Origin of the sequence: Pedobacter frigiditerrae (assembly GCF_004331645.1) — a bacterium.
In the GTDB taxonomy this organism is placed as follows: Bacteria; Bacteroidota; Bacteroidia; order Sphingobacteriales; family Sphingobacteriaceae; genus Pedobacter; species Pedobacter frigiditerrae.
Map to the genome: position 1 here is coordinate 1,153,292 of NZ_SJSK01000002.1, position 49,347 is coordinate 1,202,638.

The 49,347-nt window shown below is 38.2% G+C and carries 42 protein-coding genes (1 of these 42 running past the window's edge); 17 read left to right on the forward strand and 25 right to left on the reverse strand.

Annotation, left to right across the window (positions count from 1 at the left end; translation table 11 throughout):
• The 6 genes from EZ428_RS11700 to EZ428_RS23990 all read right to left on the reverse strand — a co-directional run.
• A protein-coding gene (locus EZ428_RS11700) for an SDR family NAD(P)-dependent oxidoreductase (RefSeq protein WP_131553321.1) crosses the window boundary here: on the reverse strand, positions 1-749 show its 5' portion. The gene continues 94 nt to the left of window position 1, outside the view; 749 of the gene's 843 nt are visible here — the first part of the coding sequence; the start codon lies at positions 747-749; its stop codon lies off the left edge, out of view.
• A gap of 47 nt (positions 750-796) precedes the next feature.
• Complete coding sequence (locus EZ428_RS11705; RefSeq protein WP_131553322.1) at positions 797-1,252, reverse strand: hypothetical protein; 456 nt, start codon at positions 1,250-1,252, stop codon at positions 797-799.
• Positions 1,253-1,267: 15 nt separating this feature from the next.
• Positions 1,268-1,987 carry a hypothetical protein gene (locus EZ428_RS11710; protein WP_205945672.1) on the reverse strand — a complete coding sequence of 240 codons (720 nt, stop codon included), beginning with the start codon at positions 1,985-1,987 and terminating at the stop codon, positions 1,268-1,270.
• Positions 1,988-2,065: 78 nt separating this feature from the next.
• Positions 2,066-2,653 (reverse strand): TetR/AcrR family transcriptional regulator, encoded by a 588-nt coding sequence (locus EZ428_RS11715; RefSeq protein ID WP_131553323.1) that lies wholly within the window; start codon positions 2,651-2,653, stop codon positions 2,066-2,068.
• 212 nt (positions 2,654-2,865) lie between these two features.
• The gene (locus EZ428_RS11720) at positions 2,866-3,189 is read right to left on the reverse strand and encodes an antibiotic biosynthesis monooxygenase family protein (protein WP_131553324.1); all 324 of its coding nucleotides are present in this window, start codon (positions 3,187-3,189) and stop codon (positions 2,866-2,868) included.
• Positions 3,190-3,399: 210 nt separating this feature from the next.
• Positions 3,400-3,627 carry a hypothetical protein gene (locus EZ428_RS23990; RefSeq protein WP_165501755.1) on the reverse strand — a complete coding sequence of 76 codons (228 nt, stop codon included), beginning with the start codon at positions 3,625-3,627 and terminating at the stop codon, positions 3,400-3,402.
• A gap of 161 nt (positions 3,628-3,788) precedes the next feature.
• Between EZ428_RS23990 and EZ428_RS11730 the strand changes: the two genes are divergently transcribed.
• Positions 3,789-4,673, forward strand: coding sequence for an oxidoreductase (locus EZ428_RS11730; RefSeq protein WP_131553325.1), 885 nt, complete (start codon positions 3,789-3,791; stop codon positions 4,671-4,673).
• A 101-nt stretch (positions 4,674-4,774) separates the two neighbouring features.
• The gene (locus tag EZ428_RS11735) at positions 4,775-5,581 is read left to right on the forward strand and encodes an AraC family transcriptional regulator (RefSeq protein ID WP_205945674.1); all 807 of its coding nucleotides are present in this window, start codon (positions 4,775-4,777) and stop codon (positions 5,579-5,581) included.
• Positions 5,582-5,673: 92 nt separating this feature from the next.
• Here EZ428_RS11735 and EZ428_RS24100 read toward each other — a convergent pair whose 3' ends face one another.
• A complete protein-coding gene (locus tag EZ428_RS24100) occupies positions 5,674-9,855 on the reverse strand; it encodes a sigma-54-dependent Fis family transcriptional regulator (protein WP_205945676.1) in 4,182 nt (1,393 codons plus the stop codon).
• Between the two features lie 262 nt (positions 9,856-10,117).
• Between EZ428_RS24100 and EZ428_RS11745 the strand changes: the two genes are divergently transcribed.
• The 6 genes from EZ428_RS11745 (at position 10,118) to EZ428_RS11770 (ending at position 14,860) form a co-directional block, all read left to right on the forward strand.
• On the forward strand, positions 10,118-10,858 hold the full coding sequence (locus EZ428_RS11745; RefSeq protein ID WP_131553327.1) for an SDR family oxidoreductase: 741 nt from the start codon (positions 10,118-10,120) through the stop codon (positions 10,856-10,858).
• A 45-nt stretch (positions 10,859-10,903) separates the two neighbouring features.
• Positions 10,904-11,656 (forward strand): SDR family oxidoreductase, encoded by a 753-nt coding sequence (locus tag EZ428_RS11750; RefSeq protein WP_131553328.1) that lies wholly within the window; start codon positions 10,904-10,906, stop codon positions 11,654-11,656.
• Positions 11,657-11,697: 41 nt separating this feature from the next.
• A complete protein-coding gene (locus tag EZ428_RS11755) occupies positions 11,698-12,348 on the forward strand; it encodes an HD domain-containing protein (RefSeq protein ID WP_131553329.1) in 651 nt (216 codons plus the stop codon).
• 235 nt (positions 12,349-12,583) lie between these two features.
• Positions 12,584-13,465, forward strand: coding sequence for an aldo/keto reductase (locus EZ428_RS11760; protein ID WP_131553330.1), 882 nt, complete (start codon positions 12,584-12,586; stop codon positions 13,463-13,465).
• Positions 13,466-13,476: 11 nt separating this feature from the next.
• Positions 13,477-13,995: a nuclear transport factor 2 family protein gene (locus EZ428_RS11765; RefSeq protein WP_225871044.1), complete on the forward strand. Its 519-nt coding sequence runs from the start codon at positions 13,477-13,479 to the stop codon at positions 13,993-13,995.
• A gap of 28 nt (positions 13,996-14,023) precedes the next feature.
• On the forward strand, positions 14,024-14,860 hold the full coding sequence (locus EZ428_RS11770) for an oxidoreductase (RefSeq protein WP_131553331.1): 837 nt from the start codon (positions 14,024-14,026) through the stop codon (positions 14,858-14,860).
• Positions 14,861-15,444: 584 nt separating this feature from the next.
• Here the strand turns inward: EZ428_RS11770 and EZ428_RS11775 are convergent.
• From EZ428_RS11775 to EZ428_RS11785, 3 genes are all read right to left on the reverse strand, one after another.
• On the reverse strand, positions 15,445-15,699 hold the full coding sequence (locus tag EZ428_RS11775; protein WP_131553332.1) for a hypothetical protein: 255 nt from the start codon (positions 15,697-15,699) through the stop codon (positions 15,445-15,447).
• A 565-nt stretch (positions 15,700-16,264) separates the two neighbouring features.
• Positions 16,265-16,795: a DUF892 family protein gene (locus EZ428_RS11780; RefSeq protein ID WP_131553333.1), complete on the reverse strand. Its 531-nt coding sequence runs from the start codon at positions 16,793-16,795 to the stop codon at positions 16,265-16,267.
• Between the two features lie 6 nt (positions 16,796-16,801).
• Positions 16,802-17,167 carry a response regulator transcription factor gene (locus EZ428_RS11785; RefSeq protein WP_131553334.1) on the reverse strand — a complete coding sequence of 122 codons (366 nt, stop codon included), beginning with the start codon at positions 17,165-17,167 and terminating at the stop codon, positions 16,802-16,804.
• Positions 17,168-17,791: 624 nt separating this feature from the next.
• Here EZ428_RS11785 and EZ428_RS11790 point away from each other — a divergent pair.
• From EZ428_RS11790 to EZ428_RS11800, 3 genes are all read left to right on the forward strand, one after another.
• Positions 17,792-18,106: a putative quinol monooxygenase gene (locus tag EZ428_RS11790; RefSeq protein ID WP_165501756.1), complete on the forward strand. Its 315-nt coding sequence runs from the start codon at positions 17,792-17,794 to the stop codon at positions 18,104-18,106.
• A gap of 462 nt (positions 18,107-18,568) precedes the next feature.
• Positions 18,569-19,150 carry a Crp/Fnr family transcriptional regulator gene (locus tag EZ428_RS11795; RefSeq protein ID WP_131553336.1) on the forward strand — a complete coding sequence of 194 codons (582 nt, stop codon included), beginning with the start codon at positions 18,569-18,571 and terminating at the stop codon, positions 19,148-19,150.
• Between the two features lie 109 nt (positions 19,151-19,259).
• On the forward strand, positions 19,260-20,114 hold the full coding sequence (locus tag EZ428_RS11800; RefSeq protein WP_131553337.1) for an SDR family oxidoreductase: 855 nt from the start codon (positions 19,260-19,262) through the stop codon (positions 20,112-20,114).
• A 310-nt stretch (positions 20,115-20,424) separates the two neighbouring features.
• On the opposite strand, the gene EZ428_RS11805 is transcribed toward EZ428_RS11800, so the two are convergent.
• Positions 20,425-21,300: an AraC family transcriptional regulator gene (locus tag EZ428_RS11805; protein WP_131553338.1), complete on the reverse strand. Its 876-nt coding sequence runs from the start codon at positions 21,298-21,300 to the stop codon at positions 20,425-20,427.
• 95 nt (positions 21,301-21,395) lie between these two features.
• Between EZ428_RS11805 and EZ428_RS11810 the strand changes: the two genes are divergently transcribed.
• From EZ428_RS11810 to EZ428_RS11835, 6 genes are all read left to right on the forward strand, one after another.
• Entirely contained in the window at positions 21,396-22,043 is a 648-nt protein-coding gene (locus EZ428_RS11810; protein ID WP_131553339.1) for a nitrogen regulation protein NR(II), read from the forward strand.
• Positions 22,044-22,733: 690 nt separating this feature from the next.
• Positions 22,734-26,588, forward strand: coding sequence for an AAA domain-containing protein (locus EZ428_RS11815; protein ID WP_131553340.1), 3,855 nt, complete (start codon positions 22,734-22,736; stop codon positions 26,586-26,588).
• A gap of 2 nt (positions 26,589-26,590) precedes the next feature.
• Positions 26,591-27,955 (forward strand): hypothetical protein, encoded by a 1,365-nt coding sequence (locus EZ428_RS11820; RefSeq protein ID WP_131553341.1) that lies wholly within the window; start codon positions 26,591-26,593, stop codon positions 27,953-27,955.
• Between the two features lie 6 nt (positions 27,956-27,961).
• A complete protein-coding gene (locus tag EZ428_RS11825; protein WP_131553342.1) occupies positions 27,962-29,404 on the forward strand; it encodes a phospholipase D-like domain-containing protein in 1,443 nt (480 codons plus the stop codon).
• Positions 29,404-29,982, forward strand: coding sequence for a hypothetical protein (locus EZ428_RS11830; RefSeq protein WP_131553343.1), 579 nt, complete (start codon positions 29,404-29,406; stop codon positions 29,980-29,982). The genes EZ428_RS11825 and EZ428_RS11830 overlap by 1 nt, the downstream gene beginning before the upstream one ends.
• On the forward strand, positions 29,979-31,082 hold the full coding sequence (locus tag EZ428_RS11835; protein ID WP_131553344.1) for a Card1-like endonuclease domain-containing protein: 1,104 nt from the start codon (positions 29,979-29,981) through the stop codon (positions 31,080-31,082). The genes EZ428_RS11830 and EZ428_RS11835 overlap by 4 nt, the downstream gene beginning before the upstream one ends.
• 134 nt (positions 31,083-31,216) lie before the next feature.
• On the opposite strand, the gene EZ428_RS11840 is transcribed toward EZ428_RS11835, so the two are convergent.
• The 14 genes from EZ428_RS11840 to traM all read right to left on the reverse strand — a co-directional run.
• Positions 31,217-31,759, reverse strand: coding sequence for a hypothetical protein (locus EZ428_RS11840; RefSeq protein WP_131553345.1), 543 nt, complete (start codon positions 31,757-31,759; stop codon positions 31,217-31,219).
• 42 nt (positions 31,760-31,801) lie between these two features.
• A complete protein-coding gene (locus tag EZ428_RS11845) occupies positions 31,802-33,409 on the reverse strand; it encodes a hypothetical protein (protein ID WP_131553346.1) in 1,608 nt (535 codons plus the stop codon).
• Positions 33,410-33,427: 18 nt separating this feature from the next.
• A complete protein-coding gene (locus EZ428_RS11850) occupies positions 33,428-35,599 on the reverse strand; it encodes a hypothetical protein (RefSeq protein WP_131553347.1) in 2,172 nt (723 codons plus the stop codon).
• Positions 35,600-35,881: 282 nt separating this feature from the next.
• Entirely contained in the window at positions 35,882-36,835 is a 954-nt protein-coding gene (locus tag EZ428_RS11855; RefSeq protein ID WP_131553348.1) for a hypothetical protein, read from the reverse strand.
• 167 nt (positions 36,836-37,002) lie between these two features.
• On the reverse strand, positions 37,003-38,067 hold the full coding sequence (locus EZ428_RS11860) for a DUF932 domain-containing protein (protein ID WP_131553349.1): 1,065 nt from the start codon (positions 38,065-38,067) through the stop codon (positions 37,003-37,005).
• Positions 38,045-38,251, reverse strand: coding sequence for a hypothetical protein (locus EZ428_RS11865; RefSeq protein WP_131553350.1), 207 nt, complete (start codon positions 38,249-38,251; stop codon positions 38,045-38,047). Before EZ428_RS11865 ends, EZ428_RS11860 begins: the two co-directional genes overlap by 23 nt.
• Positions 38,252-38,444: 193 nt before the next feature.
• Positions 38,445-39,032 carry a hypothetical protein gene (locus EZ428_RS11870; RefSeq protein WP_131553351.1) on the reverse strand — a complete coding sequence of 196 codons (588 nt, stop codon included), beginning with the start codon at positions 39,030-39,032 and terminating at the stop codon, positions 38,445-38,447.
• An 844-nt stretch (positions 39,033-39,876) separates the two neighbouring features.
• Positions 39,877-44,430, reverse strand: coding sequence for a dsDNA nuclease domain-containing protein (locus EZ428_RS11875; RefSeq protein WP_131553352.1), 4,554 nt, complete (start codon positions 44,428-44,430; stop codon positions 39,877-39,879).
• 29 nt (positions 44,431-44,459) lie between these two features.
• Entirely contained in the window at positions 44,460-44,894 is a 435-nt protein-coding gene (locus EZ428_RS11880) for a hypothetical protein (RefSeq protein WP_131553353.1), read from the reverse strand.
• 2 nt (positions 44,895-44,896) lie between these two features.
• Positions 44,897-45,331, reverse strand: coding sequence for a hypothetical protein (locus tag EZ428_RS11885; RefSeq protein WP_131553354.1), 435 nt, complete (start codon positions 45,329-45,331; stop codon positions 44,897-44,899).
• A gap of 8 nt (positions 45,332-45,339) precedes the next feature.
• The gene (locus EZ428_RS11890; RefSeq protein ID WP_131553355.1) at positions 45,340-46,863 is read right to left on the reverse strand and encodes an RES domain-containing protein; all 1,524 of its coding nucleotides are present in this window, start codon (positions 46,861-46,863) and stop codon (positions 45,340-45,342) included.
• 64 nt (positions 46,864-46,927) lie between these two features.
• Positions 46,928-47,104 (reverse strand): histone H1, encoded by a 177-nt coding sequence (locus EZ428_RS11895; RefSeq protein ID WP_131553356.1) that lies wholly within the window; start codon positions 47,102-47,104, stop codon positions 46,928-46,930.
• 67 nt (positions 47,105-47,171) lie between these two features.
• Complete coding sequence (locus tag EZ428_RS11900; RefSeq protein WP_131553357.1) at positions 47,172-48,161, reverse strand: hypothetical protein; 990 nt, start codon at positions 48,159-48,161, stop codon at positions 47,172-47,174.
• A gap of 47 nt (positions 48,162-48,208) precedes the next feature.
• The coding region (traM, locus tag EZ428_RS11905; protein WP_205945677.1) for a conjugative transposon protein TraM at positions 48,209-49,347 on the reverse strand (1,139 nt) is incomplete at its 5' end.

The window sequence follows — 49,347 nt, forward strand, 5'->3', positions numbered from 1 at the left end:
TCCCTGACTGCCGGATAGGCAACTTTGCCGAGAAGTATGCGCAAAGGCGGATTTTCCGCATCTGCAAGCTGCAGGATCGCTTCGGCGGTAGCCTTCGGATCCCCGAAAAGATCCGGATCCGGATTACCGAATATTGCATCCTTGATGGGCTGATATTCTGGCATTGGTATGGTCTGCACAGCCGAGGCACTTCCCCATTCTGTTGAAAAACCATTAGGCTCCACTAAGGATATCTTTATCCCAAAACCTTTCACTTCAGATGCAAGCGTTTCGCTCAGGCCTTCAACGGCAAATTTTGTCGCATTGTAAAGTCCCAGGGCCGGAAGCGTTGTTATGCCAAGAAAACTTGATACCTGGATAATGTGACCGCTTTTTTGCTCCCGCATTACCGGAAGAACCGCCTGTGTAAGCCATAACAGGCCAAAGAAATTCGTCTCAAACAGTTCCCGTGCCTGCTTTTCCGTTGTTTCCTCGACTGCACCGAACACTCCATAACCAGCATTATTGATCAATATATCAATCCTACCAAAATGTGCCCTGGTCTTTGCTACAACGTCTATTCCCTGCATACGGTCGTTGACATCCAGTTCAAGTGGCAGAATAAGATCGCCGTATATTTTCTTTAGGTTTGACAGAGCGTTTATGTCTCTGGCTGTAGCAGCAACTTTATCGCCGCGTTTTAAAAATTCTTCGGCCCAGATTCTACCAAATCCACGTGAAGCGCCTGTAATCAAGATTATTTTTGACATATTTCAGAGTTATTTATGACCTTTCGGTCTTTTTTTGTTTAAAAAAATTATTTATTTACGGATACAAATGCTATGATATCAGTGATCTTACCGTCCTTGAACAAGAATATATTTTCTCCGTTTAGCACGTCACCTAATTTCCAGGTGGCCCTGGCTACATTGTTAAGTGTTTTAACCTCCACTACCGTAAAATTCTGACCTGGGAATTTTTTATGGATTTCGTTTACAGTGTTGTTGAAGTCTTTACAATTGAAATGCTCAAAAAAAGTATCAACTATATGAAAATCAGAACTATAAATTTTACCCATTTCGCTTAATCTTCTCTCACTACTACTATTGTTTAAAACTTCGAAATGTTTATATACCGCTTTATCCATAACCGAAACGGGTGTTACTGCAGCATGTTTTATTTGTATCTGTGTCTGTGCATTTAAATGAACAGCGGGAATTGTGAGGGAGCCTAAAATTAGAACGACGCCCAATAGTGTTTGTATCTTTTTCATTTTACGTGACTTTCTTTATTTAAAAGAGACTTCAGTTAGTTCTGCCGATACCACCAAGAAGTCTTTTATCGGATCGTTGTTCTCATCGGGTGGATATACTAGTCTTTTGGTAGGTACCATAATCCCGTTAAACTCCTGATAGTCGTGAACATAATGAGCGCCGGATGCCCCTTTGGAGATCTCCACATCGTAATCCAGCCTTCGCAGCAGTCCATCCGGTCCAAAATAAAATTTCTGCTCTTTTGAATGGTAAGCCAGATAATCTGGGAAGGTAGCTTTCAGGGCGCGACATTTTTCTCCATTCTCCATTCTGCCTTCAACTTCCTCAACCTTAAATCCATCATAGGTCAGCACAAAAGGAAGTGTGAGATAGGTCCATGTAGCGTAAGCGTTGAAATAAGCCAGATGCAAATCATCCCAAGGGGTTTCCATGGTGTGGCCTTTGAAAGCTTCCCGGGGATGGGTTCTCTCTTTGATGACACTTCCGTCTGGTGTCTCGATAGCGATCGTTCCGTTCTGAAAATGGCTTCTCTGACCAGCTTTCAAAAATGGCTCGTTAAAGTAGATCTGTTCATGGAGCTTTGCCCTGATTGTGCCAGTTGATGCGAACCCGGGTACCTGTTTGGATTCCCAGAGCACTCCACCGACCTTCATCGTTACAAAAGCCTCGGAAAGCGCATTCCATCTTTTCATGCCTCCGTGGGCATCTACTGCTAATTGAAGTAAATCGTTCATTTTTTTGTTGTTTTAAAAATGTGAATATTTAAGTTATTTCGTTTATGACCGATTGGTCATTTTTAATGCAAAAAAAAATTATAGTTCCCATCTGCTGATTTGCTCCAAAAGGTTGGCTTTTATAACCTGCATCTTTCGATTATTTCTTGCAACCCTGCAAATGAGCTGCCCGCCCTCTATCATGGCAAACATTACCAAAGCAAAGTCTTTATAGTTCCACTCGTTGCTGAACTCTCCTTCATCAATACCTTTTTTAATTATATCCGATATGATCTGCTGACTGAAAACAACTGCCTCATTGACTTTTTTGGTTACTACTTCGTTGGTATCATCAGCCTCCATTCCAAAATTGAGCATAGGACAACCTCCCTCTACGATCGGATTTACTGGCGTGCTCAGCACGTCGATATACGCAATGAGTTTTTCCCTTGCGGACCTGGCTTTGCGAAGCGTCTCAAAAACCTTGCTTCCTAGCAGCTGCATGTTATAATCTACTACCGTCATTACCAATTCATCTTTATTCTCAAAATGGACATATAGGCTTCCTTTTGATAACTTCGTCGCATCCATAATATCACTCATCGCAGTAGCTGCAATACCTTTTTTGTTAAAGATAGGTGCGGCACTTTTGATTATCATTTGTCTGGTTTCTTCTCCTTTAGTCATGACAGCAATTATTATATTATTGACAGGGCAAAATTAATTGACCGAACGGTCATTTCCAATTAATTCTCAAGTTTTAACATTTCTTTAACATTTCTACACGAAATAGTAATTTAGATACTTTATCATCAATCGCCACCCAAAGATTTTCCTCATCTAAAAGAGGTTTGGTTACCAATATATAATTTAGCTCTGCTCAAAACTTCCTAAATTTGCTACTTAGGTAAAAATGTCCTCACAACCTCATACATTGCCGGTTCGAAACGGGCAATTTCTAGGGCCTCGATGAGATAAGGTGATGCTAACGGATTTGCACGCATTTGTTCATAATCTTCAATACTTGCCCATTGAGCATACATAGTTACCTTTTTACCATCTATACTACGATGTAGGCTGGATGAAATAAAGCCCTTAACTTTTGCAACACCGCTTTCCGTAGCTAGGATGAGGAGATCTACCAATTTTTGCTGATTAACAGGCTCAACAATAAAAACATTGATTAATGTTAAGTAGTGATTTTCTTCGGTTATAATTGTCATGATGTATTGTTTTATCTTCGAAAGTAAGTAATAATTTAAAAGTGATTAGTGCTAATAGCGAAAATCCACCCCTTCATTTACCTATTGGTAAAGACTCAATCAACTCTTTCCGAATAAAAGCAGAAAAAATGGACAAAGAGGTAACGAAAAGGGAAGCCCATGCCACAAGTACAGACCGCGAAAAATAACATCATGCTGATCGTATTGTCATTATATTTGTAAGTCAACCAAAACAGCAAAAATATCAAAGGGAGAAGAAACCAAACAATTTATCATAGAAAAGGCTGCACCGATATTTAGTAAGAAAGGAATAGCTCGAACTGCCATGAGTATGGAAGCTTGAGTGATTGGAATTAAAAAGATTTTGCTACTTTGATATTCGCCATGATTGAAGATGGGCAGCTCATTTGCCGTGTCTCCGGTAGTAACAGCAAACATTTTATTTAGGCGAAATATCTAAAGATATTTTTATGGCTAATTCAGTGAATAATATTAATTTTTTGTTGTGAGCTTTTAAACAAAGTATATTTGAGCTTCCTAACAAAACTTGAATTCTCAGTATACTGTACTTTTGTTTCATAAAAACAATAATTACAACAATGGAAAAAGTTTGGTTCATTACCGGCAGCTCCCGAGGATTGGGACGCAGCCTTACAGAAGCGGTTTTAGCGATAGGCGATAAAGTAGCAGCTACTGCCCGAAACACGGATAGCCTAATAGACTTGAAAAATAAATATCCTGGACAAGTTTATGTAATAAAATTAGATGTTACCGATTACCCTGCGGTACATAAAGCCATTGCAGACACCATAGCATGTTTTGGTAGGATAGATGTATTGGTAAATAATGCAGGTTTCGGCATTACTGGCGCTGTGGAAGCATATACAGACGAACAGGTATACAGTCAATTGCAGACGAATTTATATGCACCGATAGAAATAACTCGTGCCGTTTTACCATATATGCGTAAACAACGGTCGGGCCATATTCTGCAGATTAGTTCTATTGGCGGCCGGGTTGGTAGCGGCGGCATAAGCATTTATCAGGCAGCCAAATTTGGCCTTAGTGGTTTTAGCGAAGGCTTGGCCGTTGAGGTTGCACCTTTAGGTATTAAAATAACAAGCGTAGAGCCAGGTGGCTTCCGTACGGACTGGGCAGGTGATTCGATGACTTATGCACCGCATATAGCGGGTTATGAAACAACTGTGGATGTGCGAATGGATGCTTTTAAAAGTGGTAATTTCAAACCCATTGGCGACCCAAATAAAGCTGCCCGTGTAATGATAGACATTGTAAATGATGCAGAGCCACCATTGCACTTGTTACTGGGCAGCGAAGCTGTAGCCATAGTAAAGCACTCAGAAGCTGCTAAACTTAAGGAATTAGAAAAATGGGAAACTATCAGTACATCAACAGATGCAGATGATGCTGAAAATTTTCTGGAAACAGAGCATGGTAAAAGGTATTTAAGTTTAAAAAAGTAATTGCTAATTTAATGGTCGATTAAGTGGTTGGTAGATATATTCATATTTAAGACTACCAATCACTTGATCGACTATATTTTTACGAAAAAATGTTAACCAAAATGCAAAATACCGGTAAACCAAAAATAGGTTATTCCTGCCACTACACTAGCAGCAGGGAAGGTGAGCAATTTGTGCCCGAGCATGTGTTTAGCTACCAGATATCTGGTATTCTGACCATTAGCGATGGTCAAAAGCAATATAAATTCAATCCAGGTGATTACAGGTTCATTCGTCGTAACCATTTAATTAAGTTTAATAAACAACCGCCACCAAACGGCGAATTTAAATCAGTTTCCGTTTACTTGGATCAGCATTCCCTACTTGAATTTAGCATAGCGTATGGCTTTTCACCGAATGGTCATTTTGATGGCGATGCGATTTTAAATTTGAATCCTCAACCCTTGTATAAGAGTTTTATAGAATCATTAACACCTTACCAACAGGAGGATGTACAAATAAATATCAACCTGCAGAACCTGAAGATCCGCGAGTGTATATTAATATTGCTACAAAGCAATCCTGAAATCAAGGATATCTTATTTGATTTTAGTGAACCTGGTAAAATAGATTTGGAAGGCTTTATGGAGAAAAATTTCCATTTTAATGTGCAGTTAAAAAGATTTGCATATTTAACAGGTCGTAGCCTTGCTACTTTCAAGCGAGATTTTAAAAAGATTTTTAACACTACACCAAGTCGCTGGCTTCAAAACCGCAGGCTACAGGAAGCGTATTATCTGCTCAAAGAAAAAAGAAAAACAGCATCGGATGTCTACCTAGAACTGGGTTTTGAAGATCTATCCCATTTTTCTTTCGCCTTTAAGAAAAGATATGGCATTTCACCCTCCAAACTATTTTTACTGATGTAGTACTTTAGAAACCAAGATACCCCACGGTAATACAATCAATAAATTGCCTTCATGGTTATAGGCAAAAGGGGGGATCTAAAGTAGGAAACAGTTTAATACAGATGTTCTCGCCGGATACCCAGCCGTTTGATTTTTGAGTTTAAAGTACTCTTCGGCACGCCAAGTCGTTCTGCGGCGCCACCTTCTCCTCCTACTCGACCCCTACAATACTTAAGCATATTCAAGATATGGTCACGCTCATTTTCATCGATTGTCTTTAAGCAAGTAACTGTCTCAGATGTTAAGGGTTTATTTTTATCTCTCATTAAAGGAAGTTGAATTTCCTTAATCATGGTTCCGTTAGTTAGCAGAATACTTCTTTCAATGAGATGTTCCAATTCCCTGATATTTCCAGGCCAGGAATATTGCGTTAATTCACGCATGGCACTACTACCTATTGCATCAATTGGCTTACCAAGCTTTTTAGAGAATCGTTGCAGAAAGTGTGTAGCAAGTGAAGGAATGTCTTCCGGTCTGGATCTTAGTGGCGGAAGAGAAATCGGGAAGATATTTATTCTGTAGTACAAATCACTCCTAAACCTTCCCTCCGCCATTTCTTTTTCAAGATCCCGGTTGGTTGCTGCAATAATTCTAACGTCGACTTTAATCGTGCCCCTACCGCCAATTCGTTCAATTTCCTTCTCCTGCAGGGCCCGTAATAGTTTCACCTGCAGTTCCAGAGGTAACTCTCCAATTTCATCTAAAAACAAAGTACCCTTATCGGCCAGTTCAAATTTCCCAACTCTTCGCTCTGTGGCTCCAGTAAAGCTCCCTTTTTCATGGCCAAAGAGCTCGCTCTCAATTAAATTCGCAGGTAATGTAGCGCAATTTACCTTAATCATCAACCGGTCTTTTCTAGGAGAGTTATTATGAATTGCTCTTGCAATCAACTCCTTTCCGGTACCTGTTTCGCCAAGAATAAGAACAGTACTATCTGTTGCCTCAACTTGAGAAACCATATGAAAAGTTTTTTTCATCTCCTTACTATTGCCAATAATCTCATCGTAATTATGAGTTGTCTGGATCTCCTCCCTTAAATAAACCTTTTCTTCTTCCAATTGCTGTTTGTATTTTTCGATTACTTCTAATTGAGCGACCACTTTCTCGTTTGAGTGGATATTGGAAAGCGCAATGGCTATCTGTGAAGATATACTTTTTAAAAGTAAGGCATTTGCAGATTTATCGTAATCTTGCGGAATACTAAGCCAGAGGATACCAATATTGACTTCCCCTAATCGTACCCGCAGGCCGGTAAGTTCTATCAGGCCGATTTCCCTCCACCATTTCACATACGGGGGGACGGTCTTCCGCTCATTAAGTTCCTGAATATTGAAAGACAGTGGCTCCTGCGAATCAAGCACCAAGTTAGTAATACCATCATTTACATCACATTGCATAGTCAGAATATGATTAAACCCAGGGTGCTCGGTGAACGCATCCCTGGCATCATACAAATACATCTGGTGGTATTTCTGGTCTGCAGACAAAAGCCTAAGGCTGTAATTACCAATGACCCCAAATTTTCGCAATTCATCTGAGAATTCCTTTGCCAGTTGCTCTTTATTCCTTATTGAGGCAAGTGCGTTGCTAAAGGAGAGTAGTAATGATTTTTCATTTTCGCGTTGCCTGATTTCTGCATTGGCCATGATGTTTGAAACAGCTACGGAAATTTGATTAGCCAATCCCCCTATCAGGCTCAAGCTGCCTGAATTTAATGATTCCTTGTTTTTCAGAAACAGCATCCAGAAACCAAATACTTCACCGCCAAGTGAAAACCGTGTAATAATGGCTTGTTTTATACCGGATTCATCATTGATTTTAAGATACACTGGTAAGTCTTGAGCAGCTTTCAGCTCGTTAAAATCAAAAACAAGGGGAACGGAGCTGCTATAAACTTTATCCATTACCCCGTCATTAATCTGGAAATTGAGTTTTTTAGCATCATTATAGTCTGGATGTCCCTGGCTCATCGAAGCAGGGTCGGTAATATAAGCCTTGAAGGTCGCGTGGTCACTATTTACAATGCCGATAAGGGTATGGGTAAAGGTGAGCTGATTCTTTAACCTTGAGGTAATCACGGCAATAAGCTCATGGTGATTTCTTACGGCGGCTAAGTCTGTACTGATTGATAATAGCAGTTCCCTTTCCGAAACCCGGCTACTGATTTCCTCACTGGCAAGGATATTTGAAACAGCTACTGCGACCTGTGAGCAAACACCTTTCAATAAGCTATATTTTCTGCCATCATCTTCATTCTCAAGGAAATTAAAGAAAATGGTTCCGATGGGAGTTCCACCGACACGCAGTGCGAGACATAATAACTTTTTAAACCCGATTGCCTCCCAAAAATACACATAAGCTGGCGCATCAGCTTCAGCTGCCAATTCTGCGATGTCAAGCATAACCGGTTCGTCCGTTCTAATAACACTAGAGAATGCGCGGTCATTGATGCTGTATTTTAAATTAGTGATTTTTTCATAGTCTGCGTGATCAATAACAGCCTTACCCATGTCAATCATGAAGGCACTATGGGTTAAATGGTCATCATTGATTTTTGCAATACCGAACTGCGTAATTGAAAATATCTTTTTTATTTTTTCGTTTACAACACGGAAAAGGTCATTCCTGCTTTTCAAGGAGGCAATCTCTGTACTCAAGGATAACAGTATTGCTTTTTCCTCTTGCCTTCTTGCAATCTCTTCATTCGCCAGAATATTGGATACAGCAATAGAAATATGATAAGAGACTCCCTCGATCAGTTTTAACTCATGGTCTGAGTATACGCTTTTTCGCATAGAATTCACAAAATATGCCCCTATGATTTTATGATCGTCCTTTAGGCAGATGGCGATTTTTTCTTTAATGCCGTTATCGAATTCGAACTTGATGTAACCAGGGGCAGATTCTCTCTGGGCAAGTTCTTCTACATCCAATATTGCGAGGCCTTGGGAATGAATTACTTCACGAAGACAGCAATCATCATCAATATTCTTTTTTAAGGCATTTTTTTGATAATGCAGATAACCCGGGCTTTGTTGGCTCAGTGAAAACAGAAACGAATAGTACGTCCTGTCTTCGTTAAATACCATAATCACTATGTCATCGAAATTAAACAGCTTTCTAAGGTTGAGATTAATTGCCTGAAAAAGTTCCGTTTTATTTCGGATGAGAGCGATATGCTCACTAATCTTGAGTAATAAATTGCTTTCTCTCTCCCTCGATAAAACCGATTCGTTAGCCCGTATATTATCAATAGTAACCGAAAGCTGACTAGAAACTTTCTTAATCAGTCGAATCTGAAAATCGCTGCTAGGTAAATTGTCTACCTGGCATAAGCACCAAATACCAATTAAACGATCTCTTGTATACAAGCTTGTTATAATCACACGCTTTATCCCATTTCCGTTTAATACCTGAAAATGTTCACTCAAATCGCCGGAAGTTTGCTGATGCTGCAGATCAAATATATGTGGTTCCTTGGAAAAAATTACCTTGTTAATTAAGCTATCACTCGATGAAAATTGTGCCCTTATCGATCTGGTAAACTGAGAGCTCCGGCTCATAGAAGAACTCGTATCCTGAAGATAAGCAAATAGCGTCTTTTGATCCTCGCTAATCAGGTGTATAAAATGATCACTAAACGCAATATTCTGCTTTAGCTTACGCTGTACTAATTTCAGCAGATCCCGTGTGTCTCGTAAAGAAGCCATCTCATGGCCTAAGGAGTCGAGAATTTCATTTTCAGTTTCACGTCGAGTGAACTTGTCATAATCTGTTATCTTAGATAAGGTCTTAGCCAACCCTCCCGCAAGCGATTCCAACAATTTAATATCAATACGTTGATTGACAGCCTTATTATAAAGCATAACCAGACGGGCAATAAGTAAATTATCATCAAATAGCTTAACCTCTATCGGCTCCAAGCCTTTACAGTACGCTGGGATTAAAAAATTCTTTAAATCTTCTTCAGAAAGGCTAATATCCCCTGAATGGCAGAATACTTGTAATCCGGCAGAATAAAAAATATCTGAGAAATAATTTCTGAATCCATCCTCCCCAGCTACCTCGGTAAATATGGTAGCGTATATATAACCCGAATGTTCCCTTAACTTCTCATTAACTAAAACGTATAACTGCTGCTTAGAGCGGACATTTATCAAATCAAGAGTAAGAGATAGGAATAATTCACCATTGCTTAGCCCGGGAGCCAAATCGGCATGCCTGTTCACTTTCATTCATTAAAATTAAATCAATATAGCATAAAAAACAAATAGAGTTGTACAGTAATGGTTATCAAATTATATAAGACAGAACGCTAACGAAAAATCAAGTCGACACTTCGTCCAAGTGAAAGCCTAGAGGCGATATATCGCCTATGCTTTTGAAGAAATATTTTATTAAATAACTTTAAATCAACACGTTATATGTGTGGCATTATTTTTATAACCTTGTTTACAACCTGCATTTCAGGAAATTCAAAATTTAATTTTTACTTCAATGAAAACACTAACGGGAAAAGTAATTTTAGTAACTGGAGCCTCAAGAGGCATCGGTGCAGCTGTAGCCTTAAAACTGGCTGACGAAGGGGCTAAACTAATTATCAACTATGCGGGAAATAAGGAAGCCGCTGCCGAGATTGTGGCAAAAATCGTTTACAATGGTGGTGAGGCAATCGCATTACAGGCTGATGTAAGTAAGTCGGAAGAGGTAAAAATTCTTTTTGATCGTGGCATTGAGCATTATGGTAAAATTGACGTGTTGGTAAACAATGCCGGTATTATGATTACAAAACTGATCAAGGATACCACTGATGAAGATTTTACGCGGCAGTTTGGCATCAACGTCCGCGGCCCTTTTAACACGCTGCGTGAGGCAGCAACTAAACTGGCCGATAATGGTAGCGTCATCAACTTTTCATCAACCACAACCCGCGTAATGATGCCTACCTACGGAACTTACGTTGCATCTAAAGCCGCGGTAGAACAGTTTACCAGGATTTTTGCCAAAGAAGTAGGTGCAAGAGGGATCAACGTAAATACAGTATCTCCCGGACCAACCAATACAGAACTGTTTACCAAAGGCAAGCCCCAGGAAGTTATTGAGCGTCTGGCTTCTTTAAATCCATTTAACCGAATTGGCGAACCTGAGGATATTGCCAGAGTAGTTGCCTTTTTGGCAAGCGACGACGCTAAATGGATTAATGCGCAAAACATTGGTGCAAACGGCGGAATGGCGTAGATTATCAATTCCAGTTTTAAATTAAAATCATTAACTATAAAACCCATGAACTCATTAAAAAATAAAGTAGCCTTAATTACCGGATCCGCAAGAGGTTTAGGTAAGGCCATTGCCGAACGTTACGCAGCTTTAGGTGCCGATATCGTTATAAACTATTCTCGCGACAAAGCATCTGCCGATGACGTCGTAAGGAATATCAAAGCTATGGGCTCAAGAGTAATAGCTGTACAGGCCGATGTGAGCAAGGTAGCCGATATTGAAAGGTTATTTGCCGAAGCAAAAAAAGAATTTGGGAAAATAGATATTATAGTAGCCAATGCAGGTATTGAAATGGTAGAAACCCCGGTTGTCGATTTTACCGAGGAACAATTTGACCGCTTGTTTTCTATAAACACTAAAGGCTCATACTTCACCATGCAGCAAGCAGCAAAAACAGTAACCGATAATGGCCGCATCATCTACATCGCATCCAGCACCACCTCATTCCCAGTACCAGGAATGGCAGTGTATGGCGGCAGTAAAACCACACCACGCTATCTTGTAGACATCCTTTCAAAAGAGATTGGTCATAGAGGGGTAACAGTCAATTCTATTATCCCCTTTGCAGTAGATCACTCGGGCATATTCGCCGACCCAGATAGTTATCCAGCACTGCGGAAACAATTATTAGATAGCTGTCCGATGGGACGTTTAGCAGACGTTGAGGACGTAGCCAATGCAGCCGAATTCTTTGCGAGTGGACTTTCTTCGTTCGTGTCAGGACAGCATCTACTGGTTAACGGCGGCGCAACAAATTAATTCAAATATTTATTATCAAATATTAAAAAAAAATAATAATCATGTCAATAAACAAAGTAAAATCGCTGGCGGGAATCGTTGTTCCAGACAGTACCATTGCCAATCAAGCTACGGAATTATTGCTAGAGCACGGTACGGAATTTATCTACAATCATTCATTGCGGGTGTTCTTTTTCTCTTCTCTTAACGGTAAACGGAATAGTTTACAGTACGACCCCGAACTATTGTATGTTTGTTCCGTATTTCATGACCTGGGCTTAACCAAACATTATAGCAGCCCTGATCTTCGCTTTGAAGTAGATGGGGCCAATGCAGCCCGTGATTTTTTGAAGGGCCACGGCATAGCGCAAGACAAGCTCCAATTGGCATGGGATACAATCGCCCTCCACACTACCATCGGAATTGCCGAGCATAAAGAAGCGGAAGTTGCCTTAATGTATTCCGGTGTAGGATTAGATGTCATGGGTGAAGGTTACGAGAATCTCAGCGCAGAACATAGAGAAGATATCATAAAAGCATTTCCAAGGAATGATTTTAAGAAAAATATTATTCCGACTTTTTTCAGTGGTTTTGAGCATAAAACAGAAACAACCTTCGGTAATATTAAAGCCGATGTGTGTGCATTTATGATACCCAATTTCCATCGTAAAAATTTCTGTGATTGTATATTGCATTCACCATGGAGTGAATAAGGCTTACGGAAAATACAACAGATGATTTAAACCCACTCCTTAAGTAGAATCTAAGCAATTGAAACTTTGGTGAAGAGAAACTTTTATTGAATGTGGTTTCATTGGGTTGGTGAGGTTAAAAAAAAATAGCGTTACATGTTGACGAATGTTGAGATGAACATTAGCAGTTGATCAAATTGATATTAATTATCTATTTGATCATCATCACTTTAGCTATTGTATAAATTGATAGATTATGGAAAAGACTAAAAATCAAAAAGAAGAAAAAGAAGTAAGCAACATCGATGTTATATACACCTTCAAATTTAACAATGAATTAGAAGTAAATCGTTTAGGCTATGGAACCATGCAATTAAATGGTGCGGGCGTGTGGGGAGATTCTTCAAATCGCGATCTCGACAAACGTGTGCTCCATTCTGCAGTGGAATCTGGCGTCAATTTCATTGATACTGCTGACGCCTACGGTCCTCATACCAATGAATTGCTGGTTAAAGACGCGGTAGGTGCGTATTATGACAGCATTGTTATCGCAACCAAAGGTGGATTGGAACGAAGTGGTCCGGGTAGATGGCACGTCAACGGCAAGCCGGAGTATATAGCTCTAGCGATTGAAGGAAGTCTGAAGCGCTTGGATAAACAACGGATCCAGTTATGGCAATTGCACCGTGTTGATCCTAGAATTCCGATCGAAGAAACGCTGGCGCCCGTTGCCGATGCCGTTAGGGCTGGCAAGATCCAGTACGTGGGACTATCGGAAGTTGATATTAAAGTTATTGAACGCGCAAGAAAGATTGTGCCGATCGTGTCGGTGCAAAACCTCTATAACTTGTCTGAGCGCGGTTGGGAGCACATTGTAGACTATACCGCGAAAAATGGCATGGCGTTTATTCCATGGTTCCCACTCGCATCAGGTCCAGATAAATTGAAGGATAGGCTTGCACATATCGCAAACAAGCATAATGCCACAACTTCACAAATAGCTTTAGCTTGGCTGCTGAAACGTTCGCCAAATATCCTCCTTATTCCGGGCACTAGCTCTCTGGCTCATCTTCAGGAAAATATGGAAGCTGTACAGATAAAATTGACGGACCGGGAATTTGAAATATTATCCAAATAAAATTATAAACTATGGAAATCAAAGGTGTTTTTAGTTCTAGATATGGCAAGGTATTGGTGATCACCATGCTAAATTTCTTTTTTTTAACTACAGGCGTTTTACACGCCCAATATAAAAAATCAGCCACAATGGAAAATAAAATATTAATTCAAGAAGGCTTTAATAAATGGGCGAGTGGTACCGGTAATTTTTTTGACCTGTTAGCAGATGATATACAATGGACAATAACTGGAAGCACTCCGCTATCCAAAACATACGTAAGTAAAAAGCAATTTATGGATGAGGTAATCATTCCATTAAATGACCGTCTTTCAAAAAAAATTACACCTAAGGTTACCGGACTTTATGCTGATGGTAACATTGTAGTTGCTTTATGGGATGGCAAGGCAACCGCGGCAGATGGAAAACCTTACAATGCTAGTTATTCGTGGACCATGGAGATTAAGAACAAAAAGATAGTCAGGGTAGTAGCCTTTTTGGACGGGATCGAGTTTGCCGATATTATGAGAAGAATCCCAGACCGTAAATAGTAACATTCTAAATTTAAAGTTAAAAAAAATGAATGATCAAAAAACATGGTTTATCACAGGAGCATCTAGGGGCTTGGGATTAGAAATCACAAAGGCAGTACTGGCTTCGGGTGACAATGTAGTAGCCGGAGCAAGAAACCGGGCGCCAGAATTAGAGGAACTTAAGCATGAAAATCTATTTGTAGTAAGTCTGGATGTCACACACGAAGAACAAGTGATAGAAGCTATAGGCCAAGCGATATCAAAATTTGGTAAAATTGATGTCCTGCTGAACAATGCGGGATTCGGTTTATTAGCGGCCGTGGAAGAAGCATCAGATAAAGAGATCCGTCACATGTATGACACTAACGTGTTTGGCACTTTAAACGTGATCCGTCACACGCTGCCTCATTTACGCAATCAGCGCAGTGGGCACATTATCAATATATCTTCTGTTGGAGGTCTATCCGGGTCAGCCGGTTGGGGTTTATATAATTCGACGAAATTTGCAGTGGAAGGTTTTAGTGAAGCGCTTTCCAAAGAGCTGACCCCCTTAAATATTCATGTTACAGCAGTTGAACCTGGTTATTTCCGTACGAACTTTTTGGATGGATCTTCATTAAATACCATTTCCAATATTATTGATGACTACGAAGACACTGTGGGAAAAATGCGTTCAAGAGCGGTAATGGTTAATAAAATGCAGCCTGGTGATCCTAAAAAACTGGCTGATGCGCTGATACAAATTGTGTATAGCCAAAAACCTCCTTTGCATCTTCCTTTGGGTAAAGATGCATTAGAGAGTTACCAAACTAAAACTGCCAATTTCGCAAATGATATTGAAGCATGGAAGGATGTAATTACCGGAACTGATCACTCATCATGATTTATAAGTTTATAAAAAATCTGGTATAAGCGAATTAAAAATATACCTTTTGATAAAGAGCGGGATAGTTGTAAATAAATATTCACAGCTATATGAAGAATTTCAATCTGGAAACAAGATTACTGATTGCGAGGCTATACTCATCTAAATCTGAATTGACTATTTTCTTGGTAAATGGGTCGTTAATTAGAAATTCACTCTTGTTTTCTGGATGTTTCTTTAACTATTTGCCACACAAGAAATGTGAAGTGTCGATAAATCTAGTTTGACTTTTATGGCATACCCAGATTTTTAGATTGTAGGAAATACCATTTTTGTAATAGTGTACGAAACCTTTTTTGCCGCTTGATGCAAAACTTCCTGTTATACAAACAAAGCCCCAGTCTATGGTATAAATGGGGCCTTTTCGCGATTTTTAGAATTGAAAATCTGACCTCTGGAGCCTATTTACTTTTCTAGAAACCCCACTTGATGACCTTAAGAGAATTGCAAGGATTGATGAATATTATTTAGAATAATGGGATAATATAAATCATTTATTGAAAAACCAACAATAATTAGGTTGGATTTCATCGCGAAATCTATTAGTTATTTTCTTTAATAATGTTTTCTCGGATTTGTAAAAGATAAATACTTAACTCACCAATGTCTTGCTTTTCTTTTAACCACTCGTATTCGTAAGTTAAACTATAAGTTTTACCAAATCCATATTTGCCCATGATTGTAATGCTAATTGGTTCTCCCTCGAGATTTGCTCCGTTTCTAATAACTTCGAGATCATTTAAAGTAGTATTTAAATTGAATTCGATTAATTCCTTAATTTGGTTATATCTGATCATATAATGCTAATTTATTCTTAAAAAAAATACTAAGGGCTCGTAATTTCAACGGCTTTAACAAAACCACCTAATAACGAGTTTTGATCGTAAATAACCATTCGAGGACTTCAGAGTCAAAGGCACGAATCTTTCAGAAGAGGAAGTAGAAAAATATATTGATTTAATTTATTTCTTTTCAAATCAGGCATTTAATCTATAAAATGCTAGTAAAACTTGCAGTCCTGTCGAATTTGACAGGATCGAACCAAAAAAAGCTGAGCATATAAACTATAATCTATTCGCTAAGAAGGTGTTAGTGAAGCAACTTTGAGTTTTTTAGACGCTTTGCACAGTATGGGTGCGGACACTGGGCTCTAACCAAAAATCGGCCTCTATTTACGCTATGCAACGATTTGAAAATCAGCTGAAAAAGAAATGCCCTTCACGATATCGTGAATGGCATTGGCTCCCGAGGCTGTGTACTTTTCTAACAATCTACTGGACGATTTTACTAGAATTTCATAAATAGATGGAGATTCTTTGAAATAAAATAATGATTACATTTTAAATTTGCATCCGGAGGCAATTATTTAGATTCGGCGATAATGTATTTGCTGGCAATCAATAAAAAAAGCGTACGATCTGCCTTAGCCTCTTCGTAGTTTTCCTTTAAAAGGTTTGCGATCTGCTTGTTCTTTATCTTAACTGCAGCCATCTGGAGAATTTGGAAAGAGGCCATTTCAACACTCTCTATATTCTGTAAGTAGAAAAGTATAGACAGATCTCGAAGTTCTCTATCTTTTCCCTGTTGCTGGATAGCCGAGAAAGCATCTTCTACTAGACCAGTAAGACCTTTCGCATTGCAATCTGAATAGGTAGAATCCAAAATGGTATAGATCATTTCCATTCTGGATATTTCATTCTCCACATGATTTATGGTTTCTAAAATTGCCGATTTCAGATCAGCAAAGTGTGCCTGCTCTAATAGCTGGGGAAGTCGAGTGATCAAATGGATCTTGGCACAATAGATCTTATCTAAATGGCCAATAAAAAACGTTTTCAGCTTTTCACCATCAAAGTTGATGCGTTCGCTATCATGATTGTTTGTTTGGTGCATGTTGATTTAATATTTTATCATTTCCCTAACCTTTTCAGTCAGCCCCATAATGTCGAATGGTTTGGTAAGGTATCCATTGGCTCCACAGCTACTGGCAATCATTGCAAGATTTTTTTCTGCCGATAATAGCAAAACTGGTAAATGACTGGTCACGGTGAAAGCCTTTAATTCAGCACAAATCTGTGCCCCAGTCTTTTCACATCCGCTAATACGGACATCAAGCAGTACAATATCCGGATGCAATAAGCCTATTTCATCAGCGGACATTCCATTTCGCTTAGAAACGATATCGTAACCTTCATCCTGGAAAATAATATTGAGTATTTCCAGAATATCTGGGTCATCCTCTATAATCAGTATACGTTTGGTCATGTAGATAATAAAACGGAAACTTGCTATCAAACACGGCAAAGTCTAAATTGTTTAGTAGATTTTTTTGAGCCGCCTAATCTAATTGAATAAATTAAAGGCAATGGATTTATTTTTATCATTCCACATATAAAGGACAAATGAACCATTTGGCTGATTTTTGTCAGGATGTCCATAAGACTAAAGACTAACAAATTGATTGACAAAGACTTAATGCCCGACTGGTGAAATGCAACATTCTTCGAAAAATGATATTATTAAACGCCTCGAACCTATTTAGTTTTAAAGAAGCCTCTTGATGGCCTCACCAAAATTTCAAGAATTGATAAAGACAATTTGTGATAGTATTGATGATTATAGTGAAACAGTCTTTTTCTCCTTATGACGTTAATGTCAATATCCTCTACAAATTATGTATATAAGCAGCAATATATTGCTGAATTTACAAAAAGTATGGCAAAATTAATTGCATAGTGGAATACTAAGATCCAACAAGATCTAATTCAGCTTTCACACCATAAAATATAGTCAAATCAATTACCAACAAAACTTTGGACTCAAACGCGTTGAATTTTAATATTATATTTAATAATAAAATAAATAATCACGAACAAAAAAGCAAACTACGTGGTTCATACCACATACACGATTCATCCTGACGATAAACAGATCTTTATCGATGCGGTTAAAGAACATATTTTATTGACGAGAGAAGTTGACGGAAACGTTTATTACCATTTTTCTTGGGATATGATCGATCCATATACCTGCGTACTAGCGGAAGGATGGGTAGATCAAGAGGTTATTGACAAACAGCTTACTAGTGCAGTTTTCCAAAAAGCATTAAAAGCAGTAATGGATAACGTTCGCATTTTGGATAGACAAGGAACACTTTATACTGTTTCAGCGGAGACAGACATTATTCCAGAGGTAGCTGAGTAAGGCAATAAAGGGCAGAAATGATCTGCCTTTTTTTTCCCGCTTATAATCATTTCGTTACCACTACATTTATCCAGCCAAATCACCATATGCCGATTTAGTTTAAGAATCCACGTACAGTCAAATAATTGTTTGTCTTGTGACAGCACAGCTACCATTTTTCATTTCAAAAAATCAAGTTAAATAAATATGCGCTGAGTTATATGGTTTCAGTATTACTTATATCGTCCAAATATATTTAAGGCATTTCCCAGAAAGCAAATCGATTATCGGACACCGAGGTATAGCAATGACCAGTACCATAATCGCTGAAGAGGATTTTGTTGTAGTTAAAAGAAACAAATATAGCAGAATTGAAGCTGATATTTATGCTGTAAACGATTAATTAATATCATTATGGTAATTTGATGATTATATTTGATTTCATGTACAGGTCTTTTTTTTAACTTTGACTTTTTTTTAAGCATGTTTGAAATATTTCGAAAGTATCTAGAGGAAAAGGTGGCAATTTCAGACAGCGATTATGCCTTTATTAAATCTGTCAGTGTCATAAAACGCCTAAGGAAACATCAATTATTGCTTAATGCAGATGATAGATGGAGCTCACATGCTTTTGTTTGTGAGGGCCTGCTTCGTAAATTTAGCATAGATGAAAAAGGCTCTGAGCACACAGTTTACTTCGCTTTCGAAAACTGGTGGGTGGGGGACCGCGAAAGCCTGATGAATAATCTGCCTTCAAAATATTATATCGAGGCTATAGAGGACTCTGTAGTATTGCTTATCCATGATGAAAATTTTCAGGAGATCTTCAGGAAGGTTCCACAGATTAAGGATTTAGTTAATACGATATTGCAGAGGAGCCTAAATGCTGCACACGAACGAATCAACGCTACATTTAAATCTACTGCCGAAGAAAAGTATAAGCATTTTTTGAAATCCTCACCAAATCTTGCAAATAGGGTTCCTCTACATATGCTGGCGTCTTATCTTGGCATTACTCCCGAAACATTGAGCCGCATCCGAAAGCAGATTGCCAAGACAAAGTAATTGGTTATCGATCGGGTCTGCCTTTACTGACTTGATATTTATCAATTTTCTTTTTATCAAATGTCAAGCAGGGAGATGCAACGAATCCGGATATTTGTTTAAAAAAAACATGTCAAAAGTAATTGTAATAACAGGAACAAGTACAGGGTTCGGAAAACTTACCGCCCTGACACTTGCAGCGGATGGGCACGCAGTAATTGCGACCATGCGCAATACAGACGGCAAGAATAAGCTCGTGGCCGATAAATTATCGAATATTGATAATATTGAAGTGGTGGACATGGATGTTGCAAGTGAGCCATCCGTAACTGATGCATTTGAGTATATCTTGAAAAAATACGGCAATGTGGATGTATTGATTAATAATGCTGCGGTAACCGGCTTCGGTATTGCTGAGGCTTATTCAATCGAGAGTTATAAGAATATGTTCGATATCAATTTTTACGGACCTATCCGTGCTTATCAGGCTGTATTGCCGTCGATGAGAAGTGCAAAGCAAGGATTGGTTATCAATCTTTCAACAGGAGCTAGCGGCTTTTCCGTACCATATATGGTGCCATATATGGCATCAAAATTTGCACTAGAAACCTTTATCGAGGGTATCGATTCTGAATTACGTGATTTTGGAATTGAAAACGTCTCTATCCCATGTGGTGTGTATCCAACAGGTATGGGAGAAAAGGGTGGATTTAACGCAGATAGAGAAGAAATTACCTTAGCGTACCCTGATTTTGGACAAAGAATTGGCGATTTGGGCAAAGCTTTTTATTCGAAGGTTGAAGAGTTTAAGATGGATCCACAGACTATAGCAAACGGCATAAAATCCTTGATTGATATGGAAAAAGGGACTCGTCCGCTGAGATACCCACTAGATGCAATCGCGCAAGGAACAGATGTTGAGTTTATTACCGCAAAAAGAAAGATCAAAAGGAAATGGGCGTCTAAATATGGAATAGATATTTAATTTTTAATTTATTCTTAATGTAGGTATATCCGATAATCATCAACCTCTCCTTCATCCGGGATATATCTACATTTTTGGACATGGTTGGTTATCCGAAAAGTGTGTCTCACCCTATAATTACTTGTTGTTGGTCTTGTACGATTTCACCTCACAATAGTCTTATCTGCCAAAAACTGTAAAATTTTGGATAAAATGTTAATTATGAATGAAAAAGAAGTAATTACAAGATTTGATTGCCCTAGAAACATAAGGAGAGCCGATGGATAGTGTGGCCTAACAGAGATTTCAAACGAAAAGCAGCTATGATATTTTAAGCGAATGATTTTATAAATTCAAGCGGAGTCTTTCCAGCCTTCTTTTTGAATAAGCGAGAAAAATAAGAGACATCTAAATAACCTAATTCTTCTGCAATTTCAGAAACAGAATAAGCGGAATGGACCAATAACCGCTTAGCTTCAAGCATTAACCTATCCATAATTAAATCTGATGTTGTCTTGTTTAAATATTCCTTACAAATTCGATTCAAATGTCTTTCACTCATGAACATCATTTCTGCATATTGGCTCGGAGATTTTATCCTTTTGAAGTTTGCATCGATCAAATCTTCCAACTTTCCAATTTTAATCAGAAAATTCTGATTTTTTTTATCAATCGACGTTTTTGGCAAATATAATCGCGAAAAATCAATATATACTAAATCTAACATTACAGCAATTCTTTGAAATTTCAATAGATATTCATGCACATACTCATCGAGAATTTCAGAAAATATTTGCTCCGCTTTTTTCAAAGATTTTTCTTTCAATAAAATTAAAGGGGAATTATGCATCGAACAGAAGAAAGGATAGTCGCGAACGTTCTTAGAGGGAAAATGCAAATTAAAAAAACTCCTGGTATGGAACAAAATATATCCATCAGCGTCTTCAGACAAGTTCCAACTGTGACTTTGTCCGGGTATGATTGCAAAAACACTTCCGGGTCCTATCTGATAGTTATTAAAATCAATATTATGAGTACCAGAACCCTTTGTAAATATCGCTACAAAGAAAAAATCATGCCTATGTGGGGCTAAAACAAATTTATGCAAATTTAGATGTGTCCTTATGGAGTTGACATAAAAATCATCTTCCTTTCCTAAATAATTAAACTTTTCTATGTTGAATATTGGAAGTGATTTCTTAACCATACATTAAATATACAAAAAGTCCGATTTATCCTAAAAAAAACGTTTTTTATTATTTCATAAAAAAATAATACTGCTGTAATTTGTTAAAACAAAGAATGAAAACTTATCCAAGAAAGGAAATACAGACTTTTATTGATGCTTTGCACAAGTCAGATAAAGCATTGCAAGCCATATATGAGAGTACCAGGTCAATTCGTTTTATTATTGTACCTGATTATACAGTCTTGTTTTTTAACAAAAAAGCTCGTGATGAATTTCCTTCTGTATTTGGAATTGAAATTATAATAGGGATGAATTTTTCAAACCACTTTAAAAAGAATACTTTTATTGACAGTCTTGATCTCCATTTCCAAAAATCACTTACGGGAGAGCACATCATTACAGAAAATTTAGTTGGTTCAGGGAATAACAAACTATGGTATAAAATAGACTTCCACCCTCTTATAATTGATGGCACAACTATCGCAGTGTCAATTTCAATCAGAAATATAAACGATAAAAAAATAAAAGACCTCAGGATTAAAGAGCAAAATGCTCTTCTTAGTGACATCGTTTTCTCACTATGCCATAGCGTTAGGGGCCCTGTCGCAACGAATTTGGGCTTATTAAGTCTTTTAGACAGACAAAAGCTCTCAGAAAAAAACAAAGAAATAGTGAGATATCTTGAAATTTCCACTAAGAACTTGGATAAAATATTAACGAAAGTAGTAGGTGATATAAATAACATAAATTTAAGCGAGTAAATTTTATCCGTATTACCTTTGTTCCATAAAAAAGTAATTTTAAATTATCTCCTCCGTATATAGCACACCTTAGTGAGAGCGGCAATAAGCTTACCTATCCTAGGGAATCACATTTATGACCTATGTAACACAAAGGGAAGAGGGAACATTGTTCCTTCTTGGACTTTGTTATGATTTTTGTGGTCAGGCATTCTGGGCAGAAAGCGAAATCGGAGAGGGAACTGGGTTCTTTTTTATAATTCTGCGTAAAAAAGATAAGTGATGCTATTTGGCTGATTTTTGTCAAGAAATTTTTATAAATAAAAATAAAAAATTGATTAACAACTACTTAGCCGTTGGATGTGTGAAATGCAATATTCTCCACAAAGGGTATATAAATTCTAAGATTAAATTAAAAGCTAAGTACCGATCAGCAGGAATACTTTGAACATTTAAATCGCTTTTTATTGCTTATTGAGCCCATAATTGAAGATTTGGAGCGAAAAGGTTTCATATAAAAGTGTGTAAAAATTATCAAGATTTTCATGAAGGAGACCTTGAGAAGATTATATTAGAACAAAAAAGTTGGCAAATGTGAATTGTAGGAAAATCGATCTATATTATTGTATTTCTACAAATAACATATCTTAGATTTAAATCCTATACTTAACTTGTATAAATTTTAACACAAACTCTTTTAATTTCGCTCTCTTGAATGCCGCTGAAAACCAATCGTCTACCATAAGTCAATTTATTGAAAAATACGATCGTGGAACCGTCATAAAGGTTACGATTACGAAACTTATTCCACCTTCACAAATTATTACCAATTTCGAGGATGGCTACATAGGCCGTATGTCCATAATAGACCTAGATTGGTCGCTCGCACAGAGTGAAGTCAGTTTTGCCTCTCTTGAAATCGGTCAGGAGTTGCAGTGCGTGATTTTGGGAATGGATCACAAGCATAAACAGGTTCTGCTCAGCCGGAAAGCCGGTTTAGTTCACCCTGCCGATACGATTGCCTGGGAGAGAGTCGGCCGTGGAGACGAATATCAGGCGAGCGTCATTTACGGCATGCACAGTAATTATCTGCTCCGCACTGCAGAAGGTCATTTTGGACTTGTGCCAAGAGAACTTTGTAGTACTTGTGATAAGCACATCAGGGTCCGTTTGACGGAAAAAATAGAATATAGCAGTTTATTCAGTTTCCTGCCGGCAGAACATTTTCGTGCCATTCCAACTGATGTAAAAAACTTTAATCCCGAATTTAGTTTTATAGAACCAGAACTGGTTTCCTACGTAGCTTTTAAAAAGAGTATTCTGGGTACCAATGCAAGTGATGAAGATCATATATTGATAAAAAAAGGCTTCGATACCGATGCTAAAATTTTTTCGCAGCGTATGTCGCTTGACTGGCCGCTGTACATCCAATTTGACCGGGACAGCAATGCATTTGATTTGGATTTCAAAAGTCAGGCTTATAGCTGTTTTTTTCCGGGTTCACCTTACGATAAGGCTAACGAACAGCAATTGCTGGAAAGGCTTTCTGGCGAAAAGTATTGGATTAAGCTCAATAAATTCAAAAGTAATCGCGGGGACGGCGAATTGGTCAATGATTTTTCGCTTTACAATGAGCAAGTAAACTTTTACGGTCACATCCAGTTCGATAAAAAGAAAAAAGAAATCAAATTCAGCATCAAGAAATTTAGTATCGGTCAGGACTTTGCGGGTACAGCGGATAAGAAAAAGCAAAACACCAAGAACGGTTCATTTCAGTTTTCATCCGCAATTAACATACTTACGCCCAATGATATTGTGCCATTGGAGGTAAAGCAGGTGGAAAGTTTTGAATACATGGTATTGAAGTCGGACTGTTTTTTCAAAATCCACCAACTCAAGAAACAGTCCGGTGAAATATTGAGGCTGGAAGGGAGAACACTAACGATAATCGATAAATTTCTGGAATACCAGATGAGTTTATTAGACGAACAGCGATTCGAGAATGCCTTTGTCGATACTTATGGACAAGTGGCTAGTAAAGGAGGGGGAATTGCAATTGAAATCACTTCCGCTATAGCCGATATTCTGGACGTTGAAGATGGCAGTTTATTAAATGTCCGGCTAATCCAACCCTCGCTGCGCAACAGCCAGGAACAGGAACTGGCTCTGCTTAGCGATGCTAGGTTGAGCATCCAGGGTCCAAGATTTATCTTGACATTTTTAAAAGAAATTAAATTAAGCCTGCTGGACAACGGCTTTTACTTAGATAAGCGTGTATCTAAAAAACAGTTTCAGTTGCAACGTTCTATTATCCAGGATTTCCTAGAGAATAAGATCAAAATCGACCACATTGAGTCGATGCTGATTAAAGGTGATAAGATACATACGCCGCACTTAGCGCAGGTGACCTTCAAAAACCCCGATCTCCTTAGAACCGAGCAGGATCAGCCGGATAATAATCAGGTGTCGGCAGTTAAAAAGGCTATCGGCAATCAAAACATTTTCTTAATTCAGGGACCACCGGGAACTGGCAAGACCACTGTGATTGCCGAGATTATCCAACAGCTAACCGAGCAAGGAGAAAAAATACTGGTGGCGGGTCAGAACCACGTGGCTGTGGACAATGTACTTGAAAAAATTTCAAGAGATCCGAAGCTGAATCTGCTTCGGGTTGGTAACCCCGACAGAGTCGATCCGAATCTTTTAAAATATAGTATCGATTACCTGGCTGAGGATCATAAGGTGGATTTCAGGCGGTTTTTAACCAATCAGGTTAACCTTGCCAAACAATATTTTCAATTATTGGTTCAAGGGGTAGAGACCGAAAAAATCCGGGAGCAGTTCAAAGCTTGGGTGGAGCTGTGCGCTGAACAATATGAAAAAATGCAAGCGGTTTACCGCGAAAGACATTTTGTATTTCGCGAAACCTTGTTGATGCTAACCGCAGTGGAAATTGAAAAATCGATACGCGCACTCGAAAATTGGATTCAGTCGATCCAAAGTGAATATGAAACGCTGCTCAAACCCCTTATCTATAGCAATGTGGATGTTGTGTTTGCCACTTGTATCGGAATTAAAACCGACCAGGTATTTAAATATTCTGCATTTAAGTTTGACACAGTAATTATTGATGAGGCGGGTAAGGCTAATATCGCCGAGAGCCTGGTGGCTATTGAGCTGGGCAAAAAAGTGATTCTGGTGGGGGATCAGATGCAGTTGCCGCCTTATATGGACAGTGCACTCATTGATGAAAATGATCCGCAAAGTTTCCCCAGGTCTCGGTACGGTGGGGATTTTCAGCCCAAGGAAATTGAGCATGCGCTAAAGACCTCTTTTTTTGAATTTATCATTAACCGGATTCCAAAGCGCGAGTTTCCAAGGGAAAATCTGGAACTGCTTAATTACCAGCATCGGATGCATCCCAATATCGGGGAATTTATTTCGGAAGCCTTTTATGGTGGGAAAGTTAAAATGGGGAGTCGGACACATTTAAACCATCTAGCCCTTCCCGCCCCTTTTGATAAGGAAATTATTTTTATCGATACTTCAAATGCCCAAAATCCATATGAGCAAAATGACGGGTTTTCGGCAAAGAATAATCTGGAAGCGGAATCCATCGCGGAATCCATTTTACCGACGCTTTTCAATAACAGTGTGGCGCCGCAGTCCATTGCCGTTATTGCCCCTTATAAATCACAGGTGTCCAACATCAAGCGCTACATCAATGGCGCAGCTGCCTGCACATTTAAAAATATTGATGTGTCCACGCTGGATTCCTTCCAGGGTATGGAATATGACATCATCATTTTCAGTTTCACAAGATCGGTCGATCACAGGAAAGCACAGAAAGTGGACGGAAAAAACAAGTACAGCAAGGTTGGATTCCTAGATGATGCAAGAAGGTTAAATGTGGCCTTTAGCCGGGCGAAAAAGAAACTAATCCTTATCGGAAATGCACTGACACTGGGTGACCGTCGCTCGCATTATGACGGGCTGTTTAATTATACGCAGCTTTTCAATAATCTGATTAACCTGAGCAAAAAGGAGGAGATTGGAAATTTTGTGAATATTGCGGACTTCAAGGGAAAAGGAGTATCAAGTGCTACTTCAATGTCCCTATCCGTAGGTATGGTAACCAAGGCAATAGTTAAAGGGTTGGCGCTTATGAAAACAAGTGAATATCATTTTGGGCTCTTTGTCATGATCGGCTCGCAGCAATGTCTTGCACACAAAGCTTTTAATCCAGATTTCCAGTCATTCAATCCAGGAGATGAATTAAATGTAAAGATTCTGAAAATTGAAGAACCAGGAAACCGGATATCAGTTAAAATATTACCTCCAAGTTGGGAAGATCTGGCATCAAAGCTGGTCATCGGTCAATACCTCACCGGCGAAGTGGTCATGGTACAAAAAACCTGGCTACTAGTGAGGTTTAGCAAAGAACTTGCGGGATCTTTAAGCTTTGAACCAAACAGCCAGCCAAGCGCTTTTTCGACTGGAAAAAAGGTAGAGGTTGCAGTCGAGAAAATTGATTTTTTAAAGAAACGCATCTACTTAAAACGCTAACGATGGCCGTATTTAACATTGATATTGAACGATATTACCAGGAGATAAAGCAGCAAGGAAGAGAACTTAAGGGATTTTTTTGCATTCAGTACCCTGTTTATTGCATACATACAAATATCAGAGACATCTCCCCTGATGCGCTGGATGATATCGATCAGGTGATCTGTGATTTCCTGATGGCAAAACCGGATTTTAAGCCGAGTCAAATTGCAAGTTTGGTGGGCACCACCAAAACATTTATTGACCTTAGGCTCGCTGTTTTGGTGAAAGAAAAGTTCTTTAAAAAGAGCGGTCGGGCATATGTACCCACTGAAGAGGGTTTGGCTGTTTTCCAGGAACGGAAGAAAAAAAGGGAACACGAACGCTCCTTTGACTTTTTCATAGACGGGGTAACCCTAGAGCCTTTGCCTGCAATTTTCTATACCTACTACCGCTCGAAACTGATCAGTGAACATGACAGCTATTATCATACCAATGCCGAAGGTAAAACAAGGGTAATCAAACCTTTTAACCCTGATATCGTGCATACTCCGCCCGATATGTCCAAAATCATTAAGGGTATTTTTGATATCGATAAAGAGCAACGCGAAGCGTATTCAGTGCCCTCGGGGTTGGTGGACATCGGTGAAACGGCCTTTACCAGGCAGTCTTTTCACCTGTTGATCTCCGCAAGTACTCACGGGGATAAAATGGTGAAGGAAGTGGTGGACGGTTCGGCGTTTTTCTCGCTTTACGATGGAGACAGTTATTATGAGGCGCTGAGGAAACATGTACGCATATTTGAATCGATCCTGACAAAAAAGATACGAAACCTAGTTTTTAAAATCCAGATCCCCCCTTTCCGTGAGGACCTTCAGCTTCAACCCAAGCCTGCCTTCATTTCCAACTGGACGGAGATTGACAAGTATAAGCAGGCCGAAGAACGCTGTTTTTCTTTCAGCAGCGAAGATTTGCTTAAAGTAATTGATGAGCTCTTTCAAATTAAGGATGTTTTGCCCGAGAGTGTGGTGAATACCGAAACCTCCATTGGCATCAGTTTAACCAAAGAAATGCTGATGGGTTCTCCCGATCGCAATAAGCTGATTGAAAATCTCATTCGGGAACGGGACTACCATTTGGTCAACCGCAGTGACGGAGGTGTTTTTTTGGTATACCTGTATTACAGCAGCAAGGATGAGTTCGTGCAAAAAGTATTGCGCTTTAAAAGGCTGATCAAATTGGAGCGGCAGAACAAAAAATTTGACATGACTGATTTTCTCAGTCTTCATCCAGAGTTTTCGGGTGAACATCGGGAACTGCTCACCGCGGCCGGGGAACCGGAAATACTCGAACGGATGGATATTGCAGAATTTATGGTTAAGATTTAAAAATTTATGGAATTTTCAATTCAGCAATCCGATTGCTTTAAAACAGGGTTTTTCCTGCAAAATAAACAAAAAGCCGACTACTCACCATTTCAGGGTAATGATGAATTATTTCTAACACAGGAAGGTAATGCTTCCTTGAAAGAAGAAATCCTTAAACTTATTGACCAAGCGGAGCGTGTAATTAAAGTATGTAGCTTTATCATTACCGACCGTGAAGTTTTTCAGGTGCTGCTGGAAAAAGTAAAATCACGCCGAATAGCGGTTTTTGTGCTAACACAGCTCGATCCTACGAAACTTAAAAATACGATGGCGATGGCGAACCATGTTACCGACGAAGAACTTAGTGAAAATCCGGCGCATACTCATCTTTATCATATTAAGGCACTTTTTGACCAGGGTGCACATGTCAGGGCGGCAACAACAGCCCATGCCAAGTTTCTCCTTATAGACCGGAAGATGGGACTATTAATGAGTGCGAATTTAACGACACCATCACTAAATCTGAACACCGAAAGCGGAATATATGTGGATAATGATACGGTTGCTGAGCTCGACCGTCTATTTGATATTATTTTTCAGCACGGGACAAGGTACAGGCAATATTTTACGGCCAGTAAATCCAAAGCTTTTGTGGTTTCGAACAATGAACACGTATCTACTGACTACCTGCTGATTAATCCCAGTGGCCGTTTGCGTTATACTTATGAGCAGCATACCCATCATTTATATGAAACCATGTTGGAGTATGTCAATCAGGCGACAGAGTACGTCTATATTTCGACTTACTCAATTGTCGGCCTGGAAAAACTTCCGGCTTTTACCAGAGCCGTGGAAGCGGCGGTATCCCGCGGGGTGAGCATTTCCATTTTCTGCAGGGGCATGAATTACCGCAGTGACCATTTAAAGAATACGCTGCTGCTGGCTCAGCTGGGCTGCAAAGTGTATGGCGATGTTTATAACCACTCCAAAGGGATTATCAATGAAAATACGGGAATGATTTTCACGGCCAATATTGACGGAAACCATGGTTTGATTAATGGCTTGGAGGTGGGTTATGTGTTAAATAAGGTGCAGCGGGCTGCTTTTTTGGATTTTCACTTAACGCTCATTGGCAGCAGCCCTTATGTTTTTCATACACATCCTCAAAGGGCAGAGCTGTTTAAGACGTATGGAGATTATGAAGTCTTGAAAGGATTAAAGCCTCCTGTGTTTCCGGATGAGCTGGAAATTCACGGTATGAAAAGCATTCGTCTGGCAGAAGCGGACTTCAAAAGACATGCAATTTTTTACGCCAGACAACAACATAATAATTTCCTGGTAATTGGTCCTGCACTCTACCGTTGTCAGTACCAATCGGGAAAATTCACGATTCTTAGCAGAGAGGAATTCAGGACAGACCTAGAAAAATATATTTTAAAATTCAATAACCTTAAAATCACCTTAAACTAATGGCAGAACAAATTCCATATCTAAACGAATGGCTAGAGCTTTCCGCGGGTGGAAACTTTCAAAAAGCGCAGGAAATTTATTTCGAAAAACTCTTTGCGGTTCTCATTGAGCAGTTCAAAGCTTCCAACGGGGATATTTTGCCCAAAGGGGGGATTCTTTTTTCGGTGCTGGGCTATTCGCCGGAACCGATTATTCTCACAGCCAAGGCGATGGAGCCCGGGGTTCATATTATTTTTACGACCAATAATAAAAGTGAAGGAAGTATTTACCTGGAAAAATATCTGGAAGGCAACTATGAAATGGTGCTCCTGAAGGAAGAGACTTTCGCGGCAATTTACGGGGCGATGAAAGAGCAGCTGATGCTCAATCCTTCTTCGGAACTGGTACTGGATATCACTGGAGGCAAAAAATCAATGGTAGCTTCGGCGGCGATTTTCGGTAAGGACTATGGCTGCAAGATTGTGTATGTGGATTTTCGGGAGTACATCAAGGACCTGCGCAAGCCATTACCAGGCTCGGAAATCCTCAATATTGTTTATGACCCGTTAAGTGACCAACCTGAACTTTTTATATCATGAAACACCAGATTGCTTTAGTCGGCGGGCAGATTCTGCCTATTTTTTTAGGGGTGAAGGAATTTGAGCCTGATGTGGTTCATTTGGTTGTAACCAAAGAATCGGGTGATAAGCTTTCTTATCTGTTGCACTCGCTGGAAGGTTACCGAGTCAAGGAGTATTTTTGCGGGGCTTATGATGTATCAGGTATTACTGAAATTTGCAGGGGAATAATTGCGGGCTGCACGGCAGAAGATGGAATAACTTTTAACCTCACCGGGGGAACCAAGTTAATGCTGATTGCTGCGCAGGCGGTTCTGATTGAACATGGTCTTAAGGGTTTTTATTTAAATATCGGCAATATGTTGACGGAGATTCCCTCCTACACGCAGCGGAAGCTACAGTATCAAACAGCGACGAATGATTTTTTTAAGTTAAGCGGGCACGGGATAGCTTCTTTTCGGGTACTGGATGATTACAGTGCGGAAGATTTGGAAGTGGCCGGGGCAATTCAAACCTACTCTGGTGAGAGTAAGGAATACAGTTTGATAACGGCGCACTTTCGCGAAAATGTGAAAAGCATGAAAAAGAGTGGCCGGGAGGTTTTAGCAAACGGCATTTGCTGCGAATGGTCTCCTGGAAATCTAATTATTACCCTTAAGGACGGTAAAATAAGGGAATTTAATTCACCCCTGGTAAAAGAGCTGTTTTTTTTCGGCGGTTGGTGGGAGCTTTTGGTGGGCACTGCGATTGTCGGCTGGGATGCTACCCAGGAAATTTTGATGCAGATTGTTTTGCCTTTCAGGGCGGATATCAAACAGCCTAAAAATGAAATTGATATTTTGATAAACCGGAACAATAAGCTGATTTTTGTGGAATGTAAATCGGGGATCGTCTCGCAGGCTGATATCAATAAAATTAAATCGGTGCGGGATACTTTTGGAGGTAACGCGTCGAAGAGTATTCTGGTGAGCCAGCATCAGCCGAAGACGACTTTAATGGAAAAATGTAAAGAGCTTGGGATCGGGGTATTTTATTTGATTGGAGAAGACGGGAAGAGCGTGAAGACGTTTGAGGAATTGATTGAGGATTTGCGCAAACTGGATGGTCAGCTGGGGATTTAGTTATGTATTGGGGGTTATCCTAAAAGTGGCCACTTCTTTTTATTCAAAGTAAACAAAGTGCGCATTTGGACATAATACTGTTTTATTTAAAGATTAAACTAAGGTAGCGCAAAAACTACAAGGTCTTTAGCAAATCAATCACCTAAGGCTTGCATAAAAAAAATTAGATGTTTTCCTGCTACAAACAGATTCTGGTAATCAGATATAAGTAAATTCCTCAACCTGCTGTGTCCCTCGACTAATTGATAGGGCTGGTGAAGCTCGGCACTTGTTGGCGCTTTTCCTATTACACTTGAAGTATCTAATATAATGGGTGGTACCCGCCAAGTCCCATATTGTTCCCAATAGAGCTCATCTTCCTCCAAAGCGCAAACAGAATTAAATTCATCTTCAATTCCGGTAATTGAATTCTCAAATGCGTCTATCGCTTTCACACCCTGAAGCTGTTCAACTGTCCATTCTTGTAATTCAAATTTAACAGTTGTATAGTCCATCCAAGCGTAATTCTTTATCATCCATTCATTATCATGATGCATGTATATCCATTGCTCCAGTACAGCTTCTGGAATATGTTGATAAATGCCTGTAGCATACACACGATTAGCGTAAACAGAAAAATTTTCGACATCAATAAGATTTCCGTTTGGAGATAGTTCCCTCCAGCTATTACCAATCATAAGAGATAGATATTTAATATACTATATTTAACAAAAATAGCTTTATTTCGATTCTTCTTTGTTCGTTGCATCGTTTAAAAACAATTTATTCAACACGTTTAACGTCCATAGTGATTTAACCAAAATATTAGCAGCTACATCACGGTAGTTTTCTGTGGTCAACCCAAAATATTCCATTGCTTTTTTGCAATTCTTGTTCGATTCACTAAATTTATGTGCAATCATACCAGATCGAAGATTTTGCAGATGCCTTATAAAAATAAACATATCAGGTATATCCTCTACCCGCTCTTTAATAAAACGCTCAAACTTTGCAATTCCTTTCTCATTTTCAATTTTGGGAAGATTCTTTATTAGCATCTCCTCATTCAAACTATCAATAGTGAACTTTACCACTATAAGCATTTGATCGCAAAATGCAATTATGCTGTTATCCGCTGGCAAATGCAACCCATTAAACAAATGCACATCTGCGCCTGATGGCTCCTTATAGAAGTGCCAGCCAAATCTGTCGAACCATTTTTTATTAAATGATTTATATTCCTGTTTGAACCTAACATCAATTGCATCAGACTTTCTGGCCCAATTACCTTGGATCATGGTATCATAATAAGACCCACTCATGCCCATGCCAGGCTGTGGAGCAATATTATGATGCTTCCAATGTAACTGTTCCTTTTGTGGCAACATTCGTAAATCATTCAGGAATACCATAACGTAACCATCATTATTGTTATCCATTTTTAAGCTAAAAGCTCCACAGGATATTCCAAAACCATCAACACTATATTTCTCCGGGTTATTGTAATATTTGCTCAGCACGTCCTTTTTGAAGAACACCTGTACAAAAAACTGATGTTCTTCAGAATCACAGGAGACTAATGCCTCTTGTCCTGTATCCTCATCATAACCGATCACGAATTGCTCATATTGGTAATCAAGGTCGTACCAAGTCTTTTCTGATTTAGTAGGGTCATACTTTATTATCAGTTTTCCTCTAATCCAACTTTGAATTTCTGTCGAGCCAAAAGATACCCTTATCAGATGGTTATAATTATGCCAATCACTTATTTTGTCAACGTCCTGCAATTCAACTCCAAATTCCTTAAGTGGTACGTCTCCAATAGCCATAAAATCGAAACAAATGGCCAAGTGCATCCTTCTAACGGCAATATATTCCATCAAAAATTTCTGCTTAATTCTGACATTATCAGAGGTAATTACTATCACTTCTTCCTTATCCCCAAGGTCATCATGAAAATAGTACTTTCTTTCCTGTTTAGAAGTGCCATTTTCATAGAGTTTAAAATAATTTACAAATTCTTCAGAAACATCAATGTATCTTTCCTCCGGGAAATACTTAGAATAAAGAAACGGTTCAAGACCTTCTTTATCAAATGATGAATAGCGGGTAACCTCCCCGTCAGGCAAGTAAAATGTGCTTACACTGGGTCTGCCCTCACTGCCCTTCCAAATTCCTATATCTCGATTTTTTAAATGTTCGTTTAGGTAAGCATCGGTTATGAGATAACAAAATACACCTCCTGAATATTTATCGCCATCCCTGAAAATATCAATCCAGCCCGCCTTTGTAAATTTGCTATTGATATCTTTTTGTGCACCCTCAAGTAAAAAAACAGTCTTTTCCATATAATAACTAGTTTACTGTTAATGATAAAAATATCTGAAATTATTCGGCCATTGATAGGTTGGTTCATGTGTTAAATAACCTATTATCTCTGGTTTATTTATCCATTTTGAAACACCATGCTTCAAATATTTTACAGCCTTATCTAATTTATTATGCGAATCAACAGTACACGAAATTATGATCTTATCTGGCTTAATCGTTGAAGCAAGTGTCAGGAGGTTATCTAAGCTTTTATTCGATGATTCAAAAAACAATGGGCTGCTGTGTTTACATTCTCCAATATATAGCTTGCCATTTACCATACTGACCACATCTAAATCTGTTTTAGGTTTACCAGCTTTATGATCTTCATAAACATCAATCTGGGGAAGATATTCAAAATTGCCAGCTCGGGACCGATTGTATAAATATAATAGCGTGTTTATTGCGGTAAGATTTCCATCAGGAACAAATACTCCTTTCTCGCTTTTCATCCCATAATTATTTTTTACTAGGTGATTTAGCTTATATGATATTGGTGTTTCAATGGTGAAATAGTTTTCATTGGAACATCCCTTGCAAATTGTCATATTTGTTATTTCTGCTAAAGAATACCATATTTTAGAAGAACACTTTTTACATTTTGAATTGTACCCTATAAGAAAAACCTTATTCTCAGCCAATCCCTGGAGTGTGCTTTTAAGACCTAGTTTAAGGTTATCAACATTTATGCGAGTTTCTGGATGTTCCCCAAACTGAATCCCTTGTTGAACCATCAACGCATAACATCTCTCATAGAGTTCATCGAAGGTAATTGTATCTCCTTCGACTTTAGCGTTGTTCGTTAGTTCCAGAAATAAATCATTCCAAAATTTATCGTGTAAGAAATCCTCAATTAAAAGGAAACTATTCTCAAATAAACCAAGAAATTGCAAAAGCCTATTACTCCCGTCATTATATGCACAATCTGAATATATCCGCTGGTCTCTTTTATTTATTATTCGAGGAGATGTTACTACCTGTTCAACATTTTTAAAGAAGTCGACATTATTAAAGTCTAAAATTGCCTTTTCATGGATGGTTTCATCCACAAGAGCAACTAATCTTCTAGATTTGTCAATTCTCCCGGCACCCCTAAAGAAATATTCTGCCTTTGTATTAGTAGGAAATCTTCTATTGTTTCGCTTGCCCTTGCTAATTTCACTAACATCAATTTCGATTGCATATTGCTGTGTGTTGCTGTAAAAGTCTTTATGGAAACTCAATACTGGAAGGTTTATAAAATATTCAGTTGAAGAATTAACTTGAATGGCTTGCCTTTCCTTTGATTTTAAATCACTCCGACCACTTTCATCCATTATATCAAAAGGAAATTGAAAAGGTTGGGTTATAACAAATTTACTATGGACGGTATAATCTTGAAGTTTTGCTCTAATAATTTCAGTTTCTTCACCACTAAGAGAAAAACTAACTATGTCGATTCTGTTTTCATTTCCTGAATGATCAAATAAAGTTTGTTTGAACCATTCAGTTTTAATGAGTTCTTCAAGTTGTTCAACTGTAATGAAAAGACTTGCCAAAATTTGATAACCAATTTCAAAGCATTTTTTATTCCAGTGATAAATTAATTCTTGAAAGCAATTATTTTTATCAGCAATTACAAGTTCGAACGCTCTGAAAACACTGCCCTGAGGACGTAAAATCAATGGAGAAATATTGACCGTTGACAAATAGGAGTAATTTGTAACACGTTGTTCATGTAATAGCTTGTCAAGGTTTCCAATATTGTCTTTACTAATTGTAACTAACTGATGTTTACCTAATAAGTTATCTTCAAAGAAGTGAGATTCATCAAGTAAATAATTAAATTGATAATATTCCTTTAGTGGGCTATCCCAATCCCATATAGATGATGCTTTAAAAAAGGTATGAGGATCTCTCAGAATGGGTAAAAGATATTTTGAATTAACCCCTTTAAAATTGTTTCTTTCCTCTTTTAAGCTCAATAGTTCAATCGGATTAAATTTGAGTTCATCAATTATCCCCAATACAAAATCCAAGCTGATATTTTCTCCATAGTAAATGTAATCAGGGTCAAACCTGCCCATGAAGTTCTTCCATTCATCAGATATCGAATTGCCAGAAGTAGGAATTATTGGATTATAACGACCTCCCCAAAGTCTCATACATCTGATCATTAACTCTGTCAATTCTGAGGAAGCTATAGTTTCATCAACCAGGAATAAGATTTTTAGGTTCCTAGCTTTTGATATTGTTTCGTACGAAGTATCGCGCATTTATAGATTTATTTTACTAAGGTACAATAAATCACAATCTTAGCTAAATCGTTATCAAGCAATCTTTAATCGGCCAATTTTGTCAGGATTTGAAATATTTTAAGGCATTTATGGATTATCCAAACCTTCTTAGCTTTATTTTTTAAATCTAAAGAAACTAGATACTGAAGATTATATGATAACAACAAGTGTACATCAAGCCTCTGCCCCATTTTTGCGTTGCCCATAATTATGATAAAACTTTTTGAGCTGTCGTTTATAATCAGTCCAGATCACTTCAGATTTGGGTTGAAGTTTTTTTGTCAATGGATGCAACAAATATGGGAGTCCATTGCCCTTTGGATTTTTTACATTTTCTTCAAAAGTAGAGCCGGAAAGCAGATCAATCCTTAACAAATCGAGCAGAAAATTTATTGATCGTAATGTTTGATAGATGACTACAGATGGTAGACAGTCCAAAGTGTAGTTGGATTCCTTATCATACCCTGCGACTATATTTTTAAAATGCTTCATCGTTTCTGCCGATGCTGCAAATATTAGGGAAAGTTGATTAGACTTCTGGTTTTTTGTTATACCTATCCGACGCGAGTCCCGCCTCCTGTGGATCAACTGTGACCGATGCCACTCCAAGTTTATGCGGATTTTATTATCAATTTCCCTGATCCCATCCGCCGATTTTAGTGTATCCTTATAGGCAGCCCTTGCTTTGTTCGCCAGCGATTTCCAGTCCAAGGTCTTATCCTTGTTTGCCTCGAACATATATGAGATAAAATGTCCCAGATAATCAAATACCGAGCACAGATGGAAAAATATACTGTCGACTATTGAGCTCAATTCATAACTATACCTATAGATCGTTGGATGTGATTCCAAAATACCATCGTAAGGTTCTTTGTTCAGGTCAACAATCGTCTTATTATTTAGACCTTCTACCAAGAGCTCATATTGGTGAAATACCGCAAAAATCCTGTAGATCAGATTTTCTTGCAAAGGGAACATCTTGGTTGAAGTATTCCTATCAAGGCGATGATCATCATAAACGTTCATAATCGCCTCTATCCCGATATTGGTAATCCGAATTAGTTCGGCAATGGTCTTAAGGTCACCTTTTTGATCAGGTATATTAATAAAATTGTAGGTAGAGCTCATGTATCGGGTTTCTAGTTTTTTATTGAAGTTAAAATACGCAAGATTCCTATAACTTCCCATACGTTTGCTAATCACTTATTGCCCGCAAGGGCCGCCCGATATTTTGGACATAGCAAAGCACTAAGAAGAACATATCCTTAGTGCCCTTAAATTGCTATTTGACGCTCCTAATTCAATGCATTCACGCCCACCTTAGCAAAATCATTGCATAAATCAAACGTAGCTTGCGCCCTGCCCAATGCATTACCTGTCATAATAGATTTAAACTTTGTTTCGGTATCCTTATAGCTTTTCACATTCTGAAAATAACCCGTAACTGCATTGTAAGCGCCAAACAAACTACCTTTTGTAGCTTCCATCTGTTGGGTCGGACTTGTGGCGGAATACTCTAAAACCTTGTCTACCATATTAGTAAATACACTAGAAAATTCATCCTGCTTTCCTGTCTGAAGATTCTGCAGCGTTTCCTTGTTTGGAGCCATTGCCATTTGAACCAGTTTTTTAACCTGCTTGTATGTAATCTTTACTTTTGACCATTGGTTAAAAACACTTTCCATTTCTTTAGCTAATAAATTGGTTATACCTAATAGTTTATGTGCTTCTTTTAACCGATCGTGTGCGCTTGCGGTGTGGCGTATCTTGATTGCGTTGCTCTGATTTCTCAAAGCTGCATTAAGGGTATTTTGGCAACAAATCCTAATCGGGGTAAATGATGCCGTTATGCTTCCGAAGCCATCGTGCGAAGTGGTCAGAAACAAAAACTGTTCTATTAAATCATTCTTTCCCACCTTGATGTATTCGGGCAGTTTTGCCGTTATAAAAATACGTTCCCCCTTTCCCAATGCTCCCGCTGTTTCATATTTAATCCCATCTTTCCCGCCTACAATGCTATCAAAAAATGAAAATGCATCTACGTTCTGTACAACGTGATAATCCCTGCCAACTACGCCCAAAACCTCGTCTGTATCTGTTCTAACCGTTGCATAATGGTTAGGTACATCTACACGCCATTCCATTACAATATCGTTGTCCTCGGTTTCGGGCGTGGTATCGTCCCCATAGGTAAACAGCTTGCGTTTTTCTACGGTGTAATCCAGTCCTGCGTGTTTTATCGCTTCTGCACTTGTGGGGTAATTTTCTATGATTCTGCCCAATCCGTGCCAAGCTTTTTCTTTGACCGAAAAAAAGCTGTGCTTTTCGGTCTTGCTGTTATAATTTAGGTTGTGTGCCATAATGAATGTTTTTAGGGTTTCTAACTCTTGACAATAAAATTTCAGTTTCCAGAACATTAACATTAGCGGTATCGCTAAGGCTCAATTTCGACTGTGTTTCTATTTCATTTACAATATCTGATAACTGGGTATGGTCGGCATGGACTGCCACGCGAACCATAATAAACAGGGTTTCGTACTTCATCTTTTTTGGGTATGTTGTTTTTTGAACTTGTCCAACTGTTGGTAAAATGCTTTCGGGTTTTCCTCCTGGAATTCCAACCCGTAGCCAGTCCAGTACAACTGGTCTAAGAATTCTATAAATGCCTCAAACATAATTTTTAGGATTATTGGAATAATTACAAACGCCCCACCCAAAAGGCAGGGCGTTGAATTGCTTATTTAACAGGAATAAAGATTTCGCCCTCGATTTCTGCCAACTTATCAACGCAAAGCGTATTGACCATTTTAGCCACCGCATTAATGATAAAAGGGTTTTTGGTCGTAAATTCCCTGCCCTTGTCATCTTCAATGGTCAATTCACAACCTTGAAAATGCGTACTGTCGGTTTCCTCTGCATCATCTTTTTGTGCCACCTCAAAGGCTTCCAATGTCCCGATTGTTTCCAAAAGCTTGCCTCTTTGATTGATGCGGCGGTTCAAATCCAAAGCCAATTTTATGGTAGCTTCTAAATTCATTGCAGGTTTTTCCTCCTTTAACTGCTCCTTGATTTCCATTTTGGTAGGTTCGGCTTTTGATGCTTCGGCAACCACCGCAACCGCTTTTGCTGTTTCCTTTGGCTGTTCTTCGGCTTTAAATGCTGTAGCTTTTAGCGTTTCCGTTTCTGCCTTTGGTTTTTCCTTGTCAGGGTCAACTTGATTGGCATTTTCCTTTAATGGTACTGCCGGACGGATTGCCGATTTATCTGTTGATAGGTTTTTAACTGTTCCGTTTTGTTTTTCGCTCCCAATTACTGTTGTTTTCATGATTTCTGATTTTTAAATTTCTACTAATGATTATTTGAATGATTTGCCCCTATAGGGCGGTTCTGCCTATGCGAAATGCTATTTCCTTTTCGCTGTTCGGGTCGGTGGGTGGGCTTCTGCCTTTTGTTGTGCGCATGGGTTTTCTCCTTTTAAAATTCAGTCGGCAGGAGCCTCCTGCCTTTTTGTTAAATGCCATCACCTGACCACAATCCAGTAGGCAGGCAAGACTTTGCGAAAAAAAATACTACCCGAGCGCAGCGAGGTGTGGAGATTTTTTTTCAGCAAACCCGAAGGGCTTGGTCTTGACTAGGCTACTGGATTGTTCAGAAATTTTGGCACAAAAAGGTTGGGGGTAATTTTGTTGCACATACGAACTCCCTAAATTTTGGTGGATTTGGAATTATAAGCTACTTTTAGAGATGGATTTTAATCAGTTTCTTGAGCAAGAAAAAGAAAGGGTGTTAAAGTTATATACTGTTAATCACAAGCCTGGGTTTAGTACGAAACAAGAGTTGTCAGATTGGTACTTATCCCAAATTCAAAAACAAAATTATAATTGTTACTACTGCGAAACATCCATTTTTGATATTCGAAGTTTAATCGAAGTAAACGTGTTAAAGGCAAGAAAAATACGATATGGGTTCAGGGGGCTTGTGCTTGAAATTGACAAAAAAGAAAATAGCCTGGGTTACCAAAAAGAAAATTGTGTACTGGCATGTTACTATTGCAATAATGACAAAAGCTATACAATGGATTCGAATCTATACAAGAAGTATTTTGGTATTTCGAGATTTAATTTTTTTCAGGCGCTGATTAATCAAATGAGGAAGGAAAAATAGCTCTATCACCGGATTGGCGAAAACAAAGTCATTTCTATTTTCTTATCAAAAATTGAAAGCATAATTTCAACTAGTCCCGTATCTGATTTAATATCTAGCCACATGCGCCCTGTCCAGTGCCTTCCAGCCAAAATATCTAATCCTTCGCTTGTTGTAAATATGCCTGTCCCAATATCATCTATTCCGTAAATTTTATATAATCGACCTATTAAATGTTTAAGTGCAGCAATGGTATTAAAATTGATAATGCTTGACTCAAATGTGATGTTATATTTTTTTTCACTAAAATACTTGATATGGATTGAATCAAACAAACCGCATTCCTTAAAATTTATCTTTTTTCTGTAATTTGTTAACTGGGTTCCATCGGAATTCGTTTCAGACTTACCTTTAATGAACGAATTGTCCGGTATATTATTGAAGTTAATATTAAAAAGGTCGAGAACAGAAGAAATATTGGAATTTCCATCATCTTTTGAAGTCTTTTTCACTTGATCTAGATTATAGTCTTCTATGTATTTCCCCCACACCAAAAACGATGCAATGCCCAACTTGTCCATACAAATCTTTAACCTTTCTGACCAAATCGGTGTTTGGCTTAAATTGAAACTTAATTCCCCTACTTTAGATCTTTTCTTTGGATATAAATTATTACTTATTTCAACAAAATTTTGCATCAACATCACCTCATACTCATCATCCCCATTTATCTCGCCACTATGAATTTCATTTGCTAAATTCCCAAGATATATTAAGCATTTTTGGAACGATTCGCTTATAAGTTTTCCATATTGATTGAATTCATGGATTAATAACTTTTCGGTGAACTTATCCATTTCCTTTGTTTCCAATATTGAAATTTCTTTCAGATGTTGTACATAGAGTTGAAGCTTCATAAATTCGGAAAGTCCCTCTTTAACATCATTCATTTTTGTTAAAAGTGTGCTCCAGTCCATCAATCCAAGTGAAGTAAACACATTAGCATCAATAACTTTTGGCGCAAAATTAAAGACGTTCAACTCTTCAAAACTCTTACTTTCAAAAGTGTATATTGGAAATTCATACCACGAGTTATTCAAGGTGTAATTTTGAATGGTAGGGAGAAGATAAACGGTGCTGAAGTTCAAATCCAAAACAAGTCTCTTTAGCCCCATTCCTTCTGTTGATATTACCTGTTTAATAGCTTCAAATGCTGGTTGCAAACTTTTTAAGAACATGAAAGGACTGTCTGCCTCTATTAAAACGATTGGTTTAAATCCAGTTTTTTCATCCATCCGAAAAGAAAACTTAAAATTTTCTGAAGTGTCGGCACGTTTGAGTAAAGCTCGTAAACGGTTGATAATGTTATTTTTTAGCTGATCTGTATTTTGACGAACATTAAAATTTTGTTTCTTTAAATATGAACCGCTTACAAAGGAATGCCATAAGAATGCTGTATCAAATAGATATGGGGAGGTGTTGGTATTAACGCCTACGTACTTGCTAAAACGCTTATTCTTTTCAATAAGCATCTCTGGATAAAATTGTATTGCTTTAAAAAGATTGTACTGCGATACTCGCTCATCCTTCAATCTATTCTCATAGTTTTCCGGCTTCGTATTGGATGATTCCATTATTTTGGCATATAAGGCTGATGCAGATTGACGTAGGAAGTTATCAAAATGAGATTTAAAATCAGAAAGTGATTTTGTAAAAAAATCATACTTTGATTGCAATATGGCAGCTTTTTCAGTTTCCTGAACATATTGAAAACTTTCAATGGTTAGGGAACTACCCTTAGCCTGGAGTCTAAGTGCTTTACTATAAATGCCAAATGGATCAACAATGTGTCGTGGGCTCAATAGTTCATGCCCTGAATTATAATTAATATTTTGGACGATAGGAGCTAGTTCCTTATAGTCTGTTTTTGACTTGAAAAATTTTTTTAAACATTGATTAAAGTCATTGAGTTTGTTCTTTACTTCAGTTTCCCAAAGATTAAGTTCAGTATGATAATGTTCCCAATCAAGTGGACGTTGAAGGTAGGTGAATAGATTAATCAACGTGTAGTTCATACTTGTCCATTCAGTTAATGGAAGGTTCTCTATTGCAATAGATTTATAACTATCATCATAAGGCTGCGGGAGTGCATCAAGTTGATGCCCAATACCATGCACAGTGAATTTTAATTTATCGGGGAAAGCACGCCTCAATAAATCTATAATCTCAACTGAGCGATCATTGAGACTGATTTTCTGATCTTGTTGCAGTATATCAACCAAATAATCTGCTTTGACCTCTTGGTCCTCCAAACTAAATCCAGCAATAGAGTAGGTCTCCTTTAATTTTTCTATAAATATCCCATGATTAGAAATTCTGAATTGATTTGTAAATGTGTCGTTCAGGTACATTCCTAGCATAAGCGTAGACAACTGTTTTACATCCGTTAGAATAAAACCATCATTATAATCTGATTCTGAGAAGATTAATATTTGTTCATTCTGATTAGTTTGATTAAACCAAAATAACATTTCTCCATAAATTTCCCATTCCTTGCCATTCTTAGGTGGACTATCTGGGAGAAGATTTAGTGCAATCATTTTTTGCACATACAAAAAAACATCAGATTTGTTACTGAGTTTTTTATTTGCATCTTCGGAATATTGCCTGATATCTTCATTAAAAATTTCAGCATTCAAAAAAGTTTTTTGATCAAATGCTTGACCAAAATAAACATCCGTAACAATGTACCAAGCAGATTTAACGCGGTCATACGCCGATTGGTAAACATCAATATTATTATTTAAATAGCTACTTACGCCAGACCAAAGAAATGCCTTGAAAATTGCGGAGTAGTTACTCCACGACATCTTTTCAAAACCTTTAAGTTCATTTAATAGGTTCTCTGGCGATATTAACTTATCATTAAATATGTGGAGTAAGAAAAAGTAAATGTCCTGTGCATCCAAATATTTTAGGCACTTTACCACATATGAGGCTCTTTCTAGGATAAACTCATCAAATAAAAACTCAAGTAATATCTTTGATCGCTGCGGGTGAAGACCAATAATGTATTTTTTATCATCGGTGATTTTAAGCAGATACTCTTTCTCTAAACGATTTAGTATCATGGAAATCTTAGGGTAAATAGCTAATGCATGTATCCCTATTTTTGCACCATAAGTATCCGCTAAACAAACAATTCGCAGAAAATCAGTGATATTTTCTGTTGAGCCGTTTTCTATCTCAAGTAGCCTAACTTGCTGTTGAAGCTTTTGTTTTAGGGGAGTTCCCTGGGTGACCATATAAACAAACTCCAATAATGGTCCCTTTCCTCCAAATTTTATCCATGCCTCTTCAAAATCTGCATGATACAGGTCAACTTGCTTTGCATTCAGTCTTTCATAAATACTTTCTGCTTCTTCCTTTTGAAAATTTATCTCGACTGTCGTGTGCAAAAAAGGAATGCCAGAAGCAACGGCTTTAAATAAATCTTCCTGTCTTATGGTTATTAAAAAGCGAAGGGCTGAATTATGAGCAAACTCTGCAACGACTTTTAGCCATCCCGTTGTACCTGGTGCTACTTGGACTAATAGCAATAACGGTGCTTTTAAAGCCTTGCTCATTCCCGCAATTGATAAAATTGCTTCTCGTGTTTTTTCAACCTCATCTGGCAAATTCAATTCATAAACTAACTCTTCAGGTGCGTTTTGATGTATATACCTAAAAGCTAATGTAGATTTCCCTTGCCCAGATGCTCCTTGTAGCATTACTACCTGGCTAGTTTTAAATTGTTGTTCAATTTCATCTAATAGATTTGGCCTAATTACATCAAAATCGCTAAGGATGTGTTCATATCGAGCACTACTGCCCATATAGAATTCTTCCTTCAGCAACTGATAATCCCCTTCATTAGAAATTATTCGTTGTAAAGGCATGATAAATTTTCCTAGCTGATTAGCTGCAGCAATTCGTTCAGATAAGTAAGTTGCAGTAATTTCTACCTTTTCAAAAAGCTTTTTCAATGTTATACTTTCTTGTTTTTCAGCACAATATGAAAGCCAAAAAAACAATATTTCAGCAGTTGGCAAGGGGTCAATTGTCGGAAATTGCTCTTTTAATTTCGACAAAATAAGATTGGAAACTGTGTTCTCGTCAACTTTTAGAAGTTCAGTGCTTGTTTTAAACCCTAGCCATTCCTCTTCAGTCAATTGATACTTTCTAAGTATATCTTTCTCTTTTAACGACATACCTTCTTTCTTTATCAACAAGATTAATTCCTCGCTAATACTCCCGAAAGAGATAAGAAGAGATTGAATTTGGGCAGAGTTTTTTGAAATCTGGATGTACCTTTTTATAAATGAGGTTTTATTAGTAGATAAAAGATCTGAAAGCGAAAGTTGTTTTGTGAGGTGCTTTACCTGTATGACACATTGAAGATTGTTTTTTTCATCATAAACGTCAATATCCTCTATGCCTTCAAGTCTAAAGGTCAAATTAGGGTCTTGTAAGTTTAGAATGTGATATAGAGAATATAAGAATTGTACCCTATATCCTTTTAAAGCAGATATGCCTGACATATTTAGTTGTTGCGAAAATGAAACTTACTTTAACGGACCGAAGACAGCAAAAAATACCCAAAAAATATCACAACGGTCAATGTAGAAAATATGGTTACCAAGGAATAGAGATTGGTATTTTGCATTATCGCCCCATATCTCTCTCTTTCTTTTGCACTGATTTTGGTTATTGATGCCTGTAATCTACTTCTTAGTAGCATCCTGTAATCAACATAAAGTAGAAGAATGGAGTTGATTGTAGGAATAATAATAGTCCATGCTGGAATATTTTTAGTAATTGCAATAAGTGCGAAATATCCTGCAATTAAAAAGCTATTTAATGAAAAAAGCTTGTCATGTATCCTATCAAAATATTTTTGTGTATCTGCAATACCTGCTTCTTCGATTCTTTCAAATCTTTGATCCATTTCACGTTGCTCTTGTTCTGTCATGATTCCTAGTGCTTTGCATTCCTCATCTGTCATATTCAGTTGATTATACCCTTATTCTCGGGCTCGAAGTAAAAATTAAAGTGAGTTTGCACCTCGCAAACATGAGTAATATGAGCTTCTATTGTTCTTAGCATGTTTTCTCCTTGTTTTCCATAGATTTTCATTTGGTTCACATCCTTAAAAATCTGATCGTTTTCAGCATTGAAAATTTGGGCTTTTGCCTCGTTAAGTATATTGATTCCCTTCTGAAAAGTAATACCCTGCATGAAGTGTTGGCTAGCTGATTGGTTTTCCGAGGCATATTGCTGCAGCTTTAGAAGAACTTTTTCGTTCAGCTCTTTCGCAAAAGCGTAACGGGAGATTAGGTTTTCGATTTCATCTGTCGGACGTTTATGAAAGGTTTTTTGATAGGTTATAATCGCAACTAGAGTACCTAACACAGTGCAGATGAACAAAATAGTTTCTATCATAAATAATCTTAATTAAGTGCCTGTGTGCGATTAACTTTTTGTATTTGAATGTAGTTTGTCCATTCTATAACACCATTTTCAGATATCTTTTTTGTTTCTCGGTAGTGGGTAACATTTGCTAGAGATATATACTCTGGATTACCATTTATTTTGCTTTTTTCATCGTAAAAACACTCCGAAACAACAAATTCAATTGCTTTATCGAGAATAAAATCATTATCTACGACACTTGACTTGATAGCAATATTGCGTGTTTTCAGGTCGTTGCCTACGCTAGGGTATAATATGCAATCAAAGTCAAAATCTGGATGCCCATTTTTTGACTGAAATATTCGTTCAGAAAAGATTGCAGAAATAATATATTCCAAATGGTGTTTTACTGGTTTGGAATATTCGTTTGAAAGGAGTTTCAGATAATAATTCATGAATTCTACAAAAAGTGGGTCATATAGTTGCTCTAAAAATTTTATTGACCTGCTCGCTAAAGCAATGTCGGCATTTGCAGCAATCGCGTTTTCACTATGAACAATCGGATAGCAAGTAAATGTCTTGGGGCTTTTTGGTTGCCATACGCCAATTGTAACTCTTTTACCTTCACTCGGCCGTATCTCCTTAAGTGCTGTATCAATGCTTTCAGCAGTATAAAGAACTGTGGTATCGCAGGTATTACCTCTGTTGTATTTGCCAAGTTTCCGAACAAGTTCCAAACTCGGATAGGTTAAATAATGGCTTTCAGTTATACTTTGGTTGCTTCCGGATACATTCTCATTGACTACAAGCCGATATGCTTTGTAAATAGTAAGCTCATTTGTTAAAAGTGCAGTATAGTTAAATGCGTAGGAAGTGTAATTCTTGAAGTCCTTAATATCTTGAGATGTAAAAGAAGAATAGTCTAACAACGCTAACTGTGCATCGAGCTCTTTGTAGAAACAGCTAAGTCCCTTAAAAATCTGCCTTTCCTCATCACTGACATACTTTCCTGTCAAAAGTTTATGCGAAATCTTTTGCTCTAAAGTTGTTCCATCTTTTACGTTATATAATTTGGCTTCAGGAACCGTTGGTAACTCCCTAAAGTTTGTGATACGTTCACCAATCTCCTCCTTAAAGGATTTTGTCGGCTGATCCCAAATATCAATAATGCCTTGAATGGTATTCTCAATCTCTTTTAAGATTGGCTTTTCTATTTTATGATGTAATAAATTGGTTTGCTGTTTTCTGTAATGGAATATTTCTGCGAAATCGTATGTAGCCTTTTCAACCAAATCAAATAAGAATTGAAGTGATGGCGATTCTCCGAAGTTATAGCCTATTTTAAAGGTAGTGGTGGTAACCCCAAGAAAAACCTGTCCATTAAATTGATTTTCATAAACCCGTCTAACCCGTACCATAAAATAAAAACACCGGTCAAAGATATCCGCGTGTGATAATCCCAGTTCATAATTCATGTGACTGGAATTATGTCCTATGAATTTTTCAAAGCCATCATGCTTCCATTGCTCTACAACAACAGGATAAGTTTCTTTGAGGTCCATAGGTTAAAGATAAGAAAAAGCCTGACCGTTTTCCGATCAGGCTCAATCTGAATACCAAGCTAATTTACTTGGCGTTCTTCTTTTCCGTAATCTCTTTTCTGATTTCAGTTGCCAGTACTTTTAAGTCCTGCATCGCTTTTCGCACTCTAGTACCCGCAGCACCATTATTAGAGTTATAAAATTTTCCAGCATCTGTTTCAAGATCAGAAATAAGCTGTTTTACTTTTTCAAATTTTTCCATGGTTTTACCTGTTTTTTTATGTTGTTAATTAATTAGTTCCCGCTAAAGTGAATATATAATTTTCTAGCTAGACTCCCATTCCCTGGCCTTGAGCAACTTCTTTATCCTTGCCCTGTTCCATTTTCTTAGCGAAGACATTGCTCATTTCAAGCCCAGTCTCCTTTTGGAATTGTTCCCTTTTTTCAGGCTTACCATTTTCTGCATAGAAGTTCAGCTTACCATAACGAACAGCGGTCTCTAGATACATCTTGGTTTCCTGACTTTCTTTTTCAACCGTGACCATTGGGCGGTTACCGTTGATTAGCGAAGTTTCCAATGCTTCTGCCTTTTTAGGGTCGGCCATTTCCTTGATCTTATAGTCATCCAAAAGGGATTTAACATCATAACCGTAGGCATCGGTAAACTGGCGAAAGGTCAAATTGTTCTGACGGTCTCTTTCCTTTTCGGTATCCAGTTGCATCCAAGCCTTATAGGGCGTACCCTCTCTGCTCAATAAATCATCACGATAGACCGATCTGCCCTGAACCAAGTTTGCCGCCTGCTCTTTTGAAAACCCTTTTCCGTGATCCAGCCAAAAGGTCTGTGGCAATGGTGGAGAATAGAATTCTCGTTTGAAATCCCTTGAAACATAATTGATCTTGCCCTCTTCCATATTGGCAAGCATCGATTTGTTTGCGGCATCTTTACCTACGGCAAGCTCGCTATTGCCTTTCTGCTGTTTAAAGAAGTCAATGGCTTCGGCCACGTTTTCCAGTTTTTTAACGATGTTTTTTCCTTCTTCAGTTTTGGTGATCACCATATACTTCTGGCCTTCCTCCAACGGCTTGCCCTGGTTATGTACCGCCTCCAATCGGTTAAGGTAATAGTAATCGGACTGACCTGACTGCTTGAAATGCAGGGTAATATCTACCTGACCTCTGTTTGCCTTTACTTCATCGTAAAGTTTAAAGGCTGGATCATCGTTTTTCATGTGCTCTTCCATTTTTGCAATCAGCGGATCGCTAAAGCCCAGTTTCTTCATCTCATCTTTGAGATCTTCAAGATTGTTTAAATTCATGTCTTTATGTCTTTTGTTAAAAATCTTATTGTTAATTAATTTCCGAATTATCTAGTCTTCTGCTTGTTGTTGCGAAGCAGGATTGCTTTTCCCGCATTCAGCTTTACCTTAATGCGTTGCACTTTTTTACTGATAAGCTGTCTTGCCGCATCTATTCCAGCACCTGCAACCTGTGTAGCAACGGACTGGTCAAAACCTCCAAAGCCAATACTCCTCACTGCATCATCGGTTCCATTATTCAGTGCGCCAGTTAACAATGCCTCGGGAGCATCAATGCCAATCATTCCATCAAGGCTATAGACCGAAAGGTCAACTGGTATGATGGAAGTGCCGAGCCTGATATTTTTGATATCCAGCAATAGGCGCTGATTGGTAATCCTGCAAGCGCCGAACAGCTCCTGCCCCTTAGGAATAAGCACCCCGTTTATGCGAAGGGTATCCTGCAACCTGATTTTTACGGTTGCGCCCTGCACGGCTTTCTGGTTATCCACTATAACGGCAGGTGCCGCTCTGAACTGGCTATCTGGACTGAGCGACTGCACAAACTGCATCCGCTGATTGATGCGTTCTGGGTGCTGGATATCCAAAATATTCTGCATCATCGTATTGAGCTGTGCCATTTCGGAGTCTTCGGATTTATTATCCTGCATCGTTTTCATCAAAGCTTCCAACCGATCAACATCATCTTTGATAGTAGAGGGTTGAGTCTTTGCTACAGTTTTTGGTTGTCCATACGTAGGTTCGGGTTTACTGATTTCCCTATTTAATGCTTCCAGTTTCTGGTTGATCTGCTTGGTCTGTTCATCTTCGGAACCACCTTTTCCGTTGACATCAGAAAAACCGAACTGCCCTGCGATGCCAGCAATCTCGTTTCCATCCTCTTTTGTAGAATTGCGGTCTGCCTGCTGATAGTAATCGGCTTTTGTTTTTGGTGTATCCGTTGAGAAAGAAGCATTGGGCAGGTTGGTATTGATACCCGCCACTGGTTTTAGATCTTTTTCGTTACCTCTACCGCCGCCCATTGCGTAAAAGCCCAATGCCATAAACGGCACAATTAGGATAGGGATGAAAAGCAGTACCCTGTGTTTGTCTTTTTTAAGTTTTGTTCTCATTTTATGATTTTTAAATTGAATAAATCGAGTTAATTGAACGCGCCAAAAGCGCTCGTCAGCAGATAGAGTAGGTA

Bases quoted from the DNA above. Each gene is read 5' to 3' on its own strand.
- EZ428_RS11705 (WP_131553322.1), bottom strand. From the start codon at position 1,252: ATGAAAAAGATACAAACACTATTGGGCGTCGTTCTAATTTTAGGCTCC.
- EZ428_RS11710 (WP_205945672.1), bottom strand. From the start codon at position 1,987: ATGAACGATTTACTTCAATTAGCAGTAGATGCCCACGGAGGCATGAAA.
- EZ428_RS11715 (WP_131553323.1), bottom strand. From the start codon at position 2,653: ATGACTAAAGGAGAAGAAACCAGACAAATGATAATCAAAAGTGCCGCA.
- EZ428_RS11720 (WP_131553324.1), bottom strand. From the start codon at position 3,189: ATGACAATTATAACCGAAGAAAATCACTACTTAACATTAATCAATGTT.
- EZ428_RS23990 (WP_165501755.1), bottom strand. From the start codon at position 3,627: ATGTTTGCTGTTACTACCGGAGACACGGCAAATGAGCTGCCCATCTTC.
- EZ428_RS11730 (WP_131553325.1), top strand. From the start codon at position 3,789: ATGGAAAAAGTTTGGTTCATTACCGGCAGCTCCCGAGGATTGGGACGC.
- EZ428_RS11735 (WP_205945674.1), top strand. From the start codon at position 4,775: ATGCAAAATACCGGTAAACCAAAAATAGGTTATTCCTGCCACTACACT.
- EZ428_RS24100 (WP_205945676.1), bottom strand. From the start codon at position 9,855: ATGAAAGTGAACAGGCATGCCGATTTGGCTCCCGGGCTAAGCAATGGT.
- EZ428_RS11745 (WP_131553327.1), top strand. From the start codon at position 10,118: ATGAAAACACTAACGGGAAAAGTAATTTTAGTAACTGGAGCCTCAAGA.
- EZ428_RS11750 (WP_131553328.1), top strand. From the start codon at position 10,904: ATGAACTCATTAAAAAATAAAGTAGCCTTAATTACCGGATCCGCAAGA.
- EZ428_RS11755 (WP_131553329.1), top strand. From the start codon at position 11,698: ATGTCAATAAACAAAGTAAAATCGCTGGCGGGAATCGTTGTTCCAGAC.
- EZ428_RS11760 (WP_131553330.1), top strand. From the start codon at position 12,584: ATGGAAAAGACTAAAAATCAAAAAGAAGAAAAAGAAGTAAGCAACATC.
- EZ428_RS11765 (WP_225871044.1), top strand. From the start codon at position 13,477: ATGGAAATCAAAGGTGTTTTTAGTTCTAGATATGGCAAGGTATTGGTG.
- EZ428_RS11770 (WP_131553331.1), top strand. From the start codon at position 14,024: ATGAATGATCAAAAAACATGGTTTATCACAGGAGCATCTAGGGGCTTG.
- EZ428_RS11775 (WP_131553332.1), bottom strand. From the start codon at position 15,699: ATGATCAGATATAACCAAATTAAGGAATTAATCGAATTCAATTTAAAT.
- EZ428_RS11780 (WP_131553333.1), bottom strand. From the start codon at position 16,795: ATGCACCAAACAAACAATCATGATAGCGAACGCATCAACTTTGATGGT.
- EZ428_RS11785 (WP_131553334.1), bottom strand. From the start codon at position 17,167: ATGACCAAACGTATACTGATTATAGAGGATGACCCAGATATTCTGGAA.
- EZ428_RS11795 (WP_131553336.1), top strand. From the start codon at position 18,569: ATGTTTGAAATATTTCGAAAGTATCTAGAGGAAAAGGTGGCAATTTCA.
- EZ428_RS11800 (WP_131553337.1), top strand. From the start codon at position 19,260: ATGTCAAAAGTAATTGTAATAACAGGAACAAGTACAGGGTTCGGAAAA.
- EZ428_RS11805 (WP_131553338.1), bottom strand. From the start codon at position 21,300: ATGGTTAAGAAATCACTTCCAATATTCAACATAGAAAAGTTTAATTAT.
- EZ428_RS11810 (WP_131553339.1), top strand. From the start codon at position 21,396: ATGAAAACTTATCCAAGAAAGGAAATACAGACTTTTATTGATGCTTTG.
- EZ428_RS11820 (WP_131553341.1), top strand. From the start codon at position 26,591: ATGGCCGTATTTAACATTGATATTGAACGATATTACCAGGAGATAAAG.
- EZ428_RS11825 (WP_131553342.1), top strand. From the start codon at position 27,962: ATGGAATTTTCAATTCAGCAATCCGATTGCTTTAAAACAGGGTTTTTC.
- EZ428_RS11830 (WP_131553343.1), top strand. From the start codon at position 29,404: ATGGCAGAACAAATTCCATATCTAAACGAATGGCTAGAGCTTTCCGCG.
- EZ428_RS11835 (WP_131553344.1), top strand. From the start codon at position 29,979: ATGAAACACCAGATTGCTTTAGTCGGCGGGCAGATTCTGCCTATTTTT.
- EZ428_RS11840 (WP_131553345.1), bottom strand. From the start codon at position 31,759: ATGATTGGTAATAGCTGGAGGGAACTATCTCCAAACGGAAATCTTATT.
- EZ428_RS11845 (WP_131553346.1), bottom strand. From the start codon at position 33,409: ATGGAAAAGACTGTTTTTTTACTTGAGGGTGCACAAAAAGATATCAAT.
- EZ428_RS11855 (WP_131553348.1), bottom strand. From the start codon at position 36,835: ATGAGCTCTACCTACAATTTTATTAATATACCTGATCAAAAAGGTGAC.
- EZ428_RS11860 (WP_131553349.1), bottom strand. From the start codon at position 38,067: ATGGCACACAACCTAAATTATAACAGCAAGACCGAAAAGCACAGCTTT.
- EZ428_RS11865 (WP_131553350.1), bottom strand. From the start codon at position 38,251: ATGAAGTACGAAACCCTGTTTATTATGGTTCGCGTGGCAGTCCATGCC.
- EZ428_RS11870 (WP_131553351.1), bottom strand. From the start codon at position 39,032: ATGAAAACAACAGTAATTGGGAGCGAAAAACAAAACGGAACAGTTAAA.
- EZ428_RS11875 (WP_131553352.1), bottom strand. From the start codon at position 44,430: ATGTCAGGCATATCTGCTTTAAAAGGATATAGGGTACAATTCTTATAT.
- EZ428_RS11880 (WP_131553353.1), bottom strand. From the start codon at position 44,894: ATGACAGATGAGGAATGCAAAGCACTAGGAATCATGACAGAACAAGAG.
- EZ428_RS11885 (WP_131553354.1), bottom strand. From the start codon at position 45,331: ATGATAGAAACTATTTTGTTCATCTGCACTGTGTTAGGTACTCTAGTT.
- EZ428_RS11890 (WP_131553355.1), bottom strand. From the start codon at position 46,863: ATGGACCTCAAAGAAACTTATCCTGTTGTTGTAGAGCAATGGAAGCAT.
- EZ428_RS11895 (WP_131553356.1), bottom strand. From the start codon at position 47,104: ATGGAAAAATTTGAAAAAGTAAAACAGCTTATTTCTGATCTTGAAACA.
- EZ428_RS11900 (WP_131553357.1), bottom strand. From the start codon at position 48,161: ATGAATTTAAACAATCTTGAAGATCTCAAAGATGAGATGAAGAAACTG.